Source organism: Stenotrophomonas sp. A3_2 (assembly GCF_036624925.1).
Taxonomy (GTDB): domain Bacteria; phylum Pseudomonadota; class Gammaproteobacteria; order Xanthomonadales; family Xanthomonadaceae; genus Stenotrophomonas; species Stenotrophomonas hibiscicola.
In genome coordinates, this window is record NZ_JAZKVY010000151.1 from 1 (window position 1) to 56,357 (window position 56,357).

Here is a 56,357-nt window from a genome sequence, read left to right on the forward strand (position 1 = left end):
CCCCCCCCCCCCCCCCCCCCCCCCACAACCGGTATCAACAAAGGCGCCGGCAGGCGAACCAGCCGCCGGCGTTTTCATCAACTCAACTCAACCAATCCTTGCAGGCGCCATCCACCTGCTCCCCGCACGCCTGCTGCATCCGCTGCTGCAACCGCGCCAGCGTCTCCGCGCCCTGGTGCTTGCCGCTCCACGTCTTCAACTGTCCTGCCAGGCGTTCGAAACGCTGGCGGGTACGCTGGTGGTAACCGGAAGGCTGCGCTTCCAGTTCGGCGATCAGCGAGGCGGTGGCCTGCTCGATGCGTGGTGCGTCGTCCGGCGCCAGCTTCAGCAGGCCCTCCACGTACAGCACGCCCCACTGCACGCGGGTGGCCGGGCCCTGCGCACCGTCGTAGGCACGCTTCAACCACGCCAGCGCACCGGCGGTGTCGCCGCGCTGCTCGGCCAGTTCGGCCAGCTCGGGCATGTAGTAGTACGGCTGTTCGCTGCGCTTCAGTTCGGCCAGCAACAGTGCCTCGGCACCCGCATCATCACCGACCTCGCGCAATGCGTACGCCGCGCTGCTGATCGCCGCCTGGCGTGCGTGCGCATCGGTGGCGGCCGCATCGGCAGCGGCCACGCGCTGCTTGACCCGGTCGACCAGGGCGGCGGGCAGTGCGCCCTTCGGCTGCTGCTGGCGGGCCAGCGATACTTCCGTCAGTGCGCGCGACAATGCGTCGTCGGCGCGGTCGCCGCGCTCGGCGTCTGCCCGCTCCAATGCCACCAGCAGCTGCTGTCCCAGCGTGTTGCTGGTGGCCGGCCCGGCACTGGCCTGCTTGACCAGCTGCACGCCTGCATAGCCCAGCAACTCACGGTTGCGGCGGACTTCGGCGGGCTGCGCCAGCACGGCCTGCAGCAGCTCGCGTACTTCGGTGGGCGAGGCATCGGGCTTTTCGGCCGTTGCCAAGGCCAGCAGAGAGAAGCGGCGCTGCAGGGCAGCGTCGGGTGCGGCCTTGGACAACTGGCGCAGCACATCCTCGCTGCTGCGCTCGCCGGCCAGGCGGTTGGCGTCCACTTCCCAGCCGTAGTCGCCCAGCACCTGCCAGTCTTCTGCGGCCAGTCGGTCCGGCGTTGCCAACGCGGTGGCCAAGGTGGCGGCAACAGCACCGCGGCGGCCTGCGGCGACGGTCAGTGCCCGGGTCAGTTCGGTGGCATCATTGCCGCCGGCCACGCGGGTGATTTCGTTGCGCTTTGGGTCCAGCACGATCAGGGTGGGATAGCCGCGTACGCCGAAGCGTTCGCCCCAGGCCTGCGCACCTTCCTCGTCGCCATCCAGGTAGACGGGAACGAATTTGCTGGTCAGCGCGATGAAGGCCGGGTCCTTGAACAGGCCCGCCTTGAGCTGGTTGCACGGTGGGCACCAGACGGCGCCCCAGTACAGCAGCACCGGCTTGCCGCTGTCGGCGGCCTCGGCGAAGGCATCATCGACATCGCCCTGGCGCCAGGCGATTGCCTTGGCCGGCGCGGGCACCTCGGCGGAGTTGGCGATGGAAACCGGGGCCGGGGTGCAGGCGCTCAACGCCGAAGCCAGCAGCAACATAGAAAGCGCGACGCGCATCGGCAGCATCTCGAAGGGCAGGGTGGCAGGCCATTGTAGGAACGGCCGGGGAGCCTGCTGATTCAGTTTGCTTATGACGGGCGTGCCGCAGGGCATGACGCCCGCCGGGTATTGGCCGGCGGATGCCTTCAGGCCGCTGCCCGCACCATCTGCTGATACACCAGCCCATTGAACTCGCCGACGTCGCCGTCCAGCACGAAGCCATAGCGCAGGTAGGTTGGCACTGCATTGAGTGAGGCGCGCACGGTCAGGACCGGCTCGCGCACCTGCGGGAGCACCGCGTCGAACAAAGCATGGCCGATGCCCTGGCCCTGGTAGCCGGGATCGACGAACAGCATCGCCAGGTGCCGGCCTTCCTTCAGTTCGATCACGCCGACGACGCGGCCGTCCTGCTCGGCCACCAGGATGTGGTTGTCGCCGTGCAGGCGCGCGCCGAACGCTTCGGCCGCGGCGACGCTGCCGAAGGTGGCGATGCCGGCCGCGCTGAGCGAAGGTGCGACCGCCGCAGTGAAGGCAGCCAGGCACACCGTGCTGATCGCGGGCAGGTCATCGACGTGGGCAGGGCGGATCGTCGGCATGCAGTGTTCTTCCGGTGGTGGGCGGCGCGTCATTGTTGCCGCAGGCCTTCACGCTAAGCTGGCGGCATGAGTGATTTCAATCCCGCGTACGCTGCCTTGTTTCCGCAGCAGGGTCTGAGCCTGGGCCTGATGACGCCCGTGGCGTCGCATGGGTTGGCCGATCCACGTGAGGCGCGACGTATCGCGCGACTGGCCGATGACCTGGGCTTTGCCGCGTTGTGGACGCGCGACGTGCCGCTGATGGTGCCGCAGGGTCCGGACGCGACAACGAGCGCGTTGGACGACCCGTTCCTGTGGCTGGGCATGCTGGCTGCGGCGACCGAGCGCATCGTGGTCGGCAGCGCGGCCATCGTGCTGCCATTGCGCCATCCGCTGCAGGTGGCGAAGTCGGCCTTGAGCCTGGACCGGATCAGCGACGGCCGCTTCGTGCTGGGCCTCGGGTCTGGCGATCGGCCGGAAGAGTTCGCGGCATTCGGCGAATACCTGGAGGGCAGGGCGGCGACGTTCCGTGAGCGCTGGACCTTGTTGCGCGCGGCGTTGTCACCGGAGGCTGAAGAAAGGGTCGCGGTAGTGCAAGCCACCGGTGGCTTCGACGTACTGCCGGCCCCGGCCACGCGCATTCCGATGCTGGTGGTGGGCACTGCGCGGCAGAGCCTGCAGTGGATCGCACGCGAAGCCGAAGGCTGGGCCACCTATCACCGCGAAGAGGCCGCGCAGGAAGGGCGCATCGGCCTGTGGCAGCAGGCGCTGGTGCAGCGCGGTGGGCCGGGCAAGCCATTCGTGCAGTCGATGCTGCTGGATCTGCAGGCAGATCCGCAGGCGCCAGCCGAGCCGCTGCCGCTGGGCCTGAAGGTCGGCCGCGATGGCCTGCGTGACTACCTGCTGCGCGTGCATGCGCAGGGCGTGGGGCACGTGATGTTCAACCTGGTCGACAACGGGAGGCCGATGGACGCGGTGATGCGCGAAATTGGAGAGCAGGTGCTGCCGGATGTGCTTCGGTAGGTGTCCACCTTGGTGAATACGCCGTGTTGCTGATGACGGTGCGCCCGCCGGGCATGGCCCGGCGCTACCTGCCGAGGCGTGCATCTGCGTATCATTCGCATTTGATACCCCGATGCCGGAGTCCCGTGTGACCCAACGTTCCCCCATGCACCCGACCGGACGCCTGTTCGCCGCGGTCGCTTTCATCGAGGCCGTGACCTGGGCCGGCCTGCTCATCGGCATGTGGATGAAGTACGGCCCGATGGCCAACGTGGCGCTGGTGAAGCTGTTCGGGCCCCTGCACGGCGTGGCCTTCCTGGTGTACGTGGCGGTCACGCTGTTTGCGGCGGTGCGCCTGCGCTGGCCGTGGTGGGCCAGTGCCCTGGCCCTGCTGGCGGCCATCCCGCCGTTGGTGACGCTGCCGCTGGAGTGGTGGTTCAAGCGCCGTGGCCTGCTGGGCCTGCGTGCAATGCGCTGAACCCACTGTTGCATGCCCATTCAAGAGAATGGGTATCAAAGGCAAATACGAGCCGTTATCATTTGAGGGTGGCATCCGGTCCTGAGTGGGGCGGGTGCCGGGCGGGGCGTGCAGACGCGCCCGGCCAATCCTTTCCTGTTACGGCTGGTGTTCCATGCACGCACGTCCCGTCGTTCCCGGCTTGCCGGCGCTGGTATTGGCCGCCCTGATCGGCACCATGGCGATGATGTCCTTCGTCGCCGTGATCGGTCCGGTGGTCCGCATGCTCGGGCTGTCCGAGTGGCATGCCGGCCTGTCGGTTACCGCCGCAGGCGTGTTGTGGATGCTGGCTGCGCGCCCGTGGGGCCAGCTCAGCGACCGCATCGGCCGCAAGCGCGTGTTGATGCTGGCGATGACTGCCTACACCGTCGTCTATATCGCGCTGGCGGTGTTCATCGATGTCGCCCTGCAGGCAGTGCCGCCGGTGCTGGTGTCAGTGCTGGTGCTGGTCGGTGCGCGTGGCCTGATCGGCTTGTTCTACGCGGCTGTGCCTCCTACCGCAGCGGCGCTGATCGCCGACAAGGCACCCACCGGACAGCGTGCAAAATTCCTCGCCCGCCTGGGCAGTGCCAACGCGCTGGGCATGGTGCTCGGCCCGGCCGCCGCGGGCTGGCTGGCCTATACGAACCTGTCGCTGGCGCTGTACGTGGCCGCGCTGCTGCCGTTGCTGGCACTGGCATTGCTGGCCTGGCGCCTGCCGGCTACACCGCCCGTGGTGGGCGCGTCCGCACAGCGCCGCACGCCGATGAGTCGCCTCGACGCGCGCCTGTGCCTGCCGCAGCTGGCAGCGTTCATCGCCATGGTCTCGGTGACCATCGCGCAGGTCACGGTCGGCTTCTTCGCAATTGATCGCCTGGGTCTGGATGCGGCGACCGGCGCGCGCATGGCCGGCATTGCACTCACCGCCGTTGGCGTCGGCCTGATCCTGGCGCAGGCGCTGGTGATGAAGCTGGAGGTGCATCCACGCCGCTGGATCGTCCTCGGCGCTCTCATTTCCGGCATCGGCTTCACTTCGGTGGCGGGCGTGCAGCAGGCCTGGCAATTGCCTGCGGCGTATGCGCTGGCTGCGTTCGGCATGGGCTTCGTATTCCCCTCGTTCCAGGCGCTGGCCGCCGATGCGGTAGAGGCGCACGAGCAGGGCGCCGCCGCAGGCACCGTGGCGGCCGCGCAGGGGCTGGGCATGGTGGCCGGGCCGATGCTCGGCACGCTGTTGTATCGCGGCGGGCCAAGCCTGCCTTACCTGCTGGTGGGCGCGCTGCTGCTGTTGCTGTGCGCGCTGGCCGCAGCGCATCGGATGAAGGAGACCCCATGAACGATTCCCTGATGCAGAGCGCGTGGCCGGAGGCTGCGCCAGCACCACAGCAGAGCACCGACGACGCGTCGCTGTTCCTGCTGCGGCATGCCGGCCAGCACGTGCACGCCCGCGGTTGCCGCGCCACGTTGCCAGCCGGTGCACTGGCGACGTTGGCAGAACGCGTTTCGGAGTTCTTTGCCCAGCAGCGTGGCGGCCCGGGCCTGCTGGTTGGCGCGGTGCCGTTCGAGCCGCGTGCCGACGATGCGCTGTACCAGCCCGAGCGCCTGCTGCCGGCGCTGGCACTGCAGCCGCAGGCCGCACCGCCGCTGGACGGCGCCCTGCGTGCCGAACCTGTGCCGCAGGACTATGCCGCTGCAGTCGCTGCGGCAGTGCAGGCCTTGCGTGCGCCCGAGCAGAACCTGCATAAGGTGGTGCTGGCGCGCAGCCTGCTGGCACGCACCCGCCAGGTGCTTTCTCCGGACGTGCTGCTGGCACGTCTGGGCGCGGATCCGTCGGTGGCGACCTACGCGGTGCCGCTTCCGGTGGAGCTGGGCCAGGCACCGGCCTGGCTGGTGGGCGCGACGCCGGAGCTGCTGCTGCGCAAGCGCGGCGCCGAACTGTTGTCGCATCCGTTGGCGGGTTCCGCGCGGCGCAGTGCCGATGCCGCCGAGGACGAGCATGCGGCGCAGGCGCTGCTGGCCTCGACCAAGGACCACGACGAGCACCGCCACGTGGTCGAAGCCATCGTCGAAGGCCTGGCACCGTACTGCAGCCACATCGATGCACAGCCGCGCCCGGTGCTGCATGCCACCGCCAGCATGTGGCACCTCGGCACCCGCATCCACGCCACCCTGAAGGATCCGCAGACATCGGCGGCCGAGCTGTTGGCACAGCTGCATCCCACGCCGGCGGTCTGCGGTACGCCGCGGTTGGCGGCGCTGCAGCGCATCCGCGAGCTGGAACCGGTGCCGCGTGGCTTCTATGCCGGCGCCGTGGGTTGGTTGGACGCGCAGGGTGACGGCGACTGGTACGTGGCGATCCGCTGCGCGCGCCTGCAGGGCACGCAGCTGCGCCTGTATGCCGGTGCCGGCATCGTCGCCGAGTCACACCCCGAGGCCGAGGTGGCCGAAACCGCAGCGAAGTTCGCTGCCCTGTTGAACGCGCTGGGTGTCCATGAATCCGCGCCCGCCATCGAGCCTGCCGCATGAGTACCTCCACTGACGCTTCCCGCCTGCCGCTGCAGCAGGTGTGGCCCGACACGCTGGTGGCGCGCTATCGCGAAGCCGGTCACTGGCGTGGCGAGACCTTCCCGGGTTTCCTGCGCGAGCGTGCAGAACGCTATGCCGATGACATCGCGGTGGTCGCCGGCGACGTACGCCTGAGCTATGCGCAGCTGTGGCATGAGGCAGGCCGCATCGGTGCGGGCCTGCTGGCGCTCGGCCTGCAACCTGGCGAACGGGTGCTGGTGCAGCTGGGCAATACCGCCGGGTTCATCGCCACGGTCTGCGGCCTGTTCCGCGCCGGCCTGGTGCCGGTGTATGCGTTGCCGGCGCACCGCATCACCGAGCTGGTCCACTTCGCCAACAAGGCGGAAGCCAGTGCCTACATCACCACCACACTGCACGATGGCTTCGATCATCGCGGGTTGGCAAGGGCGCTGCAGGCCGAAGTGCCGGCGGTTCGCCATGTGGTGATCGACGGCGATGCGGCGGAGTTCATCGCGCTGGAGGCACTGCAGGGCGATCGCAGCCAGCTGCCGTCCGATCCGGACCCGCAGTCGGTGGCGTTCCTGCAGATTTCCGGAGGCAGCACTGGGCTGTCCAAGCTGATTCCACGCACGCACGACGACTACATCTATTCGTTCCGTGCCAGCAATCAAATCTGCGACATCGACCGCGACAGCGTCTATCTGGTCGCGCTGCCGGCCGCGCACAATTTCCCGATGAGCTCGCCCGGTTTCTTCGGCGCGTTGTACGCCGGCGCCCGCGTGGTGCTCAGCCCGGGCCCCGGCCCGGATGCGGCCTTCCCGCTGATCGCACGGGAGCGGGTGACCTGCTGTGGGCTGGTGCCGCCGCTGGCGTTGCTGTGGGCGCAGGCCGCCGCCACCAGCAGGCATGACCTGTCCAGCCTGCGGGTACTGCAGGTGGGCGGCGCCAAACTGGTGCCGGAAGCCGCACGACGGGTGATCGACGGCCTTGGCTGCACGCTGCAGCAGGTGTTCGGCATGGCCGAAGGCCTGGTCAACTACACACGGCTGGATGACCCGGAGGAACTGATCGTCGCCTGCCAGGGCCGGCCGATCAGTCCGGATGATGAAGTGCGCGTGGTCGATGACCATGACCAGCCGGTGGCCGAAGGCGAGGTAGGGCATCTGCTCACCCGTGGCCCGTACACCATCCGCGGCTACCACAACGATGCGGTGGCCAATGCGCGCTCGTTCACCGACGACGGCTTCTATCGTACCGGCGACCGTGTGCAGCAGCTGCCCGGTGGCTACCTGGTGGTACAGGGGCGTGCGGGTGACCACATCAACCGGGCGGGCGAGAAGATCTCTGCCGAAGAGATCGAGGATCACTTGCTGGCACATCCGGGCGTGTTCGATGCGGCCGTGGTCTCCATTCCCGACGAGTACCTGGGCGAGCGCAGCTGCGCCTTCGTGATTCCGCAGGGCGAGCCGTTCAAGGCACCGGCACTGAAGGCCTGGATGCGCGGGCGCGGCCTGGCCGCATTCAAGGTGCCCGACCAGATCGTGTTCGTCGACAGCTTCGATACCACCGCGGTCGGCAAGATCAGCCGCCGCGAACTGCGCGCGCAGCTGCGTGCGCGTCATCTGCAACAGACAGGAGGAACGCGCTGATGGCGCTGCCCCGTATCACCGATTACCCCTTGCCGACTGCCGCTGAACTGCCGCAGGCGCGTGGCCCCTGGCGCCCCCGGCGCGATCGTGTCGCGCTGCTGGTGCACGACATGCAGCGTTACTTCCTGGCCGCATTCGACGCCGGCAAGGCGCCGCTGCGGCCGGCCGTGGACAACATCGCACGCCTGCTGGCGCATTGCCGCGCGCACGGCATTCCGGTGTTCTACACCGCTCAGCATGGCGACCAGGACCGCCGTGACCGTGGCCTTCAGGCTGACCTGTGGGGGCCGGGCATGCGCCGCAGCGCCGATCACGAACCCATCATCGAAGCACTGGCACCGCAGCCAGGGGAGCACGTGCTGGTGAAGCACCGCTACAGCGCGTTCCAGCGCAGCAACCTTGAAACGCTGATGCGGGTGCGCGGCCGTGACCAGCTGCTGGTGACGGGCGTGTACGCCCATATCGGCTGCACCGCGACCGTGGTCGAGGCCTTCCAGCGTGACATCGAGGCCTTCATCGCCGCCGATGCGGTGGCGGACTTCTCGCGTGCCGATCACGATCAGGCGCTGCACTGGATCGCGCGCACCTGTGGTGTGCCGATGACCACCGATCAGCTGCTGGAGGTGCTGTGATGGCTGCCATGGGTGAGGCGCTGGATCTGGAGCGGATGCGCGCCGACGTAGCGCGCGTGCTGGAGTGCACGCCGGCCGAGATCGGTGACGACGACAACCTGATCGACCTGGACCTGGATTCAATGCGCATGCTCGGCCTGGTCCTGGCCTGGGGCAACACCGGCCTTCCGCTCGAGTTCTCGCAGTTGGCCGAGCACACCACGCTGCGCCAGTGGTGGGGTGTGGTGCAGCAACTGCAGGCCGCGCAGAACGCATGAACGCCGCAGCGCTGGCCACGCCGGTGGCGTTGACCGAGGCCCAGGCCGGGCTGTGGTTCGCACAGCGGCTGGCACCGGACAATCCGTCATTCAATACCGCGCACGCGGTATGGATCGACGGCCCGCTGGACGTGGCCGCATTTGTCGCAGCGGCAGACCAGGCTGCGCGCGAGGCCGAGGCCTTCGCATTGCGCTTTGCCGAAGGGGCCGATGGCCAGCCGCTGCAGTGGCATGACACGGCACACGTGCCGTTGCTTTCGGTGCGCGATGTTTCTACCGAGGCGGATCCCGCCGCTGCGGCACGCAACCTGATGCACGCCGACCGGCTGAGCCCGGTCGATCCCACCCGGGACCGGATCAGCCAGCAGGTGCTGCTTGAACTGGGCGGGCAGCGTTGGGTCTGGTACCTGCGCGTGCATCACCTGGCGGCCGATGGTTACGGCATGGCGCTGTTCACTGATCGCGTGTGCGCGTTGTATGCCGGTCGTACGGGTGAGCCTCTGCCGGGGCTGGCGGGGGTGCTGGCCGACGATGCTGCTTATCGTGCCGACCCGCGCCGCACGCAGGCCGGGCAATGGTGGCGCGAGCACATGCAGGGTGCACCGGCGGGCATGGGCCTGGCCGGTACGCTCGCGGCCAGTGACGACGCGCTGCGCTGGGTGCAGCCGCTCGATGCGGCATTCCGTGAGCAGTTGCTGCAGGCATCGGTACGTTGGTTGCAGCCCTGGCCAGACGTCCTGGCCGCGTTGTCGGCCGAGTACCTGCGGCGGATGAGCGCGGCCGATGAAGTGGTGCTGGGCGTGCCCTACATGGGCCGGCTCGGCAACGCGTCGGCACGGGTACCGGCGATGGTGATGAATGTGTTGCCGCTGCGCGTGGCCGCCGGCGAGGGCAGCGTCGAAACCTTTGCCCGCAGCCTGGGCCGGCAGCTCAGCCAAGGGCGCAAGCACGGCCGTTACCGAGGCGAGCAACTGCGCCGGGACCTGGGCCTGGTGGGCGCGCAGCAGCGCCTGCACGGTCCCATGGTGAATGTGCAGCCGTTCTACAAGCCGCTGGCGCTGACGGGCGTGCAGGCGACGCTGGAGGTGCTCTGTACCGGGCCAGTGGATGACCTGACGCTGGGCTTCCGTGGCGATGGCCAGCGTCTGCTGGATCTGGAGATCGAGGCCAATCCCGCGCTGTACAGTCGCGAGGATGTCGAGGCACACGCGGCACGGTTGCTGCATTTCGTGTCGGCGGCACTGCAGGCTGACGATATCGCAGCCGTACCTCTGGCGACGACCGACGAGGTGCAGCAGGTGCTGCACGGTTTCAATGCCACCGCGCACGCGCTTCCTGAGACCACACTGGTTGAATTGCTGCAGCAGGGCATGGATCGGGATCCGCACGCGCCTGCGCTGGTGTTCGGCGACGCTGCCATGGATTACGCAACGCTGGAAGCGCGCAGTTTCGCGCTGGCGGCACAGCTGCGGGCGATGGATGTCGGCCCGGGCAGCGTGGTGGCGGTGGCATTGCCGCGCTCGCTGGAGCTGGTGATCGCGCTGCTGGCGGTGCTGCGTGCCGGAGCCGCCTACCTGCCGTTGGACCTTGCTCATCCGGACGAGCGCCTGGCGCGTATTCTCGCCTCGGCACAGCCGGTGTGCGTAATGGCTGCGTCCGAGGTTTCGGCGCGCATGGTCGGCGTACCCGTGCTCGCGCCGGAGCAGTGGACTGCGCTGAGTTTTGCCGCACCGTGGGCCGATCCGGCACCTGACGATGCGGCCTACGTGATCTATACCTCCGGCTCGACCGGCGAGCCCAAGGGCGTGGTCATCGAACACCGTGCCATCGTCAACCGCCTGCTGTGGATGCGCGAGCACTACGACATCCGCGCCGATGACCGCGTGCTGCAGAAGACCCCGGCCACCTTCGACGTCTCGGTCTGGGAGTTCTTCCTGCCGTTGCTGTGCGGAGCAACGCTGGTGATTGCCGGGCCCGATGCGCATCGCGACCCCACTGAACTGGCCCGCTTGATCCGTGGCCATGGCATCACCACGGCGCATTTCGTGCCGTCGATGCTCGATGCCTTCCTCGCTGCACCGGCCTCCGAAGGCCTGCAGCTGCGACGGGTATTCACCAGTGGCGAGGCGCTGGACGCCGCGTTGCGCGACCGCTTCCACGCGCGCATGCACGCCGAGCTGCACAACCTGTATGGCCCGACCGAAGCCGCGGTGGACGTCAGCTACTGGCCGGCGCCGGCGCAGGATCGATCGCGGCCGGTGCCGATCGGCTTCCCGGTCTGGAATACCCGACTTTACGTGCTGGACGCGCGGATGCAGCCGGTGCCGGTCGGTGTGGCCGGTGACCTTTATCTGGGCGGTGTGCAGCTGGCGCGCGGCTATCTCGGTCGCGAGGACCTGACCGCCGAGCGCTTCCTCGCCGATCCGTTCCTGCCTGGCGAACGCATCTATCGCACCGGCGACGTGGCGCGCTGGCGCGCCGATGGCGCGGTCGAGTACCTGGGCCGCAGCGACCATCAGGTGAAACTGCGCGGCCTGCGCATCGAGCTGGGCGAGATCGAGGCGGCACTGCGCGAGCTGCCTGGCATGGAGCGCGTGGAAGTACTGCTGCGCCAGGACGCGCCAGGCGATGCCCGGCTGGTGGCCTATGTGCCAACCGCGCTTGCCGACCCCGTCATGCTGCGCAGCCACCTGGCCACGCGCGTGCCGGATTACATGGTGCCTTCGGCGTTTGTCGGCGTGGACTACTGGCCGGTGACCGCCAACGGCAAGCTCGACCGCAACGCATTGCCGAAGCCACCGCAACTTGAAGTTGCCGGCTTGGCGCCGCGCACGCCGTTGGAAGAGGAGCTGGCGTTGCTGTTCGCACAGGCGCTTGGGCGTGAGGCGCCGGTGGTGGTGGATGCGGACTTCTTCAGTCTCGGCGGTGACTCGCTGTCGGCGGTGCACCTGCTGCTGGCCATCGAGCAGCGCTGGCGCTGTGATCTGGGTCTGGGTGCCTTGTTTGCCCAGCCCACCGTGGCCGCGCTGGCAGTTCGCATTGCCGAGCCGCCCGCGCTGGCCGATCACGCACTGGGGCCGATAATCGCGCTGGCCGCGACCGAAGCGGCCGGGTCCACGCCGCTGTTCGTGCTGCACCCGGCCGGTGGCATCGCCTGGAACTACCGCACCCTGGCCCGGGCACTGCAACCAGCCCGCCCGGTGTATGGCCTGCAGTCGCCGGCACTGGACGCGCGGCTGCCACTGCCGAGCAGCATCGAGGCGATGGCCAACGATTACGTACAGCGCGTGGTCGCACTACAGCCGAAGGGGCCAGTGCATCTGCTGGGGTGGTCGGTAGGTGGCATCCTCGCCCAGGCGATGGCGGTGCGCCTGCATGAAATCGGCCGCGACGTCGGAGAGCTGGTGCTGCTGGACGCCTATCCCAGCGAGTGCTGGCGGGCCGAGCCGGAACCCGATGCCATCGCTGCATTGCGGGCACTGCTGGCGATTGCCGGTCATGACCCGGATGCGCATCCGGAACTGGACAGCCGGGAACGCATTCTCGCGTTCCTGCGACGTGGTGGCAGTGCACTCGGCAGCTTGCCGGATGTGGTGCTCGATGGCGTGGTGCGCGCCGTGACCGGCACCAATCGACTGATCCGTGAACATATCCACCGGTCGTTCGATGGCACGCTGGTGCATGTGCGTGCGGGCCGGGATCACCAGGCGCGGCCGCAGTTGCAGTCGGCGTTGTGGCGGGCACACGCGCGCAGGGTGCAGTCGTTGGAACTGCCGTTTCTGCATGCAGAACTGACCGGCCGCGATGCGGTGGCGCAGCTGGCGCCGTGGTTGTCGGCGCGGTTGCGCCAATGGGACGAGCAACAGGAGATTGCAACATGCAGTTGACCGGTTTTGAAGGCCGCGTGGCGTTGCTGACCGGTGCTGCCGGCGGCATCGGCGAGGCACTGGTACGGTTTCTGGCCGTGGCCGGTTGCACCGTGGTGGCGACCGATCGCGACGCGCCTGCTACGGCAGATGTGCGTGTGCACCCCTTTGCGCTGGACGTGACCGACAGTGCCGCCGTGGACGCCCTGGTGGACCAGGTCGAGTCCAGCATCGGACCGATCATGTTGGCCGCCAGCGTGGCCGGCGTACTGCATGTGGCCGGTGTCACCGAGACCGGCGACGACGACTGGCGCCGTGTATTCGCGGTCAATGCCGATGGCGTGTTCCATGTCGGTCGTGCGCTGGCGCGGGTGATGTCACCGCGCCGGCAGGGCGCAATCGTTACCGTCAGCTCGAATGCGGCTGGCGTGCCGCGGCATGGCATGGCAGCGTATGCCGCATCCAAGGCCGCAGCGACCATGTTCACACGGTGCCTCGGGCTGGAGCTGGCGCCGCTGGGCATCCGCTGCAACATCGTTGCCCCGGGCTCGACGCTGACCCCGATGCAGACCGGCATGTGGCGGGACGAGCACGGCGCCGAACGGGTGATCGTCGGCAGCCTTGAGACCTACAAGGCCGGCATTCCACTGCGCAAACTCGCTACGCCGGAAGACATCGCGCAGTCGGTGATGTTCCTGCTCTCCGAGCAGGCCGGGCACGTAGCGATGAGCGACCTGTACGTGGACGGTGGCGCCACCCTGCGCGGCTGAGGTCCTCAGAGCCGAACCCATGACTCGGCTGATTCAGAAGGCAGCCGGTGTAGCTGTGAATGCCAACCCGGCGTGGCATGGGCATTCTTGAATCTGTTTGTTCAGCAATGCTGTTCGATCAGACCGATGATGTGACCGAGCAGGCCATCTAATGAAGTGAATTCTTCGTAGACATTATCGAACGCTACTTTGTCACGGACCTGGTACCGCCCTGTTGCGAATTCAAAGACGTAGCAATCCATATCGCTCTCTCCGAGTTCTACATAGCCGCCCAGGGATCCCTGGTCGCAAGCGAGAAGGTTCATTTCCACCAAAGCAAGCGCTGACCCGCCATCGCGGTATGAGCGTGAAGTGCTCGAGTAGAGGAACACTCCTGCTGCCGCCAAGCCATCGTGGCGTGAAAGAAAGCCCAGATAGGACTCCGGCAGGGTGATACCTAGCGTAGAAAGCACCAAGCTCTGGAGCGCGTCGACGTCAGAACGTCCAAGTGGAGGGCCAAGGTACATCTCGGCTTCGTTGAGATTCGCGCGGAGCTTGAGAAGTCTGGCTTCTACTGAAGGCTGCATTTGTTGAGATTGAATTCGTGTGCAATGAGGGCAGTCAGACACTGTGGAATTCGTCATTCGACGTCAATGGCAGTCGCCCCAAGCTGTTCAAGTTGGTCAACCATTGACGTGGTTGGCTCGCGGTAGCGATTGGACAGCAGCGCTGCTGGGAGTCGATAAGCGCCAAGCAATGTTGGCGTAACCAGCAGCGTGGATCAGGATTGTCGTGTCCAAGGGGCGCCGAACGAGGTCGGCGTATTGTGTTCAACCCGCGCTGCGCGGCTTGCGTGTCCGTTTCGGCTTTGCGGTTTCACCGCCGCTGGCGGCGCCATCCTGCAGCGCCTGCAGCCAGGACAAGGTGTCCACATAGTCGATGAAGTGGCGCAGGTAGCCGGGGCTGGTGGCCTGCATCGTGTCCAGCATGCGCTGCACCAGCACCGCCGAGTTCAGCGGGCCGCCGTCAGCCGGGGCCTCGGCGCGCAGCGAGCGGCGCACCTGCAGTTCGCTGCGCAGCTCCGACCATTCGCGCTGCACCTGTTGCAGCATCGGCACCTGCGGGTAATGCGGCAGCGAGCGCGACCCCGCATCGAGGTCACGCACCAATGCGCGCAGGCCTTCCAGGGCGGGCGGCTTACTTGCCATCCGCCGCCTTGGGCTTGGGAATCGGCGCGATCTCCACGCGACGGTTGCGTGCGCGGCCTTCCTCATTGGCATTGGAACTGACCGGCTGCTCGCTGCCGAACGCGGCGGCGAACACGGCATCAGCGGGTACGCCGTCGGCAATCAGGGTGCGGGTCACGGTCAGCGAACGCTGCGCGGACAGCTCCCAGTTGTCGGCAAAGCGGCGGTTGCCTTCGCGCACGGGCGCATCGTCGGTGAAGCCGCTGACCATCAGGATCTCCTCGCGGCTGCCCAGGTAGGCGGCCAGCGGTGCCGCCAGGCTGCGCAGCAGCTCCTGGCCTTCCGGCTGCAATTGGTCGGAATTCAGTGCGAACAGCACGCTGCCGCTGATGCCGATGCGGCCGTCGACCAGCGTCACGCGACCGGCAGCCAGCGGGCCAGCCAGTGCCTGTTCGAGCGTCTGCAGGCGCTTGGCTTCGGCCTGGCGCTGCTTCACTTCCTGATCCAGCCGCTGCGACAGTTCCAGCTGCACGGCAACTACGCCGACCAGGATCAGCACGAATGCACCCAGCAGCACCGACATCAGGTCGCCAAAGGCGGCCCAGATCGGGGCGTGCGATCCGCCATCGACCTCCAGTTCGTCGCTCATGCGCTGCCGGCCTTGCCGCGGCGCGTGGCCAGCTGCTGCAGTTCTTCCATCACTTGCTTCTGCGACAGCAGGCTGAGGTCGACCACCTCGCGCGCCTGCGCCACGTAGTAAGCCAGCTGCTCATCGCTGCGGGCCAGTGAGGCATCCAGTGCGCCGCCAATCTGTTCCAGGCGGCCGGAAAGCGCGGTGGCGGCACTGCCGAACTGCGCGACTGCTTCACCAAAGGTGCTGGCCAACTGGCCCACTTCACCAGCGCTGCCGTGGAGCGCTGCGGCGATGCCGTCCAGCTTCCCGGTCTCGGCGGCGATATGGTCGGTAAAGCGATTGCCAACGCGCTCCAGCAGCTCGGCCGATCCGCCAACCAGCGCGTCCACCGCGGTGCGCTGTTCGTGCGAGGCATGGTTGATCGCATCGAGCAGGGTCTGCACGGTGGCCAGCAGGCGACCGCGTTCTTCCAGCATTGCGTTGTCACGCACCAGGCTTTCAGAGAGCGTGCTGCGCAGTTCGTTGATGACGTCGGCAGCCGCTCTTGGTGCCGCCGCCGCGGTCTGCAGCAGGGTGGACACTTCGGCCAACGTGGCGCTGGCCTGCGCGCGACCGTTCTCGCCGATCTGCTGCGCGGTCGCCGCCAGCGTCTCGCAGACATGCTGCTGCTGCGCAGCCAGGCGCTCGCCATTGGCCTGCAGGCGCTCGGCCAGCTCGGTGGAAACGTGCTGCAAGGCATCGCTCCAGCGCTGCAGGCGCTGTTCGTCACCGGCCTGCAGCTGCGCCTGCAGGGTGGCGTGGGCCTGCTGCAGTTCGGCGCTGACCGCGTCCCAGCGCGCCTGGCGCTGCTGCTCGCGAGTGTCCAGGCTGGCCTGCAGTTCGGCGTGTGCGGTTGCGGCGGCGGCCTGCGCGGCCTGCCACTGCTGCGAGCGCTGCGCTTCATGATCCTGCAGCAGTGACTGGTTGGCGCTGTGCTGCTGTTCCAGTGCCTGCAGCAGCGCCTGCGCACGCGCATCCAGATGTTCGCTGGCGGCGATCAACGCCTGCTGCTGGCGCTCGATCAGCGCGCTGTTCAGTGCCTGCTGCTGCTCGATGGCGGCGCGCCAGGCCTCGGCGTTGCCGTTGGCATCGGCCTGCAGGCGCTCGCCGATACGCGCGACGAGTGCTTCGGCGTGCGTGCCCTGGCCATCGCTGAAGGCCTGCAGGTGCTGGCGCAGATCATTCACCAGCGCCTGCTGCGCCTGGGTCTGTTCACTCACCACCTTGGCCCAGCTGGCTTCGGTGGCGACCCGGCTGCGTTCGAAACCGTCGCTCAGGCCGGCCAGCTGCTGCTGCACGGCCTGCTCGACGCGGGCATGCAGTGCTTCGCCGTGATGGGCCAGGCCAGCCAGGGTGGTCTCGGCCATCGGCTGCAGCGCGCCACCGATGACCGCGGCACTGGCTTCGGCACCTTCGCGCAGCGACTGCTGCAGCGACAGGGCCAGGCGTTCCTGCAGGGCCTGGCTCTGGGTCAGGAACTCGGCCTGGCCGGCCAGCAGGCGCTCATTGGCGGCCGCACTGTGCTGTTCAAAGGTGCTGGACATCGCCTGCAGGCGGTCGACCAGCGCCGGCAGCGCTGCGGACTGTGCCTGCAGCAGGCGCAGCGATTCGGCGCGCTGCCAGGCCTGCGAATACGGGTGCAGGTCGCCGGCAATGGCGCGGTCCAGCTGCTGCACGGCCAGCAGGCGGTCACGACGCAGCAGCGCCGCCAGCAGGCCGAGCATGGCCGAGCTGGCCACGCCCGCGATCGAGGTACCGAAGGCCACCGCCAGGCCCTGCACCGGCGAGGCCAGCGAGCCGCGGATGGCGGCCATGTCGGTGGCGCTCTGCAGGGCCAGGCCGGTGCCACGCAGCGTGTCCATCATGCCCAGCAGGGTACCGAGCATGCCCAGCAGCACCAGCAGGCCGACCAGGTACGGGGTCAGCACCGGTGCGGGCAGGGCGGTGCGCTCGCCTTCCACGCGCAGGCGCACGGCGTTGCGCAGGCCTACCGGCACGCGCTCCAGCCATGGGGCGAGGCTTTCCTTCGCGCTGGACAGGTCATTCAGTGCGGCGCGCAGGCCGTTGCTGGCCTGGCGGTAGCGGTACAGCTCCACGCCACCGGCGATGTAGCAGGCCGCGATGATCGCCGCCACCGCTGCACCCAGCGGATGCACCGAAACATAGCCAATGCCGATCCAGCACACGGCCAGCAGGCCGACAAGGAAAACAACGACATGGAAAGCAGTTCTGGACATGGTGTTCCGGTCAGTGGGAGCGCAGGGCGTCTCGCAGCCCTTCGATCGGGTGGAAGCGCAGCTGCAGCTCGGCGAGCAGCAGGGTGCGCATGTCATGGCGGAAGGCCGCGCGCCAGCCGGGCTGGCCGTGCACGCGGTCGAAACGGGCGCCGAGCACTGCCGGCGCCGTGGCCAGCAGGCTGTGCTCGCGCGGGGTGAGGGTCTGTTCCATCACTGCATCGACCTCGGCCAGCCGCGCCAGCTCCGGCGAGACCTGTACCAGCTGGTCGCGCAGGCGGCCGCGCAGGCGCCCGGTGGCGGTCTGGATGGCCTGCTGCAACACCCGGTAGCGCTGGCGCAGCGAGGCGAAGTTGGGTGCGGCAGCGGCCTCGGCCAGGTCCAGCAGGCGCTCGGCCTCGGCGTCCTCACTGATCGAGGCGCGCAGGCTGGCGTGCGCCTGGGCGCAGTCGGCCAGCACATCCTCGACCGCTTCGACGGCTTCACCGGGCTCGGGCAGGCGTCCTCCGAGCGCCCCGGACAGGGCCACGGCACGGCTCCAGTCCACCCACTGGCCGAGGCGATCGGTCAGGGCGGGACTGCTGGCCGGCATCGCGCCGTCGCTGAGACGGGCGAGCAGGCGGAGGAACTCCGGTCCACCCAGGACCGGCTGCGCTGCGTTCGCCATCAAGGGGTGAGGGGCCAAAAACCGTTGATTTTACAACCAGATGACCCCGGCTGGATGAAGGCGGGGCCTGGGGGGCGGTACCCGCAGGCGCGACAAGGCTTAGAATGTCCGGCTGCATCCACCCGTTCGATCCTTGGAGTACCCCCATGACTGTTGCGCAGTTCTACCCGATCGGCACCCCCGGACAGCCCTGGGGCGACGCGGAACGCGCACAGTGGCGGGCCCGCCAGCAGCGCCAGCGCAGCTACCATGATGACGTGGTGGCCGCCCTTGAGCGCCTGGACGACAGCGTTTTCGACGTGATCCAGTACGGCCAACTGGACTATGCGCCGGACCATTACCCGCTGTTCGCCGTGGTCAACCACGACTGGAACCCGGCGCTGCCGACCGCGCTGATCACCGGTGGCGTGCATGGCTACGAGACCAGCGGCGTGCACGGTGCCCTGCAGTTCCTGGAGCAGCAGGCGGAGCGTTACCTGGGCCGGCTGAACCTGATCGTCGCGCCCTGCGTCAGCCCGTGGGGCTATGAGCGCATCCAGCGCTGGAACCCGGATGCGATCGACCCGAACCGCAGCTTCCGTGACGGCGGCCAGATCGAGGAAGCCGCCGCGCTGATGCGCTGGGTGGCCGAGCGCAAGCCGAACCTGCTGGTGCATCTGGACCTGCACGAGACCACCGACAGCGACCTGAACGAGTTCGATCCGGCGCGCTGCGCCCGCGACGGCAAGCCGTTCGAGCGCGACACCATTCCGGATGGCTTCTACGTGATCGGCAACAGTGAAGATCCGCAGGCCGAGTTCCAGAAGGCACTGATCGCCGCAGTGGCGCCCATCACCCACATCGCCCCGGCCGACGCGGAAGGCAATCTGGTCGGCCTGCCGTTGCAGTCGCCGGGCGTGGTCTGGGGCGAATCCCGTTCGATCGGCGCCTGCGCTGGCTTCACCGATGCGCGCTTTGCCACCACCACCGAGGTCTACCCGGACAGCCCGCGCACCAATCCGCAGGAATGCAACGACGCCCAGGTGGCGGCGGTGTGTGCGGGCCTGGATTTCGCCCTGGCCAACTAAGATCCGGCAGCGCCGCCCTCACCACATCGGGCCGGGGGGCGCGCCCTTGCGCCAGCAGACCAGCACAAGCGCGACTACGATTGTCCAAGTGTAGATCTGGAAGGCAACAGGGTTGCGAAAGGGTGAGAACAGGAACGGACCGCCGAGCAGAAGCGCAAAGGCGATCGCATAGACCACCCAGCCCTGCCACGCGCAGGGCAGTCCCCAGCCCCATCCGTGACTGCGCGCTGTAAACCAGTACTTTCTGTCGGCCATATCCTTTGCCCTGTTGCCAGTAGACCGGTGCCGGAAATGCGCCAAGCGGCCGATCAGGAGCAGCACTCTGCCGGGACCTTAGCAGCGCCCGCCAGGTGCATCAAGATGATCAACGTCATCAAGGTGATCACCCCCCGCGCCCAGCGGTGCCGCGAACCCATCCGAAGGCGACGCCTCGCCAGCAGCCCAGAGCATCGCGTCGCCGCAGCTGCGGACTTCTGACGAGGCTCAGCCTGGCCCAGCAACGCCGGGTCCTCGCTGGCAGCGCGGCAACAGGCGCGCTGACAACCGCGGGCCCGGTAGTCCTCTGGGCCGTTCCCGTGCGGCAACCGGCGAACACATCCAGATCGCGCTGGTATACCGTGCTGCTGACCCCGAACAGGCCCAGCAACGAGTGGAAGACGTTGTCATGGCTGTACGCGCGGTGCAGCGCATTCCCACGCATGCAGGCCAGGTCCAGGCCCGCGTTGTGGCTGAACTCCGTTGAGAACCACATCACCATCGGCACCTGGGTCTGCTCGCGCGGGGCGATGAAGTAGGGCGTGCCATGCAGGTACATGCCGCGTTCGCCCAGCGACTCGCCATGGTCGGACACATAGATCAGTGCGACATCACGCTGGTCCGCATAGCCCTGCAGCAGGTCGATGGCCTTGCCCAGCAGGTGGTCGGTGTGCACCAGGGTGTTGTCATAGGTGTTGACCAGTGCCTCGTTGCTGCAGTGCTGGATCTGATTGCTGTCGCAGGTCGGGCTGAAAGCCCGCGACGCTGCGGGATACCGTTCAAAGTAGGTCGGCCCATGACTGCCGAGCTGATGCAGCACGATCAGGGCGTCGCCGTTGATGGCATCGATGCGTGCGCCCAACTGGTGCAGCAGCACGCCGTCGTAGCAGGTGCCGTCGGCGTTGACGCACTGGCCGGCCACCTTCAGCGCAGGCATGTCCTCGGTCGGTACGCGTTCGCACACGCCCTTGCAGCCGCCGTTGTTGTTGTTGCGCCAGAGCACGCTGATGCCGGTGCGCTGCAGGATGTCGAGCACGTTCTCCTCGGTTGCGGCGCGCACGTCGTCGTACTGGCCTCGGGTCATCTGCGAGAACATGCACGGCACCGAGATGGCCGTGGCGGTCCCGCATGAGGAGACATCATTGAAGCTGATGACCCCTTCCTTGCGCGAGAGCCGGGGATTGGTCGCGCGTGGGTAGCCGTTGAGCTGGAAGTTCTGTGATCGCGCGGTCTCGCCGACGACCAGGATCACCAGCTTCCGGCGCGGGCCCGGCGCGCGCTGTGCGTCCATGCCAATCGCGCGCAGCGGTTGCTGGCGGGTGCTGTAGAGACCTTTCAGATAACCGTGGGTATGCCGCACCACGTTCAACGGCAGCACCTGGTCGCGGATGTGGCGGTTGTTGCGCAGCAGTGAGGAATAGTCCTTGTAGAACGCGAAGCCGATTGCCAGCAGTACCAGCAATGACGCCAGAACGCTGACTGGCCACACCAGCAGCGAACGTATCGAACCGGCCCCGCTGGTGGTGCGCACCAGGGCCAGCCCGGCAGCGGGCAGCACGCCCAGCGCCAGCAGGGTCAACAGCAGTGGCAGCGACAGATAGGCGTTCAGTTCGGCCTGGTTGGTCTCGAACACGTTCTGCACCATGCTGCGATCGATCAGCACGTTGTAGTGCAGCATGAAGTAGCTGCAGGCGGCGCTGACGACAACGAGCAGCACCAGCAGCGGCCTGCGCAGGAACGGCAGTGCCAGCAGTGGCGTCAGCATCAGGTTGAACAGGCAGAAGAGCACCACCGGCAAGCTGGCCAGGAACAGCACGCTGCGCAGGCTGTTGAGGTCGATCAGCCCCCACAGCGACTTCCAGAGGGCGATGTTTCCAATCGTGGTGAAGAAAAACGCTGCGGCCCAGACCAGGATGATCGGATGGGGCCGTGGAAAACGGAGGCATTGGCGCACGAGCAGGTTCCGCGGAACAGGAGTGCGCGCAGTATCGAAACGGCTTTATCAGGAAGTTGTCAGCCTTGCCGGGCTAGCCCAGCAGGATCACGCCCCACACTGCGCCGACCATCAACAACGCGGTGGTCTGCGCGGCGCTGCCCATGTCCTTGGCGTTCTTGGACAGCGGATGCTGCTCCAGCGAAATGCGATCAACCACGGCTTCAATCGCCGAGTTGAGCAGTTCCACCAGCAGGCTGATGAAGCAGACCGCCAGCACCAGCGCCCGTTCGAGCTTACTGATGTCCAGCACGAACGCTGCAGTGATCAACAGCGCGTGCAGGAGCAGCAGCTGGCGAAAAGCAGCCTCGCCACGAAAGGTAGCGATGAATCCGTCTCGCGAATGGATCAGGGTGTGGAAGATGCGGCCCAGGCCGGTCTTGCCATGCGGGTACTTGCCGCTGTCCTTGGGGTGCTGCATGCCGTTTCCGCCGTGAAGTGAGCAATCCCCAGCATGTGCACGCGCTTGTCAGGAAACCGTCAGGCGGGCCATTCCAGGCTGAACCGGCATCCCTGCTGCGAGGAGTGCACCGTCATCCTCCAGCCCAGGTGCTCGACGATGCGCTGCACGATGGACAGCCCCAGTCCCTCGCCATTGTGCGGGCTGCCGGGCACGAAGCGCTGGAACTGCTGTGGGTCGATACTGGAGGGCAGGCCGGGTCCGGTGTCGGCGACGGTGAGTGCGGTGTCGTGGAGGGTGATCCTCACTTCGCCCCTTTCGGTGTACTGGCAGGCGTTGCGCAGCAGGTTCCAGATCACGCTGTGCGCCAGATCCGCATTGGTTTCCAGTACGGCGTCATACCGGGCATCGTATGTAATGCTCACTGGCTTGCCGGAAAGCCAGGGTTGGCAGCGCTCCATGCAGGATTCGATCAGCGGGCGCAGGGCCACCTTGTTGCGCGGCACGGTACTGGGGGCGCGTGAGAGCAGCAGCAGGCAGGTCAGCTGGCGCTGCATCTCCTGGGTGGTGCGCAGGATGCGCTCCGCGCTGGGAACCAGGTGGCTGTCGGCCGGAAGCTGGCAGGCAAGGGTTTCCGCAGCGCCGCCGATGATGGCCAAGGGCGTGCGCAGCTCATGGCTGGCATCGCCGCTGAAGCATTGCTCGCGATGCAGGAACCGTTCGAGCTCATCACTGTGCCGGGCGAAGGCACGGGCGAGTACACCGATCTCGTCGCGGGCGTCCTGACAGGGAAAGGGCTTCCGCCCGCTCTGCACGGCATCGGCCAACTGCGTGATGGGCGCGATGACGTGCGATGCCACCCTGCGACCGATCAGGAAGGCGCCGAGCACGCAGATCGAAATGACCACCGCGGCAAAGGCATTGATCAGGTGTTCCAGGTAGCCATAGGGTGCAGCGTCCTGCAGCAGGTAGTAGCGCTGGCCGCCACTGTCGAACACACGCAGGTGCCACTCGTCGGGTCCTGCTTCGCCGTGGTAGCCCAGGCCGTACTGGCGCAGCACCATCGGCACGCTATGGCTGTCGTACAGCTGGCTGCCCGGGGGCAGGGCGGGGCGCTCGCCACGGGCCAGTGCCGCCTGCAGTTTGTGCACGGCACTGTCCTGGGTCCGGGCGATGACCGCGGCCCTGACCTGGTCGTAGTCCACCTGTTCGGCCAGGACGATGAAGCCCATCGCGCCGGCCATCAGCAGCACGAACGAAATCGTGATGCGGGTACGCAGGGCCAGGCGGCGGTAGAGAGCGGCAGGGGTCACGCCGGCATGCGCCAGCCGACGCTGTGCACCGTGGCGATCAACGTGGTGTCGAAGCTGCGGTCCACCTGCAGGCGCAGCTCATGGATGTGGGTACGCAGCGCGCCGCTGTCCGGTGGCTCGTCGCCCCAGACCAGGTATTCCATCTCCTGCTTGCGCACCACGGCCGGGGCCGCGCGTACCAGGCACATCAGCAGTTTGTGCGACGTAGGCGTCAGCGCGATGCAGCGCCCCTGTCGCCAGGCCTGCGGCGAGCGCGTATCTACCTGCAAGTCCTTCCACGCCAGTACGCTGTCGACCTGACGGCCCTGGGCGCGTCGCACCAGGGCCTTGATCCGCGCATCCAGTTCCTTCAGCGAGAACGGTTTGACCAGGTAGTCATCGGCGCCGAGAGCGAGGCCCTGCACGCGGTCCTCGACCGGATCGCGCGCGGTCAGCATCAGGATCGGCACCGGGTTCTGGAATTCCCGGCGCAGCTTTCGGCACAGCGTCATGCCATCCAGGCGCGGGAGCATCAGGTCCAGCAGGATGGCGTCGTAGTCGTGCTGCGTGGCCCGGCGCAGGCCGCTGGCACCGTCGCGGGCGTCGTCCAGCACGTAGCCGATAGGTTCAAAGAAAGCGTACAGGTTGGCTACGAGCTCGGGGTTGTCTTCGATGATCAGCAGGCGGGTCATGGCGTGCGTCCTTGCGCGTGGCCGAACTGTGCCCGATCCCTGACTGATTGCCAATGCGCATGCTGAATGGTTCGCGGCCTGGGGTCGGCCGCGTCAAGCGACGTTCAATCGGCCGGCATCTTCGGAAACGAACTGCCAGCCGATATCTTCCGGTCTGTCCGAAAAGAACAGGCTCATGTAGGTCGGCTTGTCCTTGTTGATGAGCGAGGCGCGGAATGACTCGACCACGTGTTCGATCGCCGCTGCATCAGCCGACGATGGGCGTTGGCTTGCATGGGCCGGCAGGCCTGCGGCGAGGCACGCAGCGAGAAGCGCGTTCTGGATTCCGGTGGTTCGCATCGTTCATGACGGCCTTCGTAGGGTGGAAGCGCCGCCGGGGCCACGGCTACAGGGCCCCGGCGCGCTCCGCATTCAACGATGCAGCGCGTCGATGATCAAGCCGGTCGCGATCTCCACCAACAGGTACTCGGTGTCGGACTGGCGCACCCAGCGCTGGCCGCGACCCGGATTGCGCAGGTCATAACGCGCGTAATCGTCCACCCAGTAGCGGCGGTCCACTTCGGCCCAGGGCAGGCGGTCGCCACGACGCCAGGCCTTCTTCTGCCAGCCGGGCGGCGGCGCATCACGGTTGTGCGGGCCGCCGGCATGCGGCGGCGGGCCGTTGCCGCGGGCGTGATGCGGCGGGTCAGCGAAGGCGGGGGCCGCAGCCAACGCGGTGGCGGTGGTCAAAGCGATGGCAAGCAAACGTGTGGTCTTCATGGAAGTGCCTCCGTCATGGCCGCAGCATGCGGCGCTGTGGCGGGAATATAGGGCAGTCAGTGTGAATGAATACGGGTTTGGGCGGCACTTTTCTGAACAGACGGCGCGGCCTGCAGCCGCTGCCAGGCAACGGGTCACTGGACCCCGCCCGGGGCTGAATCTGTTGCAGCCCAGCCTCCACCCAACGACAGGAAAAGATCCATCTGCCGGTCAATGCGCTCCGCGCGCGAGACGGCCAATGCGGACTCCGCATCTGCCAGCGCGGCCTGGGCCGAAAGCAGGTCGAGAAAATCGATCCTGCCGAAACGGTAGAGCTGCTGCGCCTGCCCGGCGGCCCGCGCTGCATCCCCACGCGCCTGCGCCAGGCTGCGCTCGCGTTCAAGTTCCTGCGTGCAGGCAGAAAGCGCGGTCTCGGTCTGGCGCAGTGCCTGCAGCACGACGCCGTCAAAGGACGCGAGCGCGGTATCTGCATTGGCACCTGCCGCTGCGACGCCGGCCTTGGCCACGCGGCGGTTGGGCCAGTGCCATGACAGCGCGGGACCGATGCTCGCACCGAAGCCGTCGGCCGACAGCAGATGCGCCGGTGTGCCGGCCACGCCCGAAGAGGCGCCCAAGGTGATCTGCGGATAGAGACCCGCCGTCTCGACACCGATCATTGCAGTCGCGGCGGCCAGGCTGCGTTCGGCTGCGCGTACGTCGGGGCGCCGCTGGAGCAGCTGCCAACCATCACCGGCCGGCAGCGCCTGCTCCAGCTCCGGGGGGCCTGGGCAGGCTTCGGCCTCCCTGGGATAGTCCGCCGGGAGCCTGCCCATCAATGCGGCCAGTTCGAACAGTGCGGCCTGGCGTTCCGCCAGCAGGTGCGGTATCCCCGCCGCGCTGCGGTTGACGGCGGCACCGGCACGGCTGACATCGAAGTCCGTTCCGCGCCCTCCGGCAGCCAGGCGTCGGGTTGCCTCCAGGGTGGCGCGCTGCACCGCCAGCACCTGCCGGGTTGCAGCGAGCGTGTGATTTCGGGTGCACACCTGGAGATAGGCCCGGGTGACGGCCGCAGCGACGACCACGCGGACCTGGTCCCGCGCCGCAGCGACGGCCTCGGCGTCCGCGTTGGCGGCTTCGATGCCGCGGCGGATACCGCCTGCAAGATCCAGTGGATAGGAGAGGTGAAGGCCCAGCGCGTACGACTGCGGCGCGGCCGACGCCTGGGTGTAGCCACCGGCATGGATGAGCGTGCTCGACGCATCCACGTCGGCCTGTACGGCACCGCGCGCGCGATACTCCAGCACGGTAGCGCTGGCGCGCCGGAGGTTGGCATCGGCAGCGCGCAGGTCGGTGTTGGCCGCCAGTGCTTCGCGCACGTAGCCGTCAAGCTGGGGGTCGCCATACAGTTCCCACCACCGATCCGGTGGCGCGTCGTGGCTGAACGATGCCTCCCCGCCCGAGACGAATGCCCGCGCTGCCCGTGGCGTGGCAGCGACGGCATTCGCAGGCAGGTGATAGTCGGGCCCGGAGACGCAGGCCGTCATCGGCAGCAGCAGGGCAAGCAGCCCACCGCGTAGTGTTCGCAGGCTCACTTGCAGGCTCCCGCTGCCGAGGGCGCGATGGTCACGCTCGCAGTGCGACCCACGATCAGGCGGGTGTCCGACGGCGCATCATCGATGCGGATGCGTACCGGGATGCGCTGCGCCAGCCTCACCCAGGTGTAAGTTGGCGCCACGGCGGGCAGCAGGTTGTGTGTGCTTGAGCGCTGATCGTCGGCAATGCCGGCGGCGATGGTATCCACGTGCCCGCGGACGTCGTGGTTGTCGCCCATCAGCCGGGCCACGGCGGCATCGCCCTCGGTGATGCAGGCCAGTTTGGTTTCCTCGAAGTAGCCCTCGATACGCAGGCTGCCGGTGTCGATCAGCGCCAGCGCCTGTGCCCCCGGCTGCAGGTAGTCGCCCGCGTGCAGGTCGAGGTTGGTGATGATGCCATCGGTGGTTGCGCGCACCTCGGTGCGTTGCACGTTGAGCTGGGCAACGCGCTGTTCGGCCCGTGCCTGCGCCAGCGCGGCCAGCTCGGTATCGACCTTGGCGGCGTTGCGTTCGCGGGTTTCCGAAGCGACCAGGTTGCCAAGTGCGTTGTCCCGCGCCGATTCGCGGCGAGCCAGCGCCAGCGTGGCATGCGCGCTCCTGACCGCCGCGTCTGCCTTCTCCAGCGTGGCGGCGAAGCGTGGCTGATCGAGCACCAGCAGCAGCTGGCCGGCACTGACCCGCTGGTTGTCGTGCACGAGCACTTGGGTGACCAGCCCCCCCATGTCCGACGCAACGCGCACCACATCGGCGCGCACCCGTCCATCACGCGTCCACGGGCGTGTTTCGTAACGATTCCAGAGGGAGAACGCGGCAATGGCGGCAAGCGCACACACGCCCAGCGTTGCGCTCCAGCGCCCGATAACAGCAAGCAGGTCTTTCATTTCATTTCCCGAGCAGGGGCGCGAGCCGGATCATCAGCTCCGCCAGGATCACGAACAGGGACAGGCCCACCAGCGGCCGCGCGGCGAACAACCGGTACAAGCCGAGGCTGGCGAGCAGACGTGAGGTCAGCATCGACAGCACCAGCGCGGCGGCGGCCACGGCGAGCAGGCCGGGGATCAGCACGCCATCAATGGAAAGATCAGGAAGCATGAGGTCAGCGCCGGTGGGTGAGCGGAGGTACGAGCAGGTCGCAGCGCAACCCGCAGAGCAGGTGCAGCAGATGCTCTCGATCGACCCCGCTGCTGGCCGCAGCTACCTCGCGCATGCGGTCCAGCAGTACCAGAAGATGGATGTCGACACTGCGTGCCGAGTGGACGCGAACCCCGAAATGTGCAGCGATGCGTTCGACCAGCGCCGCATGAAGCGTCCGAACCTGCGGGTTGTGCAGCCGCTTTTCCAGCGCGCGGAGTTGGCTGGATGCTCGTGCCGCACGCACGTCCGCAAACAATGCCCGCAGGTCGTGCGCGGCGCTGGAACGGCCCTGCAGCCTGGGAGCGAGCAGCCCTATTCGATCCAGCATGCGGCTGAGCCACGCGCGGCTCGCACCGCCTTGTCCGGCGGCGTAGCGTGCGATGTCCCGACGGATCGACCGCTCCAGCCGAGCGCGGTTGCGGACCGCATCGGCGGTCTGGAACAGCTGCATGCTGCACAGTGCCACCGTCGTACCGATGAACAACGCAACGCTGTTGTTGAGCGCGCCGACGATGTTGGTCGTATTGGTCGCGCCCAGGCTGGCAATGAGCGGAAACGTCAGCACCACGCCCAAGGCAGCCATGGTGAATGGCGGCCGGGCCAGGAACGATCCGCACAGCAGCAGTACCGGCGCGAGCGCGGCAATCAGGCCGGTGATATCGGACAATGCGGGGAAGATCAGCAGACCGTAGAGCAGGCCGACGGCCACGCCGATGCACGATCCCACCAGGTAGCGCATGACATGCGGTGCCGGCGCTTCGATCGTGCCGAACAGCACGCACGCCGTGCCGATGATGGACACCGCCGTGGCGCCCTCCGACCAGCCGGTAGCGATCCATAGAACGCAGCTCAGCAGGATGCCGACGAACGCGCCCAGCGCGCTGCGCAGGGCAAGCCGATGATCCCGGTGAAGTACCGCACCCTGCACATGTCGCGCAAGGCGGGCAGGTACATGCCGGCGCCAGTCGGGACGGGCAGTGTGCAGTTGCGCCTGCAGCACGCGGCAGTCGGCGTGGGCGAGGTCGAGCTCGGTCTGTTGCGCGGCGAGGCCGGCCTGCAGCAGATCGCGCCAGCCCGTTGCATCCATCGCGCCGGCCTGTGGTGAACGCAGCCGGTCGATGGAATCTTCCACCGCGCTGGACAGCATCAGCACGTCCAGCATCCGGTCATGCAGGGCACGCAGGATCTGCACCTGGGCCACGCCGTGGGCGCTGTCGAAGGGCAGGTGGATCGACAGCACATGCAGCTCGAGCAGGTCGGCGGCCACTTTCGAGCGGTCCGTCGCCAGCACCGTGTCCGATGCGCCGGCGCGCATGTCCCGTGTCCATCGTTCCGCGTCATCCAGCACGGCAGCGACCCGTGCGTGCACGCGTATCGAGACCCGGCGCGGCAGCACCAGCGCGTGTATCAGAGTTGCGGCCAGGATGCCGATGGCAATTTCCTGCACCCGCGTGATGGCAATGGTGAACACGTCTCCCGGCACCATCACCGCAGGAAAGCCGATCAGGCTGGTGGTATAGCCGGCCAGCAGGAACGCATAGGCACGCGGCGTGCGGTCGAGCATTGCCAGATACAGGCAAAGCGACATCCAGGTGGCGAGCGCGGCGCTCAGCACCAGGGGTGCATTGGCGGAGCGTGGCACCAGCGCGACGGTGGCGACAGCCCCGCCCACGGTACCGAGCAGGCGAAACAGGCCGCGGCTCAGTGTTGCCCCGGAAAGGGGCTGCGACACCAGATAGACCGTGCCGATCACCCAGAACGGGCGATTCAGGCCGATCCGCAGGGAGACATACAGCCCCAGCGACGCGGCGAGCAGGCATTTGAGCGAGAAGAGCACCGCCTCCTGATCGGTCCTGAGGGCAGGGCTTTTCAACCGGGCGAATGCCTGGAACACGTGGGGACGGGCAGGAGTGGGGGAGTGCATGCGGCTCATGCTAGTGATCGGCCGCACTGGCGAATTTCGCTACAATGACAATCAATCGCTAAAACCGGTCAATGTGAGAATGGCTCGCATTTCGCTCCCCGGCTTTGACCTGGACCCGGACGAGACCGATCGCCCGGCGGTTGCCAGCCGCCTGCAGGTGGCCGAGCACGACGCGGAAATTCCGGTGCATGAGCATCGAAAGGGCCAGCTCATTCTTGCGCTGCATGGGGCGGTGACCTGCGAAGTGGCCAATGCGCTGTGGATCGTGCCGCCCCAGTGTGGCGTCTGGATTCCGGGCGGCATGCCGCACAGCAACCGCGCCACCGCCAACGCGCGCCTGTGCTATCTATTCGTCGAGCCCGGCATCGTCGACCCGCCGGCGCAGTGCGTGACGCTGGCCATCTCGCCGATGCTGCGCGAGATGATCCTGCACCTGGCCGACGCGCCGCTCGACTATCCGCATGGCAGCCACACCGACCGGCTGGCGCGGGTGTTGCTGGACGAGCTGGTACAGATGCCGGCCGAGCATCTGTCGCTGCCGGTCAGCCATCACCCGAAGGTGCGTGCGCTGGCGGCGGCGCTGTCGGCGGATCCGGCAGACCGCAGCACCATCAGCCAGTGGGCTGTGCGCCTGGCCCTGGGCGAGCGCACGTTGACCCGCCTCATCGAACGTGAAACGGGACTGTCCTTCGGGCGCTGGCGGCAGCAACTGCACCTGCTCATCGCCATTCGGGAACTCGCCGCCGGTGCACCCGTACAACGCGTTTCCGAGACGCTGGGCTATGAGTCGGTGACGGCCTTCATCACGATGTTCAAGAAAGCGCTTGGCCTTTCCCCGGCGCGGTACTTTGCGGTGCGCCTGCGTGGGCAGTAGCAGGGAACAACCCGGAAAGCCATTGCCTGGAACGGCTACTTCAAAGTGCCGGAGACGGATTGAATCGCGGCCACCACTGCAGCAGGATCCTCGCGCTGGAGGGTGTGCCCGGTCGCCAGGTAGCGATGCGAGCCGCGCGTGAATCCCGAGAAGAGCAGGCTATGCCTACAACGGTTTCGGTGATCTGACCGGGCAAGTCAGCCCGGACAGCGGTGCCAGCAGCTTCACCGTGGATGCCGCCGGCAACCGCAAGACGGCTACCGATGCGCGTGGCGTCACCGCCACCTATCACTACGATGCACTCAACCGCCTGATCGGCATCGCCTACCCGGATCCCAATCTGGACGCGGGCTACAGCTATGACGTGGCGCCTGCCGCCTGCGCCGCCGACGAGCGCTTTGCCAAGGGGCGCCTGGGGCAGGTGCTGCACGCCAATGGCAGCACCCAGTACTGCCATGATCGCTTCGGCCAGGTCACCCGCAAGGTGCAGACCGTCAACGGCGTTGCCAGCACGCTGCGCTACGCCTACAGCAAGTCGGGTCGCCTGACCGCGTTGACCTACCCCGACGGCAGCGTGGCCGACTACGTGCGCGATACCCAGGGCCGCATCAGCCAGATCGGCCTGACCCGGCCCGGCCAGGCACGCCAGATCGTGGTGAACAACGTGACCTACGCGGCCTTCGGCCCGGCGACCGGATGGACCTATGGCAACGGCCGCCAGCTGCAGCGTCCGTTGGATCTGGATTACCGCCCGCAGGCGGTACACGACCCGGCCGCAGGCGGCCTGTCGCTGGGCTATGGCTATGACCCGGTCGGTTCGATCACCGAGCTGAAGAACGGCACAGGCTCAACGGTACTCGCCAAGTACGCCTACGACGCGCTGGGCCGCCTGACCCAGACCCAGGACGGCGCGACCGGCACGCCGATTGAAACCTATGCTTACGACGCCACCGGCAATCGCACCGCGCTGACCACCTCGGCAGGCACCGCCAGCTACACCTACCCCGCAACCAGCCACCGGCTGACCGCCGTGGACGGCGAAGCGCGCAACCATGACGCAGTGGGCAACACCACCAGCATCGGCGGCAAGACGTTCATCTACAACGACGCCAACCGCATGAACGCGGTGAAGCAGGGCAATGCCGTACTGGAAAGCTACGGTTACAACCACCGCGGTGAACGCGTTCTGCGGACCCCGGCCGGTGGCGCAGCACGGATCACCTTGTACGACGAAGCAGGGCAGTGGCTGGGCAATTACTCGGCCACGGGCCAGGCGCAGCAGCAGGCCATCTGGCTGGACAACTACCCGGTGGCGTTGATCAGCGTGCCGAGCGCCGGCGTGCCGGAACTTGCCTAAGTGCAGCCGGATCATCTGGGCACGCCGCGCGTGGTGATCGATCCGGTGCGTGATGTGGCGATCTGGGAGTGGAGCAACAAGAGCGAGGTGTTCGGCAACCAGATCCCAAGTGCCGATCCAGATGGCGATGGTGTGGCGTTCGAACTGGCGCTGCGCTTCCCGGGCCAGCAGGCGACGGATGCGAGTGGGCTGTTCTACAACTACCAGCGGGAGTATGACCCTGCGGTGGGTCGTTATTCGCAGAGTGATCCGATTGGGCTCGCAGCGGGGCCAAATACCTTTGGCTACGTGATGGGAAATCCGATGAGTTGGATTGACCCTGAGGGCTTGGAAGTACTTGTATGTAGTCAGCCGGCCTTTGGAGTATCCAACAATCCAATTGATCACCAATGGATTCGTACGGATACAGTTGAGGCAGGCATGGGTGGCACTCGTGGAAACGTACCTGGTAACGACAGTGGAGACATGCCGGGCGATCCCGTGCAGGTGACCAACCATGTCGGTCGTAGCAATGAACCTGGAGCATCATGCAAAGTGGTTAAAAATGTCGACGAAGCGAGAGTCAATTCCCAGCTTCAGATAGGGAGATCACTTGGTAGGTGGGGGCCTACCAACCATTGCCAATCATTTGTAGCCAAGACACTTTGGAATGCTAGTACAGTCGAACTGCAGCAAGAGCAGAACAAACGATTGCTCAACTCGAAGGTTCCTGGGCTGAGGTAGGTATGAAGAGACACATGACATGCGTCCTGCTGGCGTCACTTTCTTCGGCATGTGCGGATCAGAAGCAGGGCGCAACGACGAATTCGTTCGACGATGAGCGGATAGAATGTGTTGAGCCCGCTCGACTGAAGACCGAGCCGTGGGGAAAAGCGGGCTCTTTGAAGGGGTGCGAGATTGCTGATGGTCCATTTGTCGCCGCAGATGATGGGTATATTCGTATCCGTGGACAGTTTAAGAATGGGCATAAGGCCGGTGTGTGGCGATGGTACGACCGAAGTGGAAATGTCACTAAAGAAGTCAATTACTCACAGTAGTCTTTGCGGGGGAGGCTGGATGCAGTGCTCTGAAGGACATCCCGTGCCCAGATTCCTCACCCCCGACGAGGTCTCCCTCATCCACAGGCTGCTGCCCGAGACGAACGAGCTGTCCGAACGGTTGTTGAAGGATCTGGCGCTCGCCCAGGTGGAGGACGTGGAGGTCGTCGGATTCGGAGGCGTGGTGTTCCTGTCCAGCACGACCCAGGTCTTCGGAAGCGACATTGCCACTGCAATGCTTGCCGATGCCGACGGCGTGCCGGTGAGAGTCACCCTGTGCCTGGGCAATCACGATCAGCTCTTCGAGCTGGAGCTGTGCAAAGTGGACTTCTCACCGATCATCGGGGTCGATCTGAGGAGCGCTTTCAGCTAGCACTGACGCCTGCTGAAAGCGGTCCTCGCTGAAGGGCGTTGCGCATGCCCTTCACCCTTCGGGCTGCAACCGCCCCACCGCCTGCGCGCACAACGACTGGCAGGCCATGACCAACCCCTCCATCACCCGGTCGCCCACGTACTCTTCCGGTTCGCCGTTCTGGCGGGTGCGCTCCGCCGCCAGCAGCATTTCCAGCACCACCCGCAACCCGGTCAACGCGCAATCGGCGTCGGCCAGGGCGAGGCGGCGGCCGGGCAGCGGGTGACGCTCCGGCCACGGTTGCCCATCGGCCGCCGCACCGGAGCCGATGCGGTGGAGATTGGCAATGAAGGTGTTCCTGTCCATGGCAGGCGCAGCCTGTGGCGAACCGTCGTCGCCGGCGGTGCTGCGGTAGGCGTGCAGATGCGGGAAGTCCGACTCGTTCATGGCAAGGCTCCGTGCAGGGCAATCGGTAGCCGCCACCCATAAAAGTGGCGGGCGATACGTGGTTCGAATCCGGGTTGGTCCCAAGCCGGTGGGCGCGAACGCCCCCACGCACCGCCCGCCATAGCCGGCAGACGGATTGCCAGCCGGCGCCACGGAATGTGGACGCCGACTGGCAAGCGCAATCACTCAGGACCAACTCGGGATTCGAAACCCGGCCACCCTTTTCCGGTGGCACGCCATCTGAGCCCCTGGCGCTGTGCAATGCCAATCAGAAGAGTTGCAAACATCACTCGATTGGAGACGCTTTTGACATTGTCCTATGCTGTTAAGCCCCGCCAGTGCTGGCTGGCGTAGTGCTCCGTCCGCAGCGTGCAATCTGCGACAGGGGTCGAGGTTGTCACGGCGAACGGGACGGGCGGGGAGGGCCTATCACGACAGGCAGTGCCAATTCAGGCTGCGGGCTGTCCCGGGTTGACGCTTTCAACGCCCCAGCGCACTCTGCAGGTTGGGGTCGACAACCCGTTCAGGGGCAGGGCTGCAGGGTGGTACCAGGAGGCGGAACAGCCATGAGCCAACTCACCGACAGCTTCGGACGCAGCTTTCCGTACCTGCGCTTGTCGCTCACCGAAGCCTGCAACTTCCGGTGCAGCTACTGCCTGCCCGACGGTTACCAGGCCGATGGCCACCCGCGTTTCCTGCAGGTGGAGGAGATCGGCCGCCTGGTGCGGGCCTTTGCGGCGCTGGGCATGAGCAAGATCCGCCTGACCGGCGGCGAGCCCAGCCTGCGCAAGGATCTGGACGAGATCATCGCCACCGTGGCGGCGGTTCCGGGCATCCGCAAGGTGGCCATCACCACCAATGGCACGCTGCTGCCGAGGCGCCTGCCGGGCTGGCACCGCGCCGGCCTGACCGCGCTGAACGTGAGCATGGACAGCCTGCAGCGCGAACGCTTCAGAACCATCACCGGGCATGACCGCCTGCCGGAGATCCAGCAGGGCCTGGCCCTGGCGCAGGCGTTGGGCCTGCCGGCGATCAAGCTCAACGCGGTGCTGCTGCGCGGCCTGAATGACGACGAGCTCCCGCAGTGGATGGAGTACCTGCGCGATCGCCCCTTCAGCGTGCGCTTCATCGAACTGATGCGCACCGGCGACAACGAAGCCTATTTCCAGCGCCACCACCTGCGCGCCGATCGGGTGATCGAGCAGCTGCTGGCCGCTGGCTGGCACGAGCGCCCGCGCGCCGCCGATGCCGGCCCGGCGCGCGAGTTCAGCCACCCTGACCATCGCGGCAGCATCGGCATCATCGCGCCGTATTCGCGTGACTTCTGCAAGGGCTGCAACCGCCTGCGGGTGACCGCCAAGGGCGACCTGCGGCTGTGCCTGTTCGGCGAGTTCGGCGTTCCGCTGCGCCCGCTGCTGCAGCGCGACGAGGACCACGACGCGCTGCTGGCACGCATCACCACCCAGCTTGGCCTGAAAGCGGCCGGGCATGGACTGCACCAGGGCCAGACCGGGCTGACCCCGCACCTGGCCTCCATCGGAGGATGAGCAACACGATGAGTGGGGAATTGAACACGGCCTTCCACATGGCCGATGTGCGCAACAAGCGCATCAGCCGCCGCCGTGCGGTGGCGGTGGGCGAGCTGCATGCCGGTCCAGTGGCCTATCCGCTGATTGTCGAGCGCCGCCTGCCCAAGGGCGATGCGCTGGTGATGGCCGAGATAGCCGGCCTGCAGGGCGCGAAGATGGCCTCGATGCTGATGCCGCTGTGCCATCCGTTGCCGCTGGAGCTGGTGCAGGTGTTCTGCGCGCCGGTGCCGGAACGGCAGGCGATCCGCGTGTGGTGCGAGTGCGCCAGCGAGGCACGCACCGGCGTCGAGATGGAGGCACTGGCCGGCGTCAACGCGGCGCTGCTGACCCTGTACGACCTGAGCAAGCCGGTGGAGCCGGCCCTGCGCATCGAAGGCATCCGCCTGCTGTTCAAGGAAGGCGGCAAGCGTGGTGTGTGGCTGCACCCGGACGGCATGGACGAGGCCGAGCGTGAGCGTTTCAACCCGCGTGCGCCAAAGGGGTTGGAGGGCGCGGCCTGCGCGGTGATCACACTGAGTGATCGCGCCAGCGAGGGCAGTTATGAGGATGTGTCCGGCCCGACCCTGGTGACCGGGCTGAAAAAGCTGGGTGGCGAGGTGGTGGCGGCCGAAGTGCTGCCCGATGGCATCGAGCCGTTGGCAGGCCGCCTGCAGGCCTTGGCCGCCGAGGGCGTGCGCCTGTGCCTGTGTACCGGCGGTACTGGGCTGGGCCCGCGCGACCTGACTCCGGAGGCGCTGCGTTCGTTGAATGCGCGGCCGGTGCATGGCCTGGCGCAGATGGTGCGGGCACTGAGTGCACAGCACACGCCGATGGCCTGGCTGAGCCGCGCCGAGGTGGTGCAGCTGGGCAACATGCTGGTGTTCGCGCTGCCGGGCAGCCCAAAGGCGGCGGCGCAGTGCCTCGATATTCTGGCGCCGGTGCTGGGCCACGCCCTGGCGATGGTCGAGGGGGATGGCCACGCATGATCCCCTACAGCGATGCCTTGCAGCACCTGCTGGACGCGGCTACGCCGCTGCCGGCCGAACGCCTGCCGCTGCACGAGGCCGCGGGCCGCACGCTGGCCCGTGACATCCACGGCGCACAGTCGCTGCCGCCGTTCGACAATTCGGCGATGGACGGCTTCGCGCTGCGCGCCAACGGCGCGACGTTCGAGGCCGGCACCGAATTTGCCGTGCAGGGTTGGCAGGCGGCCGGCGATGCTGGCGCCGAAGGCGGCGAGGGTGCCTGGGAAATCATGACCGGGGCACGCATGCCGGTTGGGCTGGATACGGTGGTGCCGGTCGAGAACGTGGAGATCCTCGCCAGCGAGGATGGCCGCCCGACCCGCATTGCCCTGAAGGGCACGGTAAAGCCGGGCCAGAATGTGCGCCCGCGTGGCGAGGATGTGAGCGACGGCGAGCGCGTACTGCAGGCCGGCCAGGTGCTGGACATCAACGCGCGCACCCTGCTGCATGCGATCGGCGTGGGCGAGGTGGCGGTGGTGGCAAGGCCAAGGGCCGCGGTGATCGCCACCGGCAAGGAGCTGGTGACCGAGGCGGCGCAGGCGCTGGCGTCCGGGCAGATTCGTGACAGCAACCGGCCGTACCTGGTGGGCCGCCTGCAGGCCGCCGGTGCCGAGGTGGTCTGGCAGGGCACGGTGGGCGATGAGGTGGCGGCGTTCAACGCTGTCCTGGATGAATCGCTGGACGCGGGTGCGCAGCTGTTGATCAGCACAGGCGCGGTGTCGGCCGGCCGCTACGATTTCATTCCCGACGCGCTGCGTGGCCGAGGTGCGCGCATCGTGTTCCACAAGGTGGCGATCCGCCCGGGCAAGCCGCTGCTGTTTGCGGTGCTGCCTGATGGCGCGCTGTACTTCGGCCTGCCAGGCAACCCGGTGTCGGCGGCGGTGGGCCAGCGCTTCTTCGTCGAGCCAGTGCTGCGCCGCCTGCTGGGGCTGGCGCCGGAGCCGGTGTTGACGCTGCCCCTGCAGGCCGATGTGCGCACGCCGCCGGGCCTGCGTTTCCACGCGCGGGCGCGGGTGGAAGTGGATGCGCAGGGTCGCCTGAGTGCGCGCGTGCTGGCCGGGCAGGAGTCGTTCCGGTTGATGTCCATGCTGCAGGCCAACGCCTGGGTGGTGCTGGAAGGCGAGGGCGGTCTGGCCCCTGCCGGCACGCCGGTGCGTGTGCAGGGCTGGGGTCATCAGGACCCGGTGCAGCTGGCGAGCCAGGAGCCGTGATGAGACAGGTAAATCTGCAGTTGTTCGGCGCGTTCTCCGATCTGGATGCCAGCCGCGAGATTGCCGTGGAGGTGGCCGGCGGCACCGTGGCCGATCTGCGCCAGGCGCTGCGCGAGCTGCTGCCGCTGCGTTGGCCGGGTTTCCGTGCCGGGCTGCTGGATTACTCGGCGTTCGCCGACCAGCAACGCGTGCTGCGCGACCACGAGGCGTTGCCCGACGATGGGCGGGTGGCGATCCTGCCGCCGGTGAGCGGGGGCTGAGTCATGAGCGGGAAGATCATTGCGAAGGTGGTGGACCGCGCGCAGGCGGCGATCGATCCGGCCGAGGGCATCGCGGCGGTCTCCGATCCGGGCTTCGGCGGCATCGATGTGTTCATCGGCAAGGTGCGCGACGTCAATGTGGGCCGGCGGGTGACCGGGATCACCTACGACCTGTTCGAGCCGCTGGTATTGAACGAGTTCAAGCGCCTGGCGGCCGAGGTCGAAGGCACGTTCGGGCCGAAGCTGAAGCTGTATGTGGCCCATGCCAAGGGCCGGCTCGGCATCGGCGATGTGGCGGTGGTGGTGGCTGCCGGCAGTCCGCACCGGGACGAGGCGTTCCGCGCGTGCCGGCAGCTGATCGAGGTGGTGAAGCACCAGTGCCCGATCTGGAAGCAGGAGCATTACGAGGACGGCGACAGCCAGTGGAGCGAGGGTTGCAGCCTGTGCCATGTGGACAGCGAAGCTTCGCACTCCCACGACCACACACATGACCATGGGCATTGACCGCGCCCTTCGGGAGGGCGCCGGGACCAGTAGATCCACGCCATGCGTGGATGAGGCGTTCCCGATGAATCCGGCCGACGCAGCCACGCATGGCGTGGCCCTACTGCGATGAGCATCAACGGCATCGTGCTGGCCGGTGGCCTGTCCAGCCGGATGGGCCGCGACAAGGCGCTGCTGCCCTGGCAGGGCCGCACCCTGCTGGAACACATGCGCGGCGTGTTGAAGCAGGCGGGCGCCGGGCGGGTATGGGTGAGCGGCAACTACCCGGCGTTCGGCGGCGTGCCGGACTGCGTGGCACGCTGCGGCCCGCTGGGCGGGCTCTACAGCGTGGCGATGCAGATGCCTGACGGGCCGGCCTGGGTGGTGCCGGTCGATACGCCGCGGATGACGCCCGCGCTGTTGCTACGTCTGCAGGCCGATCAAGCGCGCGCCTGCACGGTATTCGACGATGAACCGTTGCCGATGCGGCTGCAGATCGATGATCATTGCCGCCGCGTGCTGCGGGACTTGATTGATGATCCGATGGCGCGACGTTCACTGCGCGCCCTGCAGGAACGCCTGGGCGTGACCCGATTGCCATTGGCACCCGAGGATCAGGCGTTGCTGCTCAACTGCAATACGCCATCAGAGTGGGAGTCCATCACAGCATGAAGGTCCAGCTGCAACAGCAATCGATGCGCCTGCGCGTGGATGAGGAAGAGCTGGCACGCTTGCTGGCCGGCGAGTCGGTCGAGAACCTGACCCGCTTCGGCGGCAGCGGCGGCTGGGGCGTAGCGCTGTCGCTGCATGCCGGCGATCAGGCGGTGCTGCTCGATGGCGGTACATTCTGCCGGTTGGTACTGCCGCGCCAAGCCGTTGAGTCGCTGGCGGGGCGGTTGCCCTGCCGGGATGGCTTGGGCTTCGGTATCGCCCTGGATGACGACAGCATGTTGCAGCTGCAGTTCGATGTGGACGTGCGCGACAGCATGCGGCAGCGTGGCCCGCAGCGACGCGCTGAACCTGCGCCGGAGTAGGCGCATGACGCGCAGGGCCGGCTGGCACGCTGTCGTATGATGGGCGCCTTCGTTCCTGCGTTGCTGCAATGCCCCTGAACCCCTCTGCTCCCTCTGCGTCCCGACCGGCCACGCCCAATCCGGCAGCGGCCGATGACGGTGACGCGCTGCACTTCTGCAGTACCTGTGCGTTCTCGGACGCCTGCATGTCGCAGGGCTACGACAAGACCGCGCTGGGCGAGCTTCATGTGCTGGTCGACCACGTCGGCCCGTTCCAGGCCGGAGACTATATTTTCCGTGCGGGCGATCCGTTCGATTCGATCGCAGCGGTCCGCGCGGGCATGGTCAAGACCTTCGTCGATGACAGCCAGGGCAACGAGCAGGTACTGGGGTTCAGCCTGCCCGGCGAGGTGATCGGGCTCAATGCCATCCACGGCGCGCGCTTCCCCTGCAATGCGGTGGCCCTGGACACCGTCTACCTGTGCCGGATCTCGTTTCCGCGATTGAGCCTGCTGGCCACCCGCATGCCGGGGTTGCAGGCACGGCTGTTCAGCCTGCTCAGTGCGGAGATCGGCAAGGTCGCCACGCTGGCGGCCAACCATCGCACCGAGGAGCGCATGGCGGCGTTCCTGCTGGATCTTTCCGAGCGCTATGCCCGGCGCGGTTTCTCGGCCACCCGTTTCAACCTGAGCATGGCCCGCACCGAGATTGCCAACTACCTGCGGATGGCACCGGAGACGGTGAGTCGGGTGCTGCGCCGGTTGAGCGACGAGGGTGTGATTGCGGTGAACCAACGTGAGATGCTGTTGCTGCAACCCGAGCGGCTGGCGGAACTGGCCGTGGCTCGGGAATCCGGACTGGACTGATCAGGCAGGCGAGGGGCCGACCCATGATGCGAGCGGGGCTGTTGGTGCTGGGAATGCTGGCTGCAGTGCCGGCCTGGGCGGCCGAGTTGACGGTGTCGGCGGCATCGAGCCTGACCGAGAGCTTCCGCGAACTGGGCAATGCCTATGAGAAGGCGCACCCGGGCACCAGGGTCGATTTCAACTTCGCCGCGTCCGGCGTGTTGCTGCAACAGATCAGCCGCGGTGCGCCGGTGGACGTGTTCGCCTCGGCCGACGAAACCACGATGGACCAGGCCCAGCAGCAGGATCTGCTGGCGGCCGGCACCCGCGAGGTGTTCGCGGTGAACGCGCTGTGGGTGGTGGTGCCGCCGCAGGCCAAGGCGGCGCCGCGTTCATTGAAGGATCTGGCCGGTGCCGGTGTGCAGCGCATCGCACTGGGCAACCCGGACAGCGTGCCGGTCGGCCGCTATGGCAAAGGCGCGCTGGAAGCGGCGGGCCTGTGGCCGTCGGTGCAGGGCAGGATCATCACGACGCAGAACGTGCGCCAGTCGCTGGATTACGTGGCGCGCGGTGAGGTGGATGCCGGCTTCGTCTATGCCACCGATGCACAGGCGATGCCCGACCGGGTGCGCCGTGCGTTCGCGGTGCCGGTGTCCGGGCGCATTGCGTATCCGCTGGCGGTGACCAGGGCCAGTACGCAGCCGGCAGAGGCACGGCGCTTCGCTGCCTTCGTGCGTTCGGCACAGGGCCAGGCGATTCTGGCCAGGCACGGGTTCGGCAAGCCCTGAGGCATGGATCTGGACTGGACCGCGCTGGGGTTGTCGCTGAAGGTGGCCGGCTGGGCCACCGCGATCAATCTGGTGCTGGGTGTGGCACTGGGCGCTCTGCTGGCGCGTCGGCGCTTTCCTGGCCGTGAGCTGCTGGATTCGCTGCTGACCCTGCCGATGGTGCTGCCACCGACGGTGCTCGGCTACTACCTGCTGGTGCTGATCGGTCGCAACGGCCCGATCGGTGCGTGGCTGCAGTCGTGGTTCGGCATCAACCTGGTGTTCACCTGGCAGGCCGCGGTGATCGCTGCGGCGGTGGCCTCGTTGCCGCTGGTGTTCAAGCCGGCGCGCGCGGCGTTCGAGGAAGTGGACGGGCAGCTGGAGCAGGCCGCACGCACGCTCGGAGTGTCCGAAGCGGCGGTGTTCTTCCGCATCACGCTGCCACTGGCCTGGCGTGGCATTCTTGCCGGTCTGTTGCTGGCGTTTGCACGCGCGATGGGCGAGTTCGGCGCGACGCTGATGGTGGCGGGCAGCATTCCGGGCCGCACGCAGACGCTGTCGATTGCCATCTACGAGGCGGTGCAGGCCGGTCAGGATGGCAGGGCCAATGCGCTGGTGATCCTGACCTCGATGGTCTGCATCGTGATCCTGTTGCTGGCTGCGCGGCTGGTGGGCGGACGTCGCCGGGAGCTGCGTGATGTGGCTTGACCTGCAGGTGCAGCGTCGCCTGCAGGCGGCCGGCCAGGATTTCGTGTTGGACGTATCGCTGCAGTGCACGCAGCGCCAAGTGGTGTTGTTCGGGCCCTCGGGCGCGGGCAAGAGCCTGACCTTGAAGGCGGTGGCCGGGCTGCTGCGGCCGGGCCAGGGTCATGTGCGCGTGCAGGGGCAGACCCTGTTCGATGCGGCCACCGGCGTGGATCTGCCGCCGCAGCGCCGCCGGCTGGGCTATGTGTTCCAGGACTACGCGCTGTTCCCGCACCTGAGCGTGCGCCAGAACGTGGCGTTCGGGCTGCAGAAGGGCTGGTTGAATCCGGGGCTCGGCCAGCGTTTCGATGCCGTGGAGCAGTGGTTGCACGCCTTCCGCATCGACACGGTGGGCGATCTGCTGCCCTCGCAGGTCTCCGGTGGCCAGCGCCAGCGCACTGCATTGGCGCGCGCCCTGGTGACGCAGCCGCAGGCGCTGCTGCTGGATGAGCCGTTCTCCGCACTGGACCATGACCTGCGCCACCACCTGCGTCAGGAGCTGGAAACGGTGCTGGACCGGACCGGCATCCCGTTGCTGTTGATCAGCCATGACCCGCAGGATGTGGCCATGTTCGGCCAGCAGGTGGCGCGCGTGGTGGACGGCCGGATCGTCGGCGATTGACCTGCACCTGTAGAGCCGAGCCCATGCTCGGCTGCTCTGCGCGACACCGCCAACAGCAGCCGAGCATGGGCTCGGCTCTACAGGATCAAAGGATCAATACAATTCGCAGTGCGTGCGGCCTTCACCGCGCAGCGCGTCCCAGCGCCCTTCGCCAGCGACGGCATCGATGGCCTCGCGCACCGCGCTTTCCAGGTGGCGCTTGTTGCCGCACAGGTACAGATGCCCACCGCGGGCCAGCACATCGCGCACTTCATCGCCGCGCTGCCGCAGTACATGCTGCACATAGACCTTTTCGGCGCCATCGCGCGAGAACGCGGTATGCAGGCCGGCCAGCACGCCCCGGGTATGCCAGTCCTGCAGCTGGTCGCGGTACAGGTAGTCGCGCTTGCTGTGCTTCTCGCCAAACACCAGGTGCACCTCGCGTTCGCAGCCGTTGGCCTGCAGTTCCTGCATCAGGCCCATCAGCGGTGCGATGCCGGTGCCGGTGCCGACCAGCAGCAGCGGCGTCTGGCCGGTATCGGGCAGGTGGAAGCCAGGGTTGGAACGGCAGTACACACGGGCGTGGTCGCCACCGTGCAGCAGGCTGCCGGTAGCGGTGCCGAAGCGCTCGCGGCCGCGCAGGGTGTAATGCACTTCGCGCACGCACAGGCTCAGCTGGTCGTCGCGCGGGTGCGAGGCGATTGAATAGGCACGCGGCAGCCGCGCTGACAGCAGTTCACGCAGCCGCGGCAGCGGCATGCTGTCCGGGGTGGCGTGGTCCTGCAGCACGTCCAGCAGGTCCAGGCCGTGCAGGTAGGCGTCCAGCTCGCGCTTCTGGCTGACCTTCAGCAGGCCCTTCAGCGTTTCGCTGCCACCGAGCCGGGCCAGCTCGCGCAGCACGCTCTTGCTCAGCAGGCGCAGCTCGCGGTCGCGCAGGGCGGCCACGGCGGTGCTGTCGCCGTACCAAGTGGCCAATGCCTGCAGCAGGGCAGGATCGTTCTCCGGCACCACGTGCAGGGTGTCACCCGCGCGGTAGGCCATGCCACTGCCGGCAATGTCCAGCTGCAGGTGCCAGGCAGCGGGGTCGCTGCTGTTCAAGCGGCGGCGTTCGAGAATGCGGGCGGCAAAGGCATCGTCTTCGCCATAGGCGGTGACCTGCAGGTGCAGGTCGTGGCCCGCGTTGAGGTCGCCCTCCAGCACCTGGCCCAGCACCGGCTGCCATTGCTGGAAGAACTGCTCGTAACCCAGGTCGGCGTCCACGCGGTGCAGCAGCGGCTGCGCCTGGCGCTCGCTCAGCGCAGCATCCAGCGCCTTGGTGAAGCCACAGAAGCTGGGGTAGCCGGTGTCACCCAGGCCGAACACCGCATAGCGCAGGCCGCTCAGCGTCGGGGTCTGGCGCAGGGTTTCGAAGAACCGCTCGCCATTGGCCGGCGGTTCTCCATCGCCGAACGAGCTGGAAATCGCCAGCAGCACATCGCCGTGGCCGAGACTGGCCACGTCGATGTCGTTGAACGGGAGCACCTGCGGCGCGTGCGGCTGCAGGTCCGCGCCCAAGCGCTGGGCCAGGGCGCGGGCATTGCCCGACTCGGACGCGAAACCCACCAGCAGGCGGCTGAAGGGCGTACTGGTCGGGAGGGCGTTCACGCGGCCGCGTAGAAGTCGTCGAACTTTTCCTTGCTGAACTCGACCAGGTCGTAGTTCTGCATCAGGTCGTTCACCACGCGGCGGATGCTGATGTAGGAGGTGATGTTGCCTTCGGCGTCGAACAGCGGCTGCACGGTGGTGTCGACCACGTAGAGCACGCCGCCCTTGCCGAGGTTGGGCACGATCCCGGTCCAGGTCTTGCCGGCCTTGATGGTGTCCCACATGTCCTTGTAGACCGCCTTGGGCACATCCGGGTGGCGCACGATGCTGTGCGGCTGGCCGATCAGCTCTTCGCGGGCGAAGCCGGTGAGCGTGCAGAACAGGTCATTGGCGTAGGTGATGTTGCCCTGCAGGTCGGTGGTGGAGATCACCATGACGTTCTGCAGCGCATTCACGAGCTGGGCGTTGTCGGGGGAGTAGCTCATCGCAGGGTCCTTGTAGAGGCCGGCAGCGCCGGCGTGTTCGGGTTCTGCATAGGAATACGCCCGCGTGGCAGCGGGCGGTTTGACATTGGTCAAGCGCGTAGCGCGAAGGCCTGCGACCGGGTGTCGCAGGGAGAATCTCTGTAAAGCCGAGCCCATTTTCGGCTCGAGCGGCAACGGGACTGCCCGCAGCCGAGCGTGGGCTCGGCTCTACAGGTGAGGCACGGGCGGCTGGCGGGCGTACCTCATGCGTACTGAGCTCATGACGCCTTGTCACAAAGAAATCGCCATGGCTTCACGGTTGATTGATCGCATGGAGGGCTATTGTCGTCCTGAGCCTCTCGCTGGCGTCCCCCACGTCCTGCGTCGACTTCCTTCCCAGCACCAGCGCCCGTCCGGGCGCCGCTGGCGTCTGTCTGCCTGAAGCATCCGAGATCATCCCCATGGCCCGCGCCGCCCAGTCCGCTTCACCCGTTGCGATCTCTCCCGTCACGCCCGTGCCGATCGGCACCCGCCGCGGCCATTCGCAACCGTTGGATCTGCCGGAACTGGTGCAGCGCGTGTTGTTCGTTGCCACCGAGATGGCGGACTTCGTCAAGGCCGGTGGCCTGGGCGACGTGGCTGCGGCCCTGCCGCGTGCGGTGCGCGGTGCGTGTGATTCGCGCGTGCTGCTGCCCGGCTACCCGGAGGTACTGCAGCGCCTGCCACAGCTGCAGCGAGTGGGGCAGGTCAGCGCGCGGGCCGGCTTGCCGGCGTGCGCGATCGGCATGGCGGTGCAGGCCGACGGCCTTCCGATCTATGTGCTGCTGTCGCCGGAGCTGTACGAGCGTGAGGGCTCGCCCTACGTGGACGGGCAGGGGCAGGAGTGGAAGGACAACGCGGTTCGCTTCGCGACGCTTTCGCATGCGGCTGCGGAGATTGCGGCCGGGCGTGCCGGGCTGGACTGGTCGCCGCAGCTGCTGCACCTGAATGACTGGCCGGTGGCCATGGCGGCCGCCTACGTGCGTTGGGACCGGACGGCCGTGCCGACCCTGCTGACGATCCACAACCTGGCTTACCAGGGGCTGTTTCCGTACGCGCTTGCACCCGTGCTGGGCGTGCCGGCCGAACACCTGGATGAGCTACACTTCCACGGTCAGATGTCGTTCCTGCAGGGCGGCATCACCAATGCCACGCGGCTGAACACGGTCAGCCTGCGCTACGCGCAGCAGATCACCGCCCCGGATGACGGCTGCGGGTTGCATGACCTGTTGGCACGGAGGGCGGCCGGCGGGCACCTGAGTGGCATCGTCAACGGTATCGATGCCAGCTGGGACCCGCGCCGCGATATCCATCTCAAGGCCCACTTCGGCATTGGTGAGTGGACCGGGCGCGCCACCAACGCGCATGCGGTGCGCAAGGCGTTCGGCCTGGCGCCGTCGACCGGCCCGCTGTTTGCGGTGGTCTCGCGGCTGGTGCACCAGAAGGGCCTGGACATCACCTGCGACGTGGCGCCCCAGATCGTGGCGGCCGGCGGCCAGCTGGTCATCATCGGCGGTGGCGAGCCGCAGGTGGAAGCACAGGTGCAGGCGCTGGCCCGCCGCTACCCGGGGCGGGTGGGCGCCTTCATCGGGTTCGAGGAAGCGCTGGCCCGCCAGATGTTTGCCGGTGCCGATTTCCTGCTGATGCCTTCACGCTTCGAACCCTGCGGGCTGAGCCAGATGTACGCACAGCGCTTCGGCTGCCTGCCCATCGCGCACGCGACCGGCGGGCTGGTGGATACCGTCGAGGATGGCGTGACCGGATTCCTGTTCCATGGCGCCAACGCTGATGGACTGCGCCGCTGCGTGGAACGGGCGATGCGCACCTTCCGCCTGCCGGGCCTGCTGCAGGCCATGCGCCGCGCGGCCATGCTGCGGCCGGGTGGCTGGGATGCGGCCGGACGCGCCTATCTGGCCCTGTACCAGCAGACCTGCCAGGTGGCTGCATGAGCCACGACAGCCTGCATCTGGTCGCCCTGGTGGATGAAGCGATCACGGAGACGGGATTGGATCAGCGCATCGCGCCGGCCCTGGAGGACCTCGTCCACGCGCGCCCGGCCGATGCATTCGCCTGGCTGGGCCCGCATCGCCAGCCAGAAGGCGGACGCCAGCTGCGCGTGCTGGTGCCGCACGCGCAGCGCGTCGAGGTGATCGCAGACGACGGGCGGCGCTGGGACCTGTCCCCCGGCCCGTTGCCCGGCCTGTTCGAGGGCGCGGCCGGCGACGCGGCGATACCGCTGCTTGCCCTGCATTTCGAACAGGGCGTGGAGCAGGTGCACGATGCCTATGCGTTCGGTCCACTGTTGGACGAAGCACTGCTGCAGCGGTTCCATGCCGGTGATGCCGATGCGGCGCGGCAGCTGGGGGCGGTGCCGATGCAGGTGCAGGGCATCGCGGGCGTGCGCTTCGCGGTGTGGGCACCCAATGCCCAGCGGGTCGCGGTGGTTGGCGATTTCAATGGATGGGATGGCCGACGCCATCCGATGCGGCTGCGTCACACCGCCGGCGTGTGGGAGCTGTTCCTGCCGGGCGTGCAGGCCGGTGCCCGCTACAAATTCCGCATCGTCGGCGCCGACGGCCGGGTGATGCCCGACAAGTTCGATCCGATGGCGCGCTGGGCCGAGCTGCCACCGGCCACCGCTTCGCGGGTGCCTTCGGCGGCGCCGATGCAGTGGCACGATGACGCCTGGTTGGAGGCCCGGCGCCAGGCCGGAACCTGCGCACCGCTGTCCATCTACGAAGTACATGCGGGCTCCTGGCAGCGCAGCGACGAGGGTGCGCCGCTGGACTGGGACGCCCTGGCCGACCGGTTGATTCCGTACGTGGCCGGACTCGGCTTTACCCACATCGAGCTGCTGCCGGTCAGCGAGCATCCCTTTGGCGGTTCCTGGGGCTATCAGCCGCTGGGCATCTACGCGCCGACGGCGCGCCATGGCACGCCGCAGGCCTTCGCACGCTTCGTGGACCGCTGCCACCAGGCCGGCGTAGGGGTGATCGTGGACTGGGTGAGCGCGCACTTCCCGAACGATGCGCATGGCCTGGCCGGGTTCGATGGCACCGCGCTGTACGAGCATGCCGACCCGCGCGAAGGGGTGCACGCCGACTGGGACACGCTGATCTACAACTACGGCCGCAACGAAGTGGCTGCCTACCTGATCGGCAGTGCCTTGGAGTGGGTGGAGCGGTTCCATATCGACGGTCTGCGCGTGGATGCTGTGGCGTCGATGCTGTACCGGGATTACAGCCGTGCCGAGGGGGAGTGGATACCCAACGAGCAGGGCGGGCGCGAGAACCTGGAGGCGGTCGCGTTCCTGCGGCGGATGAACCAGGCGCTGCGTGAGCGTTTCCCGGATGTGCTGGTGATCGCCGAGGAATCCACCGCGTGGCCGGGGGTGACCGCGCCGGTGGAGGAGGGCGGGCTTGGCTTCACCCACAAATGGAACATGGGCTGGATGCACGACACCCTGCAGTACCTGGGACGCGATCCAGTCCATCGCCAGCATCACCACAGCGAGATCAGCTTCGGCCTGGTCTACGCCTTCTCCGAACGGTTCGTGTTGCCGCTGTCGCATGACGAGGTGGTGCATGGCAAGGGAGCGCTGCTGGCCAAGATGACGGGCGAGCCGGCGCAGCGGCTGGCCCAGCTCCGCGCGTACTACGGTTTCATGTGGGCGCACCCGGGCAGCAAACTGCTGTTCATGGGCGGCGAGTTCGGCCAGGGCCACGAGTGGTCGCACGATGCGGTACTGGACTGGGCACAGGCGGCCAGCAGTGAGGGCCAGGGCCTGTCGCGCCTGGTGCGAGACCTCAACAGCGTGCTCCGCGCCGAACCCGCGTTGCATCGCGACGAGCGCGACGAACGCGGTTTCGATTGGAGCGTGGCCGACGACAGCCGCAACAGCGTTTACGCGCTCATCCGCCGGGATCCGGCCGGCAGCGGCCGCACCCTGCTGGTGGTGAGCAACTTCACTCCGGTACGTCGCGACGGCTACCGGGTCGGCGTGCCGCACCCGGGGCGTTGGAGCGAACGGCTCAACACCGACAGCGCGTATTACGGTGGCGGCAATGCGGGAAACCTCGGTGCAGTGCACACCGAGTCGAGGCCGATGCACGGCCACGCACAGTCGCTGCGGCTCACGCTGCCGCCGCTGTCCACGCTGTACCTGCAGGTTGATGCATGACCACAGTGGCCCCGCGCCTGGGCGCTTGGCCGGTGGCCGGTGACGGGGTGGAGTTCCGCGTGTGGGCACCGGACGCAAGGACGATGGCGCTGTGCCTGCGCGGCACGCAACAGCCGATGCAACGTGACCCGGACGGCTGCCACTGGCTGCGGACACCGGCATCGCATGGCGACCGCTACCGTTTTCGCCTTCCTTCCGGTCAGGACGTGCCCGACCCGGCCTCGCGCTGGCAGCCGGACGGCATCGACGGAGACAGCGCGGTGGTGCTGGACACGGCCATGGCGCAACCCGCTTGGCGCGGGCATGCCTGGCAGGATCTGGTGATCTATGAAGCACACATCGAGGCCGGCGGCGGCTTCGCGGCGTTGACCGCGCAGCTGCCGATGCTGGCCGCGCTGGGCATCACCGCCATTGAACTGATGCCGGTCGCGCAGTTTCCCGGCCAGCGCAACTGGGGCTACGACGGCGTGTTCCCGTATGCGCCGGCCCATGCCTATGGCGGGCCGGCAGCGCTGAGGGCCTTCATCGAAGCGGCGCACGATGCAGGGCTGTCGGTGCTGCTGGATGTGGTCTACAACCACTTCGGACCACAGGGCAACCACCTGCGCGACTACGCGCGCGGGTTCTTCCGTGACGACCGCAGCACGCCGTGGGGCGAGGCCATCGACTTCCGCCAGCCCTGGGTGCGGCGCTTTTTCATCGACAACGCGCTGATGTGGTTGCGCGACTACGGCTTCGATGGCCTGCGCCTGGACGCGGTGCACGCCATTGACGATGACCGTTTCCTCCAGCAGCTGGCCGATGAGGTACGTGCGGTGGCCCCGCACGCGCACCTGGTGCTGGAGAACGAGCGCAACCAGGCGCGGTGGCTGCGCGGCGCCTACCAGGGGCAGTGGAACGATGACTTCCACAATGCACTGCACGTGATGCTGACCGGCGAGCAGGAGGGCTATTACGCGGCCTATGCCGGTCGCGCCGAAGCGCTGCTGGCGCGCTGCCTGGCCGAGGGATTCGCCTGGCAGGGCGAACCGGACCTGCGCGGCGATCCCCGCGGCGAACCCAGCGCCGACCTGTCGCCCGCGCGTTTTGTGGTATTCGCGCAGAACCACGATCAGGTAGGCAACCGCGCTCTCGGCGAGCGCCTGTCGATGCTGACCGATCCTGCGCGGCTGCGTGCGGCGCTGGCGTTGACCCTGCTGACGCCGATGATCCCGCTGCTGTTCATGGGCGAACCGTGGCAGGCGCAATCGCCGTTCCTGTTCTTCACCGACTACGCGCCGCCGCTGGACGAGGCGGTGCGCGAAGGGCGTCGCCGCGAGTTCGCTGGTTTCAGCGCCTTTGCCGACGCCGCCTCGCGCGCGCGTATTCCCGACCCGAACGACCCGGCCACCCTGCAGGCGTCCTACACGTCGCCGCCCGGCGATGATCCCTGGTCGCAGGACTGGCTGCGCTGCACGAGCGGGTTTCTGGCACTGCGCAGGCGCTATCTGCAACCCGGGTTGCTGCAGGCGCGGTCGTTGGGTGCGCGCGTGCTGGGCGAAGGCGCGGTGCAGGCGGGCTGGCAGCTGCCGTCGGGCCAGTGGTGGATCGCGGTCAATGTCGGCCCGTCGCCGGTGGTGCATGCGATGCCGGCCGGGGAGCACGTTGTAGGGCCGGACGCTGCCACGTTGCTGCCCGCAGGCGGCGGCGTGCTTGCCTGTTGGGTCGCCGCATGAGGACCGATGCGGCGGTTCTGGAGGCGGCACGGCGCGCGGGCCTGCTGGTTCGCTGGACCGACGTGGCCGGTGTCGAGCGCGAGGTCGCACCGGACGTGCTGCGCGCGGTGCTGGAGGGGCTGCAGGGCGATGCAGCGCCCGAGCACGGTGGCCTGCGCACGGCCTGCTGTGGACAGCTGCTGGCGATGCCGGACGCAGCCGGCGCAGCGTGCTGGGTGGATGAGCATGGCGCAGTGCTGCCGGCACGCGCCGATGCGCAAGGGCGCTGGCGCGTGCCGGACCAGCCGGGTTACTGGCAGTGGCGCCGGGGCGACCGGCAACAGGCGGTTGCGGTGGCGCCACAACGTGCCTGGTGGCCGCAGGGCACGCTGCGCGGCTGGGGCCTGTCGGCGCAGGTCTACAGCCTTCGCGCCTCTTGCGACGCTGGCATCGGTGACAGCGCCGGCTGTGCACGATGGAGCGAACTGCTGCACCGTCACGGCGGCGATGCAGTGGCGTTGAGCCCGCTGCATGCCGGCTTGCCACCTGGGCCAGGCTACAGCCCCTATTCGCCCAGCGACCGGCACTGGCTCGATCCACTGCAGGTGTCCCTGCCGCAGGTACTGCCGGAGGCAGCCGACGCCGTGCTGGCTGAAGACCAAGCACTGGCAACGGCAGTTGCAGCCGCCACCGCAGCGCGCCGCATCCACTGGCCGCACTCGGCGGCGTTGAAGTGGCGCTGGCTGCGCCAGGTGCACCAGTGGCTGCGGCAGCAGGCGCCGGCACAGTGCGAACAGATGCAGACGTGGCGCGATGCGCAAGGCGAACCCCTGCTGCGCTATTGCCAGCACGCCGCCGACCGGTTCACTGGAAGCGCCGACGACCATGCGTTTGCGCAATGGTTGGCGCGGCAGGGCTGGGCGCAGGTGCAGGCGGGATTGCGCAACGACGGCGCGTCGATCGGGCTGATCGCGGATCTGGCGGTGGGTTGCGCACCGCAGGGCGTCGAGGCGCGGACCGGCGGCGACCAACTGCTGCAGGGTCTTGAACTGGGCGCGCCGCCGGATGCGTTCAATCCGCTGGGCCAGGCCTGGGGTATCACCAGCTGGTCACCCTTCGCCCTGCAGCGCGAGGGCTTTGAGCCGTTCATCCGCGTGCTGCGCGCTGTGATGGCCGGCCGTGGCGGGCTGCGCATCGACCATATCCTTGGCCTGCAGCGCCTGTGGGTGCTTCCCCGCGGGGCGGGCGCCGGGCAGGGCGTCTACCTGCGCTATCCGTTCGATGATCTGATCAACCTGCTGGTGCTGGAATCGTGGCGGCATCGCTGCGTGCTGATTGGTGAAGACCTGGGCGTGGTGCCGCCGGGCGTTCGCCAGCGGCTGGCAGCCCGCGGCATCCTGGGCATCGAGGTGCTGCCGTTCGCCCGCAACGGTGAGCGCTTCCTGCCGGCGCCACGGTGGCGCCGCGATGCGGTGGCCATGCCCTCCACCCATGATCTGCCACCGCTGTCCGGCTGGCTGCACGGGCGCGACCTGCGCTGGCGCGCCCGCCTGGGTGAGCTGAGCGGGCTTCCGTCGGCGCTGCACGCGCGCTCCAGAGAGGTCCAGGCGCTGTCCGCAGTCGCCCGGGGCGAGGGGGCCACGCTTGAAGCGCGTGCGCTGTCGCTGGTCGCGCACGCATCGTCACGGCTGGCGCTGCTCCCGCTGGAAGACGCCCTGGGCAGTCGCGCGCAGGTGAACCTGCCGGGCACCGTCAACGGCCATCCGAACTGGCGCCGGCGGCAACCGCTAGCGTGGGACCAGGACGCGGTTGACGCACGTATTGCCCGCTTCAGCGCCACGCGGCGGAGGGAGCGGCGATGACTCCATTGCGTGCCACCGTACGCCTGCAATTGCATGCAGGCTTCGACCTCGAGGCCGCCGCGACGCAGCTGCCGTACTACGCCGCGCTGGGCGTCAGCCACCTTTACCTGTCGCCGATCACCGCTGCGCTGCCCGGGTCTACGCATGGCTACGATGGCATCGACCCGGCCCGCATCAATCCGGAACTGGGCGGCGAAGAAGCCTTCCGGCAACTGGCCACAGCGACGCGCGCGCACGGCATGGGCCTGATCCTCGACATCGTACCCAACCATCTGGCGGCGTCCCCGCACAGCCATTGGTGGAACGATGTGCTGATGCACGGGCGTCGAAGCCCGCACGCAGAATGGTTTGACATCGACTGGGAGGCGCCGGGCTGCGAGGGCCGGCTCTGGCTGCCTGCACTGGACCGGCCGTTGCACGACGCGGTGCGCGATGGCGTAGTGCGCGTGGTGGTGGACAACGCGCGTCCCGTGCTGCGCCACCATGGTCTGGCGTTGCCCTTGTCGCCGCGCAGCCATCCACTGGACCCCGCGCAGTGGCCGGCGTGGGCCGAGCGCTGCAACCGCAGCGTTGAACGGCTGCATACGCTGCTGCAGCGGCAGCACTACCGGCTGGCCTGGTGGCGCACGGCGGGCGATCAGGTGAACTACCGGCGCTTTTTCGATATCAATGAACTGGCCGCGCTGCGGGTGGAGCGCGACGACGTGTTCGAGGCGGTGCATGCGCTGCCGCTGCGGTTGGTACGCGAGGGACGGGTGGACGGCCTGCGTATCGATCATGTGGATGGCCTGTCCTCCCCGGGCGCCTACCTGCGGCGCCTTCGTGAATCGCTCGACGCAGCCTGTGCGGCCGGCGGTCGTGATCCGCAGGCGGTGAGCCTGCATGTGGAGAAGATACTGGCCGAGGGCGAGCAGCTGCCCGACAGCTGGGCCTGCGACGGTACCACCGGCTATGACTTCATGGACCAGACCGGTGCCTGGTTGCACGATGCGGCGGCTGCCCCCGCGCTCTCGCGCACGTGGCAGGCGCTGGGCGGTGACTCGCGCAGCTTTGACCGGATTCAGCAGGACGCTCGCGGCATGATGTTGCGCCAGGGCCTTCACGCAGACTTCCAGCGGCTGCTGCGCAGTGCGCAGCAGGTCCTGCAGCCCCGGCTGGCCGAGGCCGATATCGGAGTGGCTGCGCTGGCACGCGCATTGGCTTCATTGCTGCGGCATTACCGCACCTACCGGCCCTATTCGCTGGAGGGGGCGGGTGAACGAAAGGCGCTGGTGGACGCTGCCGGTGCTGCGCGCGAGGCGCTGGACGGTGCCGCACGCGCCGCGCTGGATCTGCTGCTGCAGGCACTTCCCGGCCAGGCGCCGGCTGAAACCGAGCTGCGCGTACGGTTCGGGCAGCTGGCCGCGCCGCTGAATGCCAAGTCGGTGGAAGATACCGGGTTCTATCGCTATTTCAGGCTGCTGTCGCGCAACGAAGTCGGCAGTGATCCGCAGCGGCTGGGCATGGAAGGGCGCGAGCTGCTGGAACATGCAGCCGGGCGCCTGCGGCGCCATCCCAGGGCGCTGCTTGCGCTGGCCACCCACGATCACAAGCGCGGGGCCGACAGCCGGGCACGGCTGGCGGTTCTCAGTACCTGCACGGTCGAGTGGCGGGACGCGGTGCGGCGCTGGAGCCGGATGGCGACCCACGCCGGCGCGCCGATGCCGTTGCCGGGTGCCGAGACCTATGCGCTATGGCAGGCGCTCGTCGCCGCGTGGCCGATGCACGGTACCCCCGGCGCCGACTTCGCATCGAGGATGGTGCAATGGCTGACCAAGGCATTGCGCGAGGGCAAACGGGTCAGCAGCTGGTCCGATCCCAACGTGGCCGTGGAGGAGGGCGCCGCGCAGTGGCTGCACGCGCTGCTGGATGGAGCGCCGTTGCAGCCGGTGCGGGAGGCGCTGGCGACGTTCGTGGCGCGCATCGCGCCGGCGGGCGCCTGCAACGGCCTGGCACAGCTGTGCCTGCAGCACTGCCTGCCCGGCGTGCCCGACCTCTACCAGGGCGGCGAAGGCTGGGACCTGAGCCTGGTGGACCCGGACAACCGGCACGCGGTGGACTATCCGGCGCGGCACGCGTGGCTGCGTGATGCGCGCGGGTGGCCCGCGCTGCTGGATGACTGGCGGGACGGTGGGATCAAGGCATTCCTGCTCCGGCAGTTGCTCGATTGCCGCCGCAGGCACCCGCATCTTTTCCTGCACGGCGCGCTGCAGCCGCTGTCCGCGCCTGCGCGCTCGCCGTGGCTGGCGTTCACGCGTAGGCATCAGGCGCAGGTGCTGCTGGTGGTCGTACGGCGAAGTTCGCCCACCACCATGCCGGGGCCCAGCCTGCACATTCCGCGCGACGTCGGCAGCGGCGTGACGCTGCGTGGGCTGCCGGCAGGCCCCATGCGCAATGTCCTGGACGGGCGCATCGAACATTTCAACGCAACCGCGGACGTGGCCGGGCTTCTGGCTGGCAGCCCGTTGGCGATATGGATCAACGAGGAGACAGGTAGGGATGGACAGCAGGGAACGACGGCAGCGGATTGAGGCACTTGCCCACCAGATCTGGGAGGCAGAAGGGCGCCCGGACGACCAGCAGCAACGGCACTGGCACATGGCCGAGCGGCTGGTGGAAGCCGAGATTGCCGCCGCGCGCGGGGAGGAGGGCACTGATGGCGAGCCGTAAGTGGACGCAGACCTCGCGCGTGCGCGAAGGCCGGCCCTTCCCGCTGGGGGCGACCTGGGACGGGTTGGGTGTGAACTTCGCACTGTACTCGCGGCATGCCACACGGGTGGAACTCTGCCTGTTCGATGGACGCAACCGCGAAGTGGAACGCATCGCGCTGCCCGAGTACACCAACGAGATCTGGCATGGTTACCTGCCGGACGTGCGGCCCGGGCAGCGTTACGGCTACCGGGTGCACGGCCCGTATGCGCCGGAAGAGGGCCATCGCTTCAATCCCAACAAGCTGCTGCTGGACCCCTACGCCAAGCAGATCGTCGGCGAACTGAAGTGGGCCCCCCACCTGTTCGGCTACACCCTGGGTCACCGCGATGGCGATCTCAGTTTCGACCGCCGCGACAGCGCCAGCTACATGCCGCGCTGCGCCGTGATCGACCCGGCCTTCAGCTGGGGTGTCGAGCGTGCACCTGCCACGCCCTGGGACCGGACCGTGATCTACGAAGCGCATGTGCGCGGGCTGACCATGCAGCATCCCGATGTCCCGCAGGCCGAGCGTGGCACCTTCTCTGCCCTGCGCCATGACGCAGTGGTCGACCACCTCAGCCATCTGGGCGTGACCGCCATCGAACTGCTACCCGTGCACGCATACGTCGATGACCAGCAGCTGCTCGAGCGCGGGCTGCGCAATTACTGGGGGTACAACACCATCGGCTTCTTCGCGCCGCAGCCTCGCTACCTGTCGCTGGGCATCGTGGCCGAGTTCAAGCAGATGGTCGCGCGGTTGCACAATGCCGGCATCGAAGTGATCCTGGACGTGGTCTACAACCACACCGCCGAAGGCAATGAGCTGGGCCCTACGCTGTCCTTCAAGGGCATCGACAACGCCAGCTACTACCGCCTGGCCGATGATCGCCGCTACTACATCAACGATACCGGCACCGGAAATACGTTCGACCTGACCAATGCCGGTGCGCTGCGCATGGTCATGGACTCTCTGCGCTACTGGGTGACCGAGATGCGGGTGGATGGGTTCCGCTTCGACCTGGCAACCATCCTCGGCCGCGAACGGCATGGCTTCGACGCCTCGGGCAGCTTCCTCGATGCGGTACGCCAGGACCCGATCCTGAGCCAGGTGAAGCTGATTGCCGAGCCATGGGACATCGGCCCGGGCGGCTACCAGCTGGGCCAGTTTCCGCCGGGCTGGGCCGAATGGAACGACCGCTTCCGCGACACGGTGCGCGCGCTGTGGCGTGGCGATGGCGGGCAGCTGGCGGAGTTTGCCACGCGCTTCACCGGCTCGGCCGACCTGTTCGAACACCACGGCAGGCGGCCGTCGGCCAGCATCAATCTGGTGACGGCGCATGATGGATTCACCCTGCACGATCTGGTCAGCTACAACGATCGCCACAACGAGGCCAACGGCGAGGACAACCGTGACGGCCACTCGCACAACCTTTCCAGCAACCACGGCGTGGAGGGAGACACCGATGATGCGGCGATCCTTTCGTTGCGTGCGCGGCAGATGCGCAACCTGCTGGCCACGCTGCTGCTCGCGCAGGGCACGCCGATGCTGCTCGCCGGGGATGAGTTCGGCCATTCGCAGCAGGGCAACAACAACGCCTACTGCCAGGACAATCCACTGAGCTGGATCGACTGGGAGCGCGCAGCATTGCCGGCTGCACAGGCGCAGGTGGCGTTCGTGCGGCGGGCGCTGTCACTGCGCCGACGCTACGGCCTGCTGCGCCGGAACCGGTTCCTGCGCGGCGAGTACGATGAGTCGCTGGGCCTGCGCGATATCGACTGGCGGCATCCCGATGGTCGCGGCATGGAGGAAGCGGACTGGCATGACGCAGGGCTGCGTGCGCTGCTGATCGTGCTGGACGGTCGCAGTCCGGACAGTGGCCTGCGCGAGCCCGGGCGGCATGTCAGCCTGGCCCTGCTGTTGAACGCCGGCGAGCAGCCGCAGCGGTTCTGTGTGTCAGACGACGCCCTGTCGTTCCGGCGCGTACTCCTGCAGACCGACGAAACGCCGTTGGAGCCGGATGAGGAAGGCGCCTGGACGCTGCCGCCG

50 protein-coding genes and 3 pseudogenes (1 of these 53 running past the window's edge) are annotated in these 56,357 nt (G+C 67.7%); 31 read left to right on the plus strand and 22 right to left on the minus strand.

Annotated elements, in window-relative coordinates; translation table 11 throughout:
• Positions 1-82 precede the first annotated feature (82 nt).
• Both R5H29_RS04350 and R5H29_RS04355 read right to left on the minus strand, forming a co-directional pair.
• Positions 83-1,603 (minus strand): thioredoxin family protein, encoded by a 1,521-nt coding sequence (locus tag R5H29_RS04350; RefSeq protein WP_332328820.1) that lies wholly within the window; start codon positions 1,601-1,603, stop codon positions 83-85.
• Positions 1,604-1,722: 119 nt separating this feature from the next.
• The gene (locus R5H29_RS04355) at positions 1,723-2,172 is read right to left on the minus strand and encodes a GNAT family N-acetyltransferase (RefSeq protein WP_010485217.1); all 450 of its coding nucleotides are present in this window, start codon (positions 2,170-2,172) and stop codon (positions 1,723-1,725) included.
• A 66-nt stretch (positions 2,173-2,238) separates the two neighbouring features.
• On the opposite strand from R5H29_RS04355, the gene R5H29_RS04360 reads away from it, so the two are divergent.
• From R5H29_RS04360 to R5H29_RS04400, 9 genes are all read left to right on the plus strand, one after another.
• On the plus strand, positions 2,239-3,174 hold the full coding sequence (locus R5H29_RS04360; protein ID WP_332328821.1) for a TIGR03571 family LLM class oxidoreductase: 936 nt from the start codon (positions 2,239-2,241) through the stop codon (positions 3,172-3,174).
• Between the two features lie 145 nt (positions 3,175-3,319).
• Positions 3,320-3,631, plus strand: coding sequence for a DUF3817 domain-containing protein (locus R5H29_RS04365; RefSeq protein WP_032129991.1), 312 nt, complete (start codon positions 3,320-3,322; stop codon positions 3,629-3,631).
• Between the two features lie 154 nt (positions 3,632-3,785).
• On the plus strand, positions 3,786-4,982 hold the full coding sequence (locus R5H29_RS04370; RefSeq protein ID WP_155029700.1) for an MFS transporter: 1,197 nt from the start codon (positions 3,786-3,788) through the stop codon (positions 4,980-4,982).
• Entirely contained in the window at positions 4,979-6,172 is a 1,194-nt protein-coding gene (locus R5H29_RS04375; protein ID WP_329848068.1) for an isochorismate synthase, read from the plus strand. Before R5H29_RS04370 ends, R5H29_RS04375 begins: the two co-directional genes overlap by 4 nt.
• Positions 6,169-7,821 (plus strand): AMP-binding protein, encoded by a 1,653-nt coding sequence (locus R5H29_RS04380; RefSeq protein WP_332328822.1) that lies wholly within the window; start codon positions 6,169-6,171, stop codon positions 7,819-7,821. The genes R5H29_RS04375 and R5H29_RS04380 overlap by 4 nt, the downstream gene beginning before the upstream one ends.
• Positions 7,821-8,453 (plus strand): isochorismatase family protein, encoded by a 633-nt coding sequence (locus R5H29_RS04385; RefSeq protein ID WP_021204249.1) that lies wholly within the window; start codon positions 7,821-7,823, stop codon positions 8,451-8,453. The genes R5H29_RS04380 and R5H29_RS04385 overlap by 1 nt, the downstream gene beginning before the upstream one ends.
• Positions 8,453-8,710 (plus strand): phosphopantetheine-binding protein, encoded by a 258-nt coding sequence (locus R5H29_RS04390; RefSeq protein WP_019659922.1) that lies wholly within the window; start codon positions 8,453-8,455, stop codon positions 8,708-8,710. Before R5H29_RS04385 ends, R5H29_RS04390 begins: the two co-directional genes overlap by 1 nt.
• Positions 8,707-12,597, plus strand: coding sequence for an enterobactin synthase subunit F (locus tag R5H29_RS04395; RefSeq protein ID WP_332328823.1), 3,891 nt, complete (start codon positions 8,707-8,709; stop codon positions 12,595-12,597). The genes R5H29_RS04390 and R5H29_RS04395 overlap by 4 nt, the downstream gene beginning before the upstream one ends.
• Positions 12,588-13,346, plus strand: a complete 759-nt coding sequence (locus R5H29_RS04400) for a 2,3-dihydro-2,3-dihydroxybenzoate dehydrogenase (protein WP_332328824.1) — start codon at positions 12,588-12,590, stop codon at positions 13,344-13,346. The genes R5H29_RS04395 and R5H29_RS04400 overlap by 10 nt, the downstream gene beginning before the upstream one ends.
• Before the next feature lie 101 nt (positions 13,347-13,447).
• Here R5H29_RS04400 and R5H29_RS04405 read toward each other — a convergent pair whose 3' ends face one another.
• From R5H29_RS04405 to R5H29_RS04425, 5 genes are all read right to left on the minus strand, one after another.
• The gene (locus tag R5H29_RS04405; RefSeq protein WP_332328825.1) at positions 13,448-13,969 is read right to left on the minus strand and encodes a YrhA family protein; all 522 of its coding nucleotides are present in this window, start codon (positions 13,967-13,969) and stop codon (positions 13,448-13,450) included.
• 186 nt (positions 13,970-14,155) lie between these two features.
• The gene (locus tag R5H29_RS04410; protein ID WP_227853030.1) at positions 14,156-14,533 is read right to left on the minus strand and encodes a DUF2894 domain-containing protein; all 378 of its coding nucleotides are present in this window, start codon (positions 14,531-14,533) and stop codon (positions 14,156-14,158) included.
• Positions 14,523-15,161, minus strand: coding sequence for an OmpA family protein (locus tag R5H29_RS04415; protein ID WP_021204244.1), 639 nt, complete (start codon positions 15,159-15,161; stop codon positions 14,523-14,525). Before R5H29_RS04415 ends, R5H29_RS04410 begins: the two co-directional genes overlap by 11 nt.
• Positions 15,158-17,422 (minus strand): DUF802 domain-containing protein, encoded by a 2,265-nt coding sequence (locus tag R5H29_RS04420; protein ID WP_332328826.1) that lies wholly within the window; start codon positions 17,420-17,422, stop codon positions 15,158-15,160. The genes R5H29_RS04415 and R5H29_RS04420 overlap by 4 nt, the downstream gene beginning before the upstream one ends.
• A gap of 10 nt (positions 17,423-17,432) precedes the next feature.
• The gene (locus R5H29_RS04425) at positions 17,433-18,086 is read right to left on the minus strand and encodes a DUF3348 family protein (protein WP_021204242.1); all 654 of its coding nucleotides are present in this window, start codon (positions 18,084-18,086) and stop codon (positions 17,433-17,435) included.
• A 146-nt stretch (positions 18,087-18,232) separates the two neighbouring features.
• On the opposite strand from R5H29_RS04425, the gene R5H29_RS04430 reads away from it, so the two are divergent.
• A complete protein-coding gene (locus tag R5H29_RS04430; protein WP_021204241.1) occupies positions 18,233-19,153 on the plus strand; it encodes a M14 family metallocarboxypeptidase in 921 nt (306 codons plus the stop codon).
• Positions 19,154-19,171: 18 nt separating this feature from the next.
• On the opposite strand, the gene R5H29_RS04435 is transcribed toward R5H29_RS04430, so the two are convergent.
• The 11 genes and pseudogenes from R5H29_RS04435 to R5H29_RS04485 form a co-directional block, all read right to left on the minus strand.
• Complete coding sequence (locus R5H29_RS04435) at positions 19,172-19,474, minus strand: hypothetical protein (protein ID WP_227853028.1); 303 nt, start codon at positions 19,472-19,474, stop codon at positions 19,172-19,174.
• A gap of 61 nt (positions 19,475-19,535) precedes the next feature.
• Complete coding sequence (gene eptA, locus R5H29_RS04440; RefSeq protein ID WP_021204239.1) at positions 19,536-21,362, minus strand: phosphoethanolamine transferase EptA; 1,827 nt, start codon at positions 21,360-21,362, stop codon at positions 19,536-19,538.
• A gap of 73 nt (positions 21,363-21,435) precedes the next feature.
• Positions 21,436-21,822, minus strand: coding sequence for a diacylglycerol kinase (locus R5H29_RS04445; protein ID WP_180876663.1), 387 nt, complete (start codon positions 21,820-21,822; stop codon positions 21,436-21,438).
• Between the two features lie 59 nt (positions 21,823-21,881).
• Positions 21,882-23,114 (minus strand): HAMP domain-containing sensor histidine kinase, encoded by a 1,233-nt coding sequence (locus tag R5H29_RS04450; RefSeq protein ID WP_332328827.1) that lies wholly within the window; start codon positions 23,112-23,114, stop codon positions 21,882-21,884.
• Entirely contained in the window at positions 23,111-23,785 is a 675-nt protein-coding gene (locus R5H29_RS04455; protein ID WP_019659910.1) for a response regulator transcription factor, read from the minus strand. Before R5H29_RS04455 ends, R5H29_RS04450 begins: the two co-directional genes overlap by 4 nt.
• A 117-nt stretch (positions 23,786-23,902) precedes the next feature.
• Positions 23,903-24,124, minus strand: a pseudogene (locus R5H29_RS04460) (nuclear transport factor 2 family protein); the annotation flags it as partial.
• Positions 24,125-24,196: 72 nt separating this feature from the next.
• Positions 24,197-24,544 (minus strand): RcnB family protein, encoded by a 348-nt coding sequence (locus R5H29_RS04465; protein WP_021204235.1) that lies wholly within the window; start codon positions 24,542-24,544, stop codon positions 24,197-24,199.
• A gap of 134 nt (positions 24,545-24,678) precedes the next feature.
• Positions 24,679-26,115, minus strand: coding sequence for an efflux transporter outer membrane subunit (locus R5H29_RS04470; protein ID WP_332328828.1), 1,437 nt, complete (start codon positions 26,113-26,115; stop codon positions 24,679-24,681).
• The gene (locus R5H29_RS04475; protein ID WP_155029690.1) at positions 26,112-26,996 is read right to left on the minus strand and encodes a biotin/lipoyl-binding protein; all 885 of its coding nucleotides are present in this window, start codon (positions 26,994-26,996) and stop codon (positions 26,112-26,114) included. The genes R5H29_RS04470 and R5H29_RS04475 overlap by 4 nt, the downstream gene beginning before the upstream one ends.
• Position 26,997: 1 nt before the next feature.
• A complete protein-coding gene (locus R5H29_RS04480; RefSeq protein ID WP_155029689.1) occupies positions 26,998-27,207 on the minus strand; it encodes a DUF1656 domain-containing protein in 210 nt (69 codons plus the stop codon).
• A gap of 4 nt (positions 27,208-27,211) precedes the next feature.
• A complete protein-coding gene (locus R5H29_RS04485) occupies positions 27,212-29,182 on the minus strand; it encodes an FUSC family protein (protein ID WP_332328829.1) in 1,971 nt (656 codons plus the stop codon).
• 70 nt (positions 29,183-29,252) lie between these two features.
• Between R5H29_RS04485 and R5H29_RS04490 the strand changes: the two genes are divergently transcribed.
• Complete coding sequence (locus R5H29_RS04490) at positions 29,253-30,047, plus strand: helix-turn-helix transcriptional regulator (protein ID WP_332328835.1); 795 nt, start codon at positions 29,253-29,255, stop codon at positions 30,045-30,047.
• A 35-nt stretch (positions 30,048-30,082) separates the two neighbouring features.
• On the opposite strand, the pseudogene R5H29_RS04495 reads toward R5H29_RS04490, so the two are convergent.
• Positions 30,083-30,220 (minus strand): annotated as a pseudogene (locus R5H29_RS04495) (alpha/beta hydrolase); the annotation flags it as partial.
• Between R5H29_RS04495 and R5H29_RS04500 the strand changes: the two are divergent.
• Positions 30,208-31,737: pseudogene (locus tag R5H29_RS04500) on the plus strand (RHS repeat-associated core domain-containing protein); the annotation flags it as partial. The pseudogenes R5H29_RS04495 and R5H29_RS04500 sit on opposite strands and share 13 nt — an antisense overlap.
• 747 nt (positions 31,738-32,484) lie before the next feature.
• Entirely contained in the window at positions 32,485-32,814 is a 330-nt protein-coding gene (locus R5H29_RS04505; RefSeq protein ID WP_164144745.1) for a DUF6984 family protein, read from the plus strand.
• A 51-nt stretch (positions 32,815-32,865) separates the two neighbouring features.
• Here R5H29_RS04505 and R5H29_RS04510 read toward each other — a convergent pair whose 3' ends face one another.
• Positions 32,866-33,240, minus strand: coding sequence for a hypothetical protein (locus R5H29_RS04510; protein WP_308305674.1), 375 nt, complete (start codon positions 33,238-33,240; stop codon positions 32,866-32,868).
• A 566-nt stretch (positions 33,241-33,806) separates the two neighbouring features.
• Between R5H29_RS04510 and moaA the strand changes: the two genes are divergently transcribed.
• The 11 genes from moaA (at position 33,807) to R5H29_RS04565 (ending at position 41,778) form a co-directional block, all read left to right on the plus strand.
• Positions 33,807-34,787 carry a GTP 3',8-cyclase MoaA gene (moaA, locus tag R5H29_RS04515; protein WP_207049979.1) on the plus strand — a complete coding sequence of 327 codons (981 nt, stop codon included), beginning with the start codon at positions 33,807-33,809 and terminating at the stop codon, positions 34,785-34,787.
• Between the two features lie 8 nt (positions 34,788-34,795).
• A complete protein-coding gene (moaCB, locus tag R5H29_RS04520) occupies positions 34,796-35,794 on the plus strand; it encodes a bifunctional molybdenum cofactor biosynthesis protein MoaC/MoaB (protein ID WP_332328830.1) in 999 nt (332 codons plus the stop codon).
• Positions 35,791-37,044 (plus strand): gephyrin-like molybdotransferase Glp, encoded by a 1,254-nt coding sequence (glp, locus tag R5H29_RS04525; protein ID WP_332328831.1) that lies wholly within the window; start codon positions 35,791-35,793, stop codon positions 37,042-37,044. Before moaCB ends, glp begins: the two co-directional genes overlap by 4 nt.
• Positions 37,044-37,304 (plus strand): MoaD/ThiS family protein, encoded by a 261-nt coding sequence (locus R5H29_RS04530; RefSeq protein ID WP_005413671.1) that lies wholly within the window; start codon positions 37,044-37,046, stop codon positions 37,302-37,304. Before glp ends, R5H29_RS04530 begins: the two co-directional genes overlap by 1 nt.
• 3 nt (positions 37,305-37,307) lie before the next feature.
• The gene (locus R5H29_RS04535) at positions 37,308-37,808 is read left to right on the plus strand and encodes a molybdenum cofactor biosynthesis protein MoaE (protein WP_155029682.1); all 501 of its coding nucleotides are present in this window, start codon (positions 37,308-37,310) and stop codon (positions 37,806-37,808) included.
• A 108-nt stretch (positions 37,809-37,916) separates the two neighbouring features.
• Positions 37,917-38,459 carry a molybdenum cofactor guanylyltransferase gene (locus R5H29_RS04540; protein WP_058981727.1) on the plus strand — a complete coding sequence of 181 codons (543 nt, stop codon included), beginning with the start codon at positions 37,917-37,919 and terminating at the stop codon, positions 38,457-38,459.
• A complete protein-coding gene (locus R5H29_RS04545; RefSeq protein WP_021204219.1) occupies positions 38,456-38,821 on the plus strand; it encodes a hypothetical protein in 366 nt (121 codons plus the stop codon). Before R5H29_RS04540 ends, R5H29_RS04545 begins: the two co-directional genes overlap by 4 nt.
• A gap of 68 nt (positions 38,822-38,889) precedes the next feature.
• Positions 38,890-39,666, plus strand: a complete 777-nt coding sequence (locus tag R5H29_RS04550; protein WP_155029679.1) for a helix-turn-helix domain-containing protein — start codon at positions 38,890-38,892, stop codon at positions 39,664-39,666.
• 23 nt (positions 39,667-39,689) lie between these two features.
• Entirely contained in the window at positions 39,690-40,433 is a 744-nt protein-coding gene (modA, locus tag R5H29_RS04555) for a molybdate ABC transporter substrate-binding protein (protein WP_332328832.1), read from the plus strand.
• A gap of 3 nt (positions 40,434-40,436) precedes the next feature.
• Positions 40,437-41,120 (plus strand): molybdate ABC transporter permease subunit, encoded by a 684-nt coding sequence (gene modB, locus R5H29_RS04560; protein ID WP_332328833.1) that lies wholly within the window; start codon positions 40,437-40,439, stop codon positions 41,118-41,120.
• Positions 41,110-41,778: an ATP-binding cassette domain-containing protein gene (locus tag R5H29_RS04565; protein WP_329848030.1), complete on the plus strand. Its 669-nt coding sequence runs from the start codon at positions 41,110-41,112 to the stop codon at positions 41,776-41,778. Before modB ends, R5H29_RS04565 begins: the two co-directional genes overlap by 11 nt.
• Positions 41,779-41,871: 93 nt before the next feature.
• Here R5H29_RS04565 and R5H29_RS04570 read toward each other — a convergent pair whose 3' ends face one another.
• A complete protein-coding gene (locus R5H29_RS04570; RefSeq protein ID WP_332328834.1) occupies positions 41,872-43,401 on the minus strand; it encodes a sulfite reductase flavoprotein subunit alpha in 1,530 nt (509 codons plus the stop codon).
• Entirely contained in the window at positions 43,398-43,826 is a 429-nt protein-coding gene (locus tag R5H29_RS04575) for a PAS domain-containing protein (RefSeq protein WP_180876707.1), read from the minus strand. Before R5H29_RS04575 ends, R5H29_RS04570 begins: the two co-directional genes overlap by 4 nt.
• A 440-nt stretch (positions 43,827-44,266) precedes the next feature.
• Between R5H29_RS04575 and glgA the strand changes: the two genes are divergently transcribed.
• The 7 genes in view from glgA to glgX are tightly spaced (each overlapping or abutting the next) and all read left to right on the plus strand, a layout consistent with a single transcriptional unit that may run on beyond the window.
• Positions 44,267-45,793 (plus strand): glycogen synthase GlgA, encoded by a 1,527-nt coding sequence (glgA, locus tag R5H29_RS04580; protein WP_155029675.1) that lies wholly within the window; start codon positions 44,267-44,269, stop codon positions 45,791-45,793.
• Positions 45,790-48,024: a 1,4-alpha-glucan branching enzyme gene (locus tag R5H29_RS04585; protein WP_227844254.1), complete on the plus strand. Its 2,235-nt coding sequence runs from the start codon at positions 45,790-45,792 to the stop codon at positions 48,022-48,024. The genes glgA and R5H29_RS04585 overlap by 4 nt, the downstream gene beginning before the upstream one ends.
• Entirely contained in the window at positions 48,021-49,739 is a 1,719-nt protein-coding gene (treZ, locus tag R5H29_RS04590) for a malto-oligosyltrehalose trehalohydrolase (RefSeq protein WP_058981738.1), read from the plus strand. Before R5H29_RS04585 ends, treZ begins: the two co-directional genes overlap by 4 nt.
• Positions 49,736-51,580, plus strand: coding sequence for a 4-alpha-glucanotransferase (locus tag R5H29_RS04595; protein WP_171952992.1), 1,845 nt, complete (start codon positions 49,736-49,738; stop codon positions 51,578-51,580). Before treZ ends, R5H29_RS04595 begins: the two co-directional genes overlap by 4 nt.
• Positions 51,577-54,150 carry a malto-oligosyltrehalose synthase gene (gene treY / locus R5H29_RS04600; protein ID WP_171952993.1) on the plus strand — a complete coding sequence of 858 codons (2,574 nt, stop codon included), beginning with the start codon at positions 51,577-51,579 and terminating at the stop codon, positions 54,148-54,150. Before R5H29_RS04595 ends, treY begins: the two co-directional genes overlap by 4 nt.
• Complete coding sequence (locus R5H29_RS04605; RefSeq protein WP_080352942.1) at positions 54,119-54,289, plus strand: DUF2934 domain-containing protein; 171 nt, start codon at positions 54,119-54,121, stop codon at positions 54,287-54,289. Before treY ends, R5H29_RS04605 begins: the two co-directional genes overlap by 32 nt.
• Positions 54,276-56,357: the 5' portion of a glycogen debranching protein GlgX gene (gene glgX, locus R5H29_RS04610; RefSeq protein WP_155029670.1), read on the plus strand. 39 nt of this gene lie beyond the right edge of the window; the window shows 2,082 of its 2,121 coding nt (coding positions 1-2,082); its start codon is at positions 54,276-54,278; the stop codon falls past the right edge of the window. The genes R5H29_RS04605 and glgX overlap by 14 nt, the downstream gene beginning before the upstream one ends.

Coding starts and splice junctions, on each gene's coding strand:
- R5H29_RS04540 (WP_058981727.1), top strand. CDS start 37,917: ATGAGCATCAACGGCATCGTGCTGGCCGGTGGCCTGTCCAGCCGGATG.
- R5H29_RS04595 (WP_171952992.1), top strand. CDS start 49,736: ATGAGGACCGATGCGGCGGTTCTGGAGGCGGCACGGCGCGCGGGCCTG.
- moaA (WP_207049979.1), top strand. CDS start 33,807: ATGAGCCAACTCACCGACAGCTTCGGACGCAGCTTTCCGTACCTGCGC.
- R5H29_RS04415 (WP_021204244.1), bottom strand. CDS start 15,161: ATGAGCGACGAACTGGAGGTCGATGGCGGATCGCACGCCCCGATCTGG.
- R5H29_RS04565 (WP_329848030.1), top strand. CDS start 41,110: ATGTGGCTTGACCTGCAGGTGCAGCGTCGCCTGCAGGCGGCCGGCCAG.
- R5H29_RS04365 (WP_032129991.1), top strand. CDS start 3,320: ATGCACCCGACCGGACGCCTGTTCGCCGCGGTCGCTTTCATCGAGGCC.
- R5H29_RS04385 (WP_021204249.1), top strand. CDS start 7,821: ATGGCGCTGCCCCGTATCACCGATTACCCCTTGCCGACTGCCGCTGAA.
- R5H29_RS04605 (WP_080352942.1), top strand. CDS start 54,119: ATGGACAGCAGGGAACGACGGCAGCGGATTGAGGCACTTGCCCACCAG.
- R5H29_RS04510 (WP_308305674.1), bottom strand. CDS start 33,240: ATGAACGAGTCGGACTTCCCGCATCTGCACGCCTACCGCAGCACCGCC.
- R5H29_RS04380 (WP_332328822.1), top strand. CDS start 6,169: ATGAGTACCTCCACTGACGCTTCCCGCCTGCCGCTGCAGCAGGTGTGG.
- R5H29_RS04425 (WP_021204242.1), bottom strand. CDS start 18,086: ATGGCGAACGCAGCGCAGCCGGTCCTGGGTGGACCGGAGTTCCTCCGC.
- R5H29_RS04445 (WP_180876663.1), bottom strand. CDS start 21,822: ATGCAGCACCCCAAGGACAGCGGCAAGTACCCGCATGGCAAGACCGGC.
- R5H29_RS04355 (WP_010485217.1), bottom strand. CDS start 2,172: ATGCCGACGATCCGCCCTGCCCACGTCGATGACCTGCCCGCGATCAGC.
- treZ (WP_058981738.1), top strand. CDS start 48,021: ATGACCACAGTGGCCCCGCGCCTGGGCGCTTGGCCGGTGGCCGGTGAC.
- R5H29_RS04390 (WP_019659922.1), top strand. CDS start 8,453: ATGGCTGCCATGGGTGAGGCGCTGGATCTGGAGCGGATGCGCGCCGAC.
- R5H29_RS04410 (WP_227853030.1), bottom strand. CDS start 14,533: ATGGCAAGTAAGCCGCCCGCCCTGGAAGGCCTGCGCGCATTGGTGCGT.
- R5H29_RS04550 (WP_155029679.1), top strand. CDS start 38,890: ATGCCCCTGAACCCCTCTGCTCCCTCTGCGTCCCGACCGGCCACGCCC.
- R5H29_RS04430 (WP_021204241.1), top strand. CDS start 18,233: ATGACTGTTGCGCAGTTCTACCCGATCGGCACCCCCGGACAGCCCTGG.
- modB (WP_332328833.1), top strand. CDS start 40,437: ATGGATCTGGACTGGACCGCGCTGGGGTTGTCGCTGAAGGTGGCCGGC.
- R5H29_RS04420 (WP_332328826.1), bottom strand. CDS start 17,422: ATGTCCAGAACTGCTTTCCATGTCGTTGTTTTCCTTGTCGGCCTGCTG.
- R5H29_RS04475 (WP_155029690.1), bottom strand. CDS start 26,996: ATGAAAGACCTGCTTGCTGTTATCGGGCGCTGGAGCGCAACGCTGGGC.
- R5H29_RS04530 (WP_005413671.1), top strand. CDS start 37,044: ATGAGACAGGTAAATCTGCAGTTGTTCGGCGCGTTCTCCGATCTGGAT.
- R5H29_RS04490 (WP_332328835.1), top strand. CDS start 29,253: ATGGCTCGCATTTCGCTCCCCGGCTTTGACCTGGACCCGGACGAGACC.
- glp (WP_332328831.1), top strand. CDS start 35,791: ATGATCCCCTACAGCGATGCCTTGCAGCACCTGCTGGACGCGGCTACG.
- R5H29_RS04395 (WP_332328823.1), top strand. CDS start 8,707: ATGAACGCCGCAGCGCTGGCCACGCCGGTGGCGTTGACCGAGGCCCAG.
- R5H29_RS04465 (WP_021204235.1), bottom strand. CDS start 24,544: ATGAAGACCACACGTTTGCTTGCCATCGCTTTGACCACCGCCACCGCG.
- R5H29_RS04350 (WP_332328820.1), bottom strand. CDS start 1,603: ATGCTGCCGATGCGCGTCGCGCTTTCTATGTTGCTGCTGGCTTCGGCG.
- R5H29_RS04400 (WP_332328824.1), top strand. CDS start 12,588: ATGCAGTTGACCGGTTTTGAAGGCCGCGTGGCGTTGCTGACCGGTGCT.
- R5H29_RS04370 (WP_155029700.1), top strand. CDS start 3,786: ATGCACGCACGTCCCGTCGTTCCCGGCTTGCCGGCGCTGGTATTGGCC.
- R5H29_RS04545 (WP_021204219.1), top strand. CDS start 38,456: ATGAAGGTCCAGCTGCAACAGCAATCGATGCGCCTGCGCGTGGATGAG.
- R5H29_RS04575 (WP_180876707.1), bottom strand. CDS start 43,826: ATGAGCTACTCCCCCGACAACGCCCAGCTCGTGAATGCGCTGCAGAAC.
- R5H29_RS04455 (WP_019659910.1), bottom strand. CDS start 23,785: ATGACCCGCCTGCTGATCATCGAAGACAACCCCGAGCTCGTAGCCAAC.
- R5H29_RS04375 (WP_329848068.1), top strand. CDS start 4,979: ATGAACGATTCCCTGATGCAGAGCGCGTGGCCGGAGGCTGCGCCAGCA.
- R5H29_RS04585 (WP_227844254.1), top strand. CDS start 45,790: ATGAGCCACGACAGCCTGCATCTGGTCGCCCTGGTGGATGAAGCGATC.
- R5H29_RS04480 (WP_155029689.1), bottom strand. CDS start 27,207: ATGCTTCCTGATCTTTCCATTGATGGCGTGCTGATCCCCGGCCTGCTC.
- R5H29_RS04405 (WP_332328825.1), bottom strand. CDS start 13,969: ATGACGAATTCCACAGTGTCTGACTGCCCTCATTGCACACGAATTCAA.
- R5H29_RS04360 (WP_332328821.1), top strand. CDS start 2,239: ATGAGTGATTTCAATCCCGCGTACGCTGCCTTGTTTCCGCAGCAGGGT.
- modA (WP_332328832.1), top strand. CDS start 39,690: ATGATGCGAGCGGGGCTGTTGGTGCTGGGAATGCTGGCTGCAGTGCCG.
- moaCB (WP_332328830.1), top strand. CDS start 34,796: ATGAGTGGGGAATTGAACACGGCCTTCCACATGGCCGATGTGCGCAAC.
- R5H29_RS04485 (WP_332328829.1), bottom strand. CDS start 29,182: ATGAGCCGCATGCACTCCCCCACTCCTGCCCGTCCCCACGTGTTCCAG.
- R5H29_RS04535 (WP_155029682.1), top strand. CDS start 37,308: ATGAGCGGGAAGATCATTGCGAAGGTGGTGGACCGCGCGCAGGCGGCG.
- glgA (WP_155029675.1), top strand. CDS start 44,267: ATGGCCCGCGCCGCCCAGTCCGCTTCACCCGTTGCGATCTCTCCCGTC.
- treY (WP_171952993.1), top strand. CDS start 51,577: ATGACTCCATTGCGTGCCACCGTACGCCTGCAATTGCATGCAGGCTTC.